The following is a 57,671-nucleotide window of genomic DNA, read 5'->3' as shown; positions in this document are numbered from 1 at the left end:
GTCCGGGTGAAGACCTGGGTGCGATGTATATAAAAGCCAATGGCGGGCAATATTCACTTATTAACCGCAGGCATTATTATCAAACTTATTTGGGCGAACCTTCGATCCAGATCGGATATGCAGAAATGTGTTTCAATATAGCGGAAGGCATTGCGCGGGGCTGGGCCAATGCAGGGGCCAAGGGTTCTGCTGAAGATTATTATATAGCGGGTATTAAAACTTCCATGGCTTATTATAACATCCCTGAAACCGGTAAATTCAATGCCCTCTTTATAAAAGCAGGCAGTCCGGGTGGGTCAGATGCCAAATATGATACAGCGGCTATTACGGTAAACTTCAATAACTACTATGCGCAAACTGCCGTTACTTACGCCGGTAACAACACAGCTGGTATCACCCAGATCCTAAATCAGAAATACCTGGCGTTGTTCCGTCATTCAGGTTTGGAATCGTATTTCACGTATCGCCGTACGGGGGTGCCCAATTTTACAACCGGGCCCGGTACCGGCAATAGTGGCCGTATAGCCACGCGCTTTCAATACCCGGCGCCAGAAAAGGCAGGGAATACAACCAATTATACAAAAGCATTGCAAAGTCAGTTCAACGGTAATGACGATATCAACGGCGTTATGTGGATCATAAAATAAAACCACAAAGGCTAAAGATCCAGGACTCGGGGTTCAAATCCTGAGTCTCTGGTTTTTGTTATTAAAAGACAACAGTATGAACAGTATACAGGCAACCAATATTGCCAACGAAATCATTCAGCTGTATAAACAATATGGCGGATCTGAATATGCCGGAGAGAAAGTGACACAGCTGGAGCACATGGTACAGGCTGCACGGTTGGCCGAAAAGGAGGGCTATGAGGAAGAGGTAATATTGGCTGCCTTTCTGCACGACATAGGACATATATGCGTAGCTGCACAGGAGCACAATGCCATGGGTGGCTGGGGCATCAAAGACCATGAAGCAATAGGGGCTGATTTTTTAAGGGAGAAAGGTTTTTCGAAAAGATTGTCCCGGTTGGTTGAATCGCATGTAGAAGCCAAACGGTACCTCACCTGGAAAGATCCGCTGTATTTTGAACAGTTATCGGAAGCCAGTAAGAAAACACTGGAATACCAGGGTGGTCCCATGCTTACAGATGAAGCCTTCGCCTTTGAACAACATCCGCTTTTTCATCTCATAGTACAAATGCGGCATTGGGATGATGTAGCGAAGGTGGAGTTTCTGCAGGTGGGGGAATTGGATAGGTACAGGGAGATGATTGTACGGCATTTGATCACTGTATAAAACATATGCATCATTATTTAAGAAATATGAATATACAATTAGTAGTCTTTGATATTGCTGGTACTACCGTAAGGGATACTGGTCTTGTGGCCAGGGCGTTTATCGATGCCTTCGGGGAATTCAATATGGATATACCGGCTGATGCGGTTAATCATGTAATGGGATTCAGAAAGGTAGACGCTATTAAAATGCTGGTACCCGATGACAGCAATGAGGAATTGATAGCACAGATCCATGAAGCGTTTATCCGTAATATACTCGAGCTGTATAAAAGCGCTCCTGATCTGGAACCCCTGCCATACGCAGCGGAAACTTTTCAGCAGTTGAAACAACAGGGTATAAAAATAGCCCTCAATACCGGTTTTACGCGGTCTGTGACCAATGCTGTATTGAAACGCCTGCAATGGAATACACCCGATATAATAGATGTGGTGATCTGTAGTGATGAAGTGCCTGAAGGACGCCCGCATCCATATATGCTGCAAGCCATCATGCAGCAACTGCATATAACAGAAAGCAAAGCGGTGGTAAAAGTAGGAGATACCAGGGTAGACGTGGAAGAAGGGCGAAACGCAGGTTGCGGTTTGGTTATAAGTGTTACTACCGGGGCTTATACCCGCCCGGAATTGGAGTTGTACAAGCCAGATCATATTATCGATAGTCTGGCTGAATTACCCGCATTATTATAAAAATGATCACGCTATCACCAGTTTATACAAAAAAGCAGGTCAGCACTTCCGTGCTGATGGCTGTTGTGGCGTTTCTGGCGTATACTTCGGTGTATGCGTACCGAAAGCCATTTACCGTAGCCACCTTCAATGACCTGAGTTTTGCCGGTATAAAATACCAGACCCTGCTCATTATAAGCCAGGGCCTGGGATATATGCTGAGTAAATTTTTTGGCATCCGGTTCATAGCCGAACTAAAACGCTATGGGCGCTGGAAAACAAGCGCCCTGTTAATAGGAACAGCCTGGCTGAGTTTGGGTGTTTTTGGCCTGGTGCCCGCTCCATGGGGCATGCTTTGTTTGTTTGTAAATGGCTTTATGCTGGGCTTTATGTGGGGCATTGTTTTCAGTTATGTAGAAGGCAGGCGGGCCACCGATTTTATAGGGGCCGTAATGGCGGTGAGTTTCATTTTTGCCGGCGGTTTTACCCGTTCGGTAGCCCTGTGGGTGCGTGACGACTGGTACGTGCCCGAACAATGGCTGGCATTTGTAACAGGACTTTTGTTTGTAGTACCCCTGATTGGTCTTTTTTATTTGTTGGAAAGAACACCTGCGCCCGATGAAAGCGATGTACAGGAAAGAACCAGGCGGCAACCCATGACGCGTAAGGAACGCCGTGCGTTCTTTGTTCAATTTGGCAGTGGGGTTGTAGCCGTAACCCTGGCCTATTTGTTCCTGACTATTATGCGGGATGTAAGGGACAATTTTATGGTGAATATTTTCAGCGAACTGGGTTATGGATCAAAACCCGCCATCTTCACCCAAACAGAAACAACTATTTCCCTGGTGATACTACTGGTAATGAGCCTGCTTGTATTTGTCCGCAGCAATATCCGCGCATTAAAACTGGTTCACGTAGTAGTGATCATAGGTTTTTTACTGGCTGGTATTTCATCGGCCTTGTTTATAACAGGAATGCTTAATGGCTTGTTGTGGATGCAACTGGCCGGACTGGGTTTGTATATGGGATACATTCCCTTTAATTGTATATTTTTTGAACGGCTGATTGCGGCTTTTAAAGTAGCAGGTAATGTGGGATTTCTGATCTATGTGGTAGACGCCTGGGGTTACCTGGGCAGTTCAGCAGTGATGTTATCAAAAGAAGTATTGCATTTGCAATTAACCTGGACGCAATTCTATCCCATATGTGTGGTTATTTTTTCTATGGCTGGATTATCGGGTACCGTTTATTCCTGGCTGTATTTTACCCAAAGGGATAAAGATAAAAACAGGATTGCACAACTGTAAAAACCAACTCATGGTAAAACCATCAGCAATTGTAATTGGCGCAGGAATAACAGGACTGGCAATGGCGCGTGCGCTGGCTATAAAAGGTTATGCGGTGACCGTTTTGGAACGCAATCAACAGGCAACCGGCGCTTCTATACGAAATTTTGGAATGATTTGGCCTATTGGGCAGCCGGAAGGGAAGTGGTACGAGCGGGCTGTTCGCAGCCGGAACATCTGGCAGGAGATCAGTAATACCGGTGTATTTAATTGTGATCAGACCGGTAGCCTGCACCTGGCCTATAATCAACAGGAATGGGTGGTGTTACAAGAGTTGTATGAATTGTTCAAAACAGAAAGACCGGTAACCCTGTTATCCCCCGAACAGGTGCTGGAAAGATCACCCGCAGTGGTGCCGCAACAATTAATGGGTAGTTTGTTCAGTAGCGACGAAGCCATTGTTGATCCCCGGGAAGCCATTGCCTGGCTACCCTCTTATTTACAGGAGCGGCATGGCATTGAATTCAAATGGGGCAAATGTGTTAGTTATATTGCGGACAACGGCGTGTATGTTGGGATAAACGAGCAATACAGCGCCGACCTGATCTTTGTATGCAGCGGCGCTGATTTTGAAACCCTGTACCCGGAGGTGTTTGGGAAAATGCCCATTACGCGGTGCAAATTGCAGATGATGCGATTTGCGGCCCAGCCAGATAAATGGGAGATTGGCCCTTCATTATGTGGCGGGTTATCATTGATCCATTATAAAAGTTTTGCCAGGGCGTCTTCTTTGTTATTATTGCGTCGCCAGTACGAACAGGAATTGCCAGAGCACGTACGATGGGGAGTGCATGTAATGGTATCGCAAAACAGCCGGTATGAACTAACGGTAGGAGATTCCCATGAATACGGGTTATCGCCCGATCCGTTTGATAAGGCAAATATTAATCAATTGATACTTGATTACTTACAAACCTTCGCCCGGTTTAAAAGCAATACCATTACCGCCACCTGGAATGGGGTGTATGCAAAACTCACCAATGGAGAAAGCCATCTGTTTGAATCGCCCGAGCCTGGGGTTTATATTTTTAATGGGCTGGGAGGGGCCGGAATGACCCTCTCATTCGGACTGGCGGAAGAAATAATAGCTGGTTTGTAAGTTATTGAGGAACAGCTATCTTTTCCTTCTTTTGTGCCTTTTTACGACGGGTTGACTTGTCTTTTTTAGGTGTTTCTTTTTTAAGGCCTTTCTTAATATCACCGGCCAGCAGCTTACTAACCTTTTCTAACCGGTTTTCGAGCTTCTTATCTTTTATGTGATAATCGGTCAGGCTGCTGCTCAATTTTTCCAATACAACTTTAGAAAGTTTTTTCTTCGATACTTTCCCTGATTCGGGCTGTTTTTTTGTTGTGCTCATGAAAGAATAGTTTTTAAAGACTTAATATAAAGATAACAAAACGGTAATATTCCCAATGTTAAGTTTTTGACCAAAAATCGAATACCGGTACCGAATAATTATTATATGATTTAAATTTGGTAACAGTGATTTAATATAGTGCTGCCCCGGTAAAAGTTACCTTGCGGCGATTTTGACCATCTAAATTAACTGCATGAAGTGGACCCTGATTAGTAACGCCTCAACCGGGATCAAGGAATATCATTTGGTGAATGACGAAGTGGTATTAGCCGTAATGAAATATAGTCCGGAACAGCAATCTGTACGGATTTCGTATGAAGAAGAGCGTTTGGTATTCTTTATGGAATCAAATGGCAATGCCAGCCGGATTATCTTTAAAAATGTGTACGGTGTTGACCAGGGAAAGTTTGCCCACCACAACCACAACAATACCGGCCGGCTGGAGATCAATAAGCAGATCTTTGACTACCATATTGTAGATAATAACCAGCCCAAATTAATCATCCATCAGCACAACAAACAAGAGCCGCTGGCAGTATGCCAAATACCGGCCAGCCCCACACGACATGATTCCTATTTTGAACAGGCGGGAATGGTTTTAGGCAGTTGCTGGTTTGCCAATATGCCGGCTGCCCCAAAATTACAGGGATTGTTGAAGTAGAATTATTCACATCTGTTACTGCTGGTTTTACATTTTTTCAATAAATCTGCTCGTTTAATGATTGGTCATTAAAGGAGAAATGGCTTTAATAGATATTCTATAACAAAGGGATAGTTATGTTGTAAAATGTATATAACATATGGGAGCACCGGTTCTACTACTGCGTTAATAATTATTTAAACAAGCCAATATTAAATTTGATTATTTTTACCACGTCAAACCTTGCCTTGTATAGCTACCATTAACAACTACTACGATTTAGAACTTATCCCAATTGTTTGTCAGTAAATAATAACTAACCACTCTCAACGGAACTGGTTCATGAAGACTCCGGGTTACCACATTATTGTTGGTTTTCAGCAGGGCAGCAAAGAAGCCTTTGCAGCGGTGTATAATATGCACTACAGCCGGTTATACAGCTTCATTAAAAAGTTGATCGAGGATAGGGAAGAAGCGCAGGATATCACCGCCGAAACGTTTGTGAAGCTGTGGAAACTGCATGCCAATTTCAATACCGAAGAGAACATAAAGGCCTTCTTATATATTACCGCCCGCAATGCCTGTATGGATTATTTGCGTTACCGCCAACGGCAAACGGTGAACAAACAGGCATTCGGATATACTTTAACGGAACAAGTAGACACTACACCTGTTTTCAATGACGAGATAAAAACGGCGGTTCTGAAACAATTGCACAGCGAAATCGAGAACCTTCCCCCCCAATGCAAACGCATCTTCAAAATGGCCTGGCTCGAAGGCAAGAAGAATGCAGCTATCGCAGAACAGTTATCCCTCACCGAGCAAACAGTTCGTAATCAAAAGGCCCGTGCTATTAAGATCTTAAGGCTGGCGCTGGAGAATTACAATATGGAATTGTTTGTGTTGTTTATTTTGATGATGATTTCCTGAAGGGGTCTTAAATAAATGGATAAAATTGTAAAGGGTATCGACGTAATACGATCGATACTTTTTTTTGTACCAGTGGAAATGATGAAACTTTTCTTTTATTGATATTCCTTAATAAATTGGTGAACCCTTTTGATATTCATCAATAGAAACAAGGATAAAACCGGTGTAAATTGATAATTATTAAACATCGAGTGCCCTGACAATCAATTCAATATTACCGAATTGTTATCTCGAGGATTTTCTAAAAAATACTTTGGTACAAATTCACAGTCCATCGTTTCTAGGTTACATACACATTCATCGCAGATTCCAACCTTGATCCTGAAAGTGTATAGATTAACCTTTTCCTACACTACGATTGCCATTACACCATTTGCTTGCAACATTAAGAAACTGATACGCCTGATTTCATTGGGAAGGCAGGCTATTATTTAAACCATTGAAATGAATTTAGTAGTTAAAAGAATTGCATCCCTTATCATTAAACAGTGGCGTGGAGAGCTGACTGTTGAGGAAACGATTGAACTGGAACAATGGGCTGGTGAAAGTCAAATCAACCGTGATCTGTTACAACAGCTGACGCACGATGAAACGCTGCGCCAGGAACTGATCACTTATTATGAAGCAGAAAGCGCCAGGGAAGCTGTATGGAAAAAAATTGAAAATGCTACCGTTGAAACTACACCGGTCATTCCTTTGCCTGTACACCATACAAGAAAGTACAGATACCTGGCCGTTGCAGTGACCACCGCAGCTGTTTTAACCACCGTAGCATATTTCTGGTTGCAAAACAAACCCAGGCCAACCACTGCCACGCAGGTGGCCCAAACTACTATCAATGATGTGTTGCCAGGAGGAAATAAAGCGATATTGAAGCTCAGTGACGGAAAAACTATTGTGCTTGACAATGCACATAATGGTTTATTAGCCGAGCAGGGCGCTGTACAGATAGAAAAGCAGGAAGGTACATTGAGCTATTCATCTTCGACAACTGCAACAACCGTAACATATAATACGCTCGCTACACCAGCAGGCGGACAGTTTCAGATAAAGTTGCCAGATGGCACGCGGGTATGGTTGAATGCCTCTTCTTCCATTACATATCCCACTGCCTTTGCTGGTAAGGAACGCAGAGTTGCAATCACCGGGGAAGGATATTTTGAAGTTGCGAAAGATGCCCACAAGCCGTTTAAGGTAACAATACAATCAGCTACCGGCGAAAAAAGACCGGCAGAGGTGGAAGTATTGGGAACCCATTTTAATATCAATGCGTATGATGATGAGGCTGCCATAAAAACCACCTTGCTGGAGGGGAAAGTAAAGATCGCCAAAGAACAATCAACCGCCATTTTAAAACCGGGCCAACAGGCACAGATAAACAGGAACCAAAATAACATACAGGTAAAAGAAAATGCATCGATGGAAGAAGTGGTTGCCTGGAAGAATGGCGAGTTCCTGTTTCAAAGTGCCGATATCAGCACACTGATGCGGCAGGTAGCCCGGTGGTACGATATAGAAGTCAGCTATCCTGATGGAAAACCCAAAGATAAATTCAGCGGGAAGATTGGACGGAATGTGAATTTGAGTCAGTTGTTGAAGATCCTGGAATATTCCGAAGTTAGGTTTGAACTGAAAGGCCGTACGCTAGTTGTGAAAAATTGATCAATAGCCATAAAAAAGCCGTCCCATGTTCGAGATGGGGCGGCCATGTTTGGTTGGGTCATTTTTAAATAAAAACTGTTGAGAACATTTCTATTTATCAAACCTAAAACGCAAATGTATGAAATTACGGACCTGGTGCATCCGTAGCGGTCAACTTTTGACCAAACCTGTATTGGTATTTGCAGGATTTCTTGTTTTTTTAACGATTTTTAATCCGGCCACCATGCAGGCTGAAGACGACTGGGGTGGTATTACGATCCGGCATGAAAACGCCCCCATTCAGAAAGTCTTTCAAAGTATCGAAAAACAAAGCGGTTACCGCTTCTTTTACAACGAAACATTGCTACAGGGAGCTGTTAAGGTATCCCTTAATCTGCAGAATGTAAGTCTGCAGGAGGCGCTTGACGCCTGCTTCCGCAATCAACCATTAAGCTATGCCATAGTAGATAAAACGATCATTGTAAAAAGAAGGCCCGAACAGCAGCCAGTTGCACCTGTCCCGACTGCTGTATCCTTCACTCTCCCCAACAAAGGCAAGCTCATTGCTGTACGTGGTAAAGTAACCAGTAACAACATTCCTGTTGCCGGCGCCAGTATTATGATCAAAGGCACCGACAACGGCGCCAGTACCGACAAGGATGGCATCTTTACGCTTTCAGAGGTGGATGAGGATGCTGTTTTGGTGGTAAGTAGTGTGAGTCATCAGGCGAGGGAGGTGCGGTTGAATGGGCAGGGGTTTATTACTATTGATTTGGCGCAGCAGAGTGATAATCTCGATGAAGCGGTTGTAGTGGCGTATAATACCACAACAGTTAAAAGAAATACAGCAGCCGTAACTGTGGTGAAAGGGGAGCAAATACAGAATCTGCCGAATAGAAGTTTTGATAAAAGTTTACAAGGGCTGGTGCCTGGATTATTGGTAACTGGCGGGACTGGTCAACCTGGTGCGCCGCCTTCCAATTTTGTATTGAGAGGCATAGCAACAGGGGCGCAGCCCACCAATGGAGAATCATTTAGAAATCCCCTGATTATTATAGATGGAATTCCGGTTACCCAGGATCCCCCGGCTAACACCTCCGCTTCTGTTTTGAGAATAACCAATCCATTGGCCCAGTTGAATCCGTCAGACATTGAATCGATTTCGGTTTTAAAAGATGCATCAGCGGTAGCGCTGTACGGTTCCAAAGCAAGTAATGGGGTATTATTGGTAACGACCAAAAAAGGCAAAACCGGAAAGACAGTATTTAATTTTCGTCATCAAACAGATGTCTCTTCTGCTATTGAGGGGAAAATAAAAATGTTAAGCCAGGAGGAGTACTTAGCGTTGTTGTTTGAGGCGTACCGGAATAATAATCCCACTTTATATTCAAAGGATGCTGCCATCTTAACAGATCTTCGAAAAAAATTCCCCATAATAGTAAATTCTCCCGGAGATACCAGTTTCTATGAGCCATCCAACTGGGTCGATGAATATTTTAAAAAGGCAGCTGTTACGGTTTCGAATGAAATATCCATGTCAGGCGGAAATGAAAGATCTAACTTTTATATTAATCTGGAATATACAAAGCAGGATGGAGTAACTCCTAAAACCGGATATGATCGAAAATCCGTTCGCTTTAACTATGAGCATAGGCCAACAAGCTGGCTGAAACTGGGAATTAATACAGGTTTATCTTATAACATACAACAATATGCCAGCGAAGGGACTAATAATTTTTTAAAAGTTATTGCCATATCGCCCCTGAATCCAATACGGGATATGTCTGGTAATCTGTTTTATAAATTCAATTGGGGACTTGGAGGCACCGGCGGTAGTGCTTCGCCTACCCCTATTGCTCAGACTGATTTAAATATTAATAACAGTACAGCATTTAGAGGAATTAACAAGTTATACGGAGAAGCAAGGTTTAAGAATTTTGCATTTAGCTCCACTTTGGGAGTTGATTTTATGCTTAATGAAGTAAAACAAAAAGCGCATCCTCTGGTAAGCATTGGTACTACTATGGGTAGTCTTACTGAACAGCCATTCAGGTCGGCCAATGTTATTTCTACAAATATCTTACGATTCAATAAATCATGGAACAGGATACATGATCTGAATATTTTAGTGGGACAGGAAGCTCAAATTGCAAGCAGTAAATACCTTACTATAACAAGAACAAATTTAAGCTCCAATCCAAATTCAGATCAGCTGTTAACAGGCACGGTCTCAGCTGCGGGAGGGAACACGTCAAAACAAACGTTGCTATCGTATTTCAGTCAGTTAAACTATGGATTGTTTGAGCGGTACTATATTTCAGGAAGCCTTCGGTCAGATGGCGCTTCCAATTTTGGAAAGAACAACCGCTTTGGTAGCTACTGGTCAATCGGTGGTGGGTGGATAATTAGCGATGAACCCTTGTTAAGAAGGACGAACAAGTGGTTGAATCTGCTAAAAGTAAGGGGGAGCATGGGACCTGCGGGTAATTCAGCTGCGGTTACCGATATGTTACGTTTTGATGCACTTCAATTACGAAATTACTTAAACGGGGTGGCCGTATATCCTGCAGCTGGTAATCCCGGCAACCCAAGTATAAAATGGGAGCAGACGTTTGTTTGGGACGCAGGTCTTGAGCTCAGGATCTTAAAAGACCGTATTAATATTACTGCAGACATCTATACCAGGAAGACTAAAAATTTAATTGCATATGATATTAATGCTCCTTTGGCAACAGGTACCCAGTTTTTTACCGGCAATGTTGGAGATATAAAAAATAAGGGTATAGAATTATCAATGGCTTCAAAAATTATTGCAAAGGGTGATTTTCGTTGGAATATAAACCTCAACTGGAGTAAGAACCAAAACAGACTTACAAAATCTTTCTATCCCAGAACTACCATAACGGGAACAAACCTGGTTAATGAGGTTGGCTCTGAATATAATTCATTCTATTTGCGCCGCTGGGCTGGTGTAAATCCTGATAATGGAAGACCGATGTGGGTGGATTCAACTGGTAAGTTCAGCGAAAATTATATGGCTGCAAAACCTGAAATAGTGGGCAAAGCCCAGCCTGATGGGTTTGGTGCAGTGACGAATTCATTTGGATATAAAGGGATTGAGCTTTCGGCTGCAATTTATTACCAATATGGTTCAAAAATATACTACAATTCGAATTTGCAAAATGATGGTAGTGCCAATAATAATGATCCATACCTGAACCAGACTAAAAGTGCATTGGATCGTTGGCAAAAACCTGGTGACATTGCTGCTAATCCTCGCAGGCTCTTAAATGGTCAGGCTATAACCAGTACCGGTACTGTCCTTGATGAAGGGACAAATGCTTCAACCCGGTATTTGTATGATGGTGATTTTATCCGGTTAGCTAATGTGGCGTTAGCATATAGCTTTCAAAGAGGATTAATTGAAAGATTGCATTTGAGTTCTGCAAGAATTTTTATTCAGGGACATAATTTGGCAACCTGGACAAAATATTCCGGACAGGACCCTGAGAATATCGGTTCATCTGGTTTCGGTAGTATCATTTACCCACAACAACGATCTTATACTGTTGGGTTAAATGTTAGCTTTTAAACTAAGTGAAAATTAGCAGCATTTTAGTTTAAGATTAAAAACAACAATTATGAAATTTTGCGCATATCGAATCAGTATACTGTTTTTATTAATTTTATCATTGTCTTGCAAAAAAAGTTTTTTGGATGTTGTAGATAACAGTAATCTTAACAAGCAGAGTTATGTTAAAGATTTGAATTCCATGCAGGATTATTTGAATGGCATATATGTGATGATCTCTACAGGCCATGAGTTTTATTATACAGCGGCTTACCCTGAGCTGGTATCGGATAACTTAAAGCCTTCCTCTGCCACGAGTCCTTTGTTGTTACAATATAACTGGTCTCAAAAATTCGATGAGGTAAATATTAATACATCTACTTCTATGAATTCAACATGGAAAGACTTATATCAAATTGTGCGTGCATGCAATTTTGTGATCGAAGATGTAGATAAGTATGCAAAGGAAAACCCGGATAAAGCAGCAGGAATCAAGGGGCAGGCTTATGCGATCAGGGCGTTAGTTCATTTCAGACTGGTTAATTTTTTTGCTCAAAGTTATGCTTATACGGCTGATGCCTCCCATCCTGGGGTCCCTTATATTACTACCTCTGATATTACAAAACCCTATACCCGGCAAACGGTAGCAGAAGTTTATCAATACATGATAGATGACCTGAACAACGCGATGGCGAATTTGCCATCAACCACAACAGATTGCCGTTATTTTAGTGGCCCGGCCGTCAAAGGGCTTTTGTCGAGGGTTTATTTATTCCAGGGAGACTTCGAAAACGCAAAGAAACTTTCCATTGAAGTAGCGAATCAGGTTCCATTAATGACAATAAGCGCGGGTTACCCCAACGACTTATTCAAAAATAAAAGCCCGGAACAAACCGAAGTATTGTTTCAGGCTACCCCGGTTGCAGTGGGAGGCTTCCTTGGCTATTCATTAAAGTCAGCATTTTATCATGTAGCTACTAACGATATAGCCAGTATATTAAGAGAAAATTCAAATGATGTTCGGAAAAACTGGGTTAAGGACACAACTGGTTCCCGGATAAAGGTTGTTAAATTTCCATCCAGCGTGGCTGGTGCGTTGTTTCCTGTTGCAGAGGGGGATTATTATTCTCCGGTGCTCAGATCTTCTGAAATGTTTTTAATAGCTGCCGAAGCTTCTATGAGAACAGGAAATGAAAATGATGCCAGGATGTTTCTGAATGCAATCCGAAGAAGAGCCAATACTACAATTTCTGATGTGACGGCCACAGGTCCTGCTTTATTAGATTCAATATATAAAGAGCGAAGAAAAGAGTTGTGTTTCGAAGGGACACGTATGTTTGACCTGCAACGATGGAAGTTAGGTGTCCAAAGGCAAGATGTCTTCCAGGGGTATCAGTCCACGTTATTATTTCCTGATAATAAGGCAATATCTCCTATTCCCGGACAGGATGTAAACCTTATGCGTTTGTCACAAAACGATGGCTATTGATCATTTTGGTTTCCCCAATTGCTAACTCAAATTATTTTTAATGAATACCAAGCAATTAAAATGCTTATTGGTTTTGCTACTTAATACTGCAAGCATCTATTCGCAGGATGTCTCCAAAAACAAGGAAAGAGTGATTGTTGAAATTGAGGACACTGGTGATATGTCTTCAAGTATAGAAATGCAGGTCAGACCTTTTATGTTCGATCGTTTTATATATCCCAGAGTGCAGTTCAAAGCTTTAAAACAACAGTTAAATAATGGAATAGCGAAATGGGAGCTGTTTTATCCGGCCCCCCAGGTTATAGGGTTGAATATGTTGTCAACAAGCAGGGGCTATTATATCGAACCAGGGGATAGCATTCGTATAAAGCGTGTTGCTAACGAGGTCACAATCTCGGGTAGGGGTGCAGAAAAATTCCTATTATTAAAAGAATTGGAATCATTAGATCGGAGATTGGAAAAATCTGAAGAGTACCAGTCGCTTTCGGATCCTAAAAGATCGCCTGCATCTTCTTTGGATGATTACCTGTCCTGGAATGAATTTTTGAATAAAAAGACTGTATTGACACTGGATCTGATTGAAAGTAAGAAAAATGAATTATCAAAGGTGATTTATGAAAGAATAAAGGGTAGCATACTTACCGAAATTGAAAAGATCAGGCTGCATAAATTTCATTCTATTCGACGGTCATCAATTGTAGGGCCTAAAAATCAATATGGATTATCGAATGAAGATCTTTGCAGGATATATGATTCAACCATGGACAATACCAGTTCAAAATGGTTGAGGTATGAACGTTCTTTTCTTTTTGATCCTGATTATGTTTGGGATATGCTTCATGATGAGGATTATAGAGAAAAGGGTAAGTTTTTCAATACGAGTGAGGATTCTGCCATACTTGGTAAAGATCCGGCAGACCCTTTTATATCTATATACAATAAGGTCAAATTAAAATATAAAGGAATAATTAAAGAGGCTTTAATGGCCTATACATTTTATTTTGCAAAAGGCATTTTACATGAGGCTGGGTTTACACCTAAAGTGGAAGCGGCGTTAGCTGATTACTATTCTCAGCCAGGTTATGCTGAGGCAAAGAAAATCGTAAAGGATTATGAAATTGCCCAAAGGGTAAAATGGAATACCAGATACACGCAGGAATTTGTACTTACTGACATTTATGGTAATGATTTTTCCAGTAAACAGCTAAAAGGAAAAATTGCTGTATTCGACTTTTGGTTTACAGGATGCACCGGTTGTGTAAGAATGGCCTCTGTATTAAAAAATGTTGAAGAGTTTTTCAAAGGCGATACAAATATTGTATTTGTAAGTGTCTCAACCGACAAAAACAGAGCTCAGTGGATAAAAAGCATAGCGCAGAAAAAATATACCACGGGTGCCGGGGTGCAATTAAATACAGGAGAAAAAGGTCAGGATCATGATATAGTTAAAAAGTTTTATATTGATGCCTATCCCTCATTGGAGGTAGTTGATCATGACGGACTTTTTATTAAATATGACAAAAAGAAGATCGATCCAAGGCTTGATAATGGCCGGAAAATGATCTCATTTCTCCAAATGCAACTAGCCGAAATGAAAGACGGTCCGTATGTTTTTCATCAAAACGGTGGCATATATAGTTATGCCGTTTACGGAAGTCGTTTTCTCAGGAAGCAATTACATAATGATACCGCCTCTGTTTTACGGGTTTATACAGATGAGGACAAAACCTTCAATGTACCATTAAAAGCAGCCTTACAGGTTGAGCCGGCTGAATTTAAAAGGCCAGATAAGTTACTGGTACTTTCTGATATTGAGGGTAATTTTGATGCACTCAGAAAGTTATTAATGTCTAATAAAATAATAGATAAAGATTATAACTGGGTTTTCGGTGAAGGTCATTTGGTATTTGGTGGCGATATGTTTGACAGAGGTAATCAGGTGACTGAGTGCTTATGGTTGATCTATTCATTGGAACAAAAGGCAAAAGCTGCCGGTGGTTATGTTCATTTTATTCTCGGCAATCATGAGATTATGAATATGCAGGGAGAATATGCTTACGTTGTCGATAAATACAAAACCAATGCTACGTTAATAGGAATGAACCTGAAAGACCTATACAATACACAAAGTGAATTAGGCAGATGGTTAAGAACCAAGAACGTAATAGAAAAAATAGGTGATCTGTTATTCGTTCATGGTGGCATCTCCAGAAAAGTAAACCAGGTTATAAATAACGTAACTGAGATCAATACGCTGGCAAGACCTTATTATTCGGAGTTCAACCTGCTGAATGCCAACGAAAAAGTAAATACTATTATGCATTATTCAACGAGCCCCTTTTGGTATCGTACTTATTATGAAAATAAAAACGAGGTGGGATTTGTTATCGATAGTACGCTGGAAAAATTTAATGTAAAACATATAATTACCGGACATACAATAGTTGCAGACACGATTAGCGTACATTACAATGAGAAGGTAATTAATACAGATACAAAGCATAGCGAAGGTAAAAGTGAAGCCCTCCTGGTAGAAGGTATGCGGTTCTACAGGGTCAATAGTAAAGGTGAGCGAATTTTGTTGTTCAAAGATTATGAAAAAACGCCTGATGCCCTTTCGACTGATTAGTGTTTTCAATATTTAATATAGAAAAGGACTGTATCGAACTGATACGGTCCTTTTTTATTTTTAACTGCAAGGAGACTGCAGTATCGATTAATAATTTCGTAAGGTAATTCAATGGCCATTCGAATATCATTAATTATTAAAGCTTAAAACTATTATTTTATGACAAAAGTATCATTTAAGAAACTGTCTGTTCTGGGTTTAGTATTAATGGCAGCCTCTGCAGTGACCGCAGCTGTATTGCCCGCTAAGTCAAAAGATGCTGCAGATGATAATTCTGCAAATAATGCCACTTTAAAGTCTAATAGTGGTGAATTAGGTAGCGGTGGTGTAAATTCATGCATACCTGATGTAGATGATGAAGTATATTCTTGCCATCTTTCTGTTGGTGCTACATTCACCAATGATAATGGTACTTCTGTAGGTGCAAACCACACAGTTGGCAATACTTCTCAGTCTAATCCTAATAATAGCGTTGATACTACAAGTGCTGCTGTTTAATTATCGGTAGCTGGTTTCCCGGATTATTAATCTTGTAAGTAACTTTCTTATACCTATGGTATTAGAAAGTTACTTTTTACTCCTAAATGAAGCACCGTTTTTTTGTCAAAAGTCATTTCAACTGCAATTACACTGCAGCAGGGATTATTAATTTGGTATAAAATAAAATGGAAATGAAATATGTTCAACTTTGGAAGATATTGACATGTGGTTTATGTCTGTTTTTTGCCCAATGTCAGGATGCTTCCCGTGAGACAGTTAAAAGTACCTATAAAAAAATTGATCCTTCTTATAGAGATATTCAGTTTATTCCAGGTGATAGCTTGCGTTTCACGCTGAGTGATAATTCATATAACGAAATAAAATCGTTTAACTATTTTCAGGATCATGGAGTTGAATATATGTCATTTTTTGACGGTCGTTCTTCATCTATTAATATTTACAATTTTTCGACCCAGGTAAGGGTAAAGAAAATTAAGCTTAAGAAGTGGTTTAAAGAAAAGAATATATATAAGGCATCGGTCTATATTGTAAACTTTGATAGCATATTTATTACAAATCAAAAGTCGCTCTACCTATATGATAGTATCGGAACGCTAAAAAAGGATATAGCGTTTGAAAAAAGAAATGATCAATATGCTTGTTTTGAAAATACCCAGCCTGCCGTATTAATGGGAACTACTTTGTATATGGGGGTTAGACCCTGGGTGACAGAAACGTCTTTTCCTGCTTTGAAAAATTGGAAGTTGTTATATGCGTTTGACTTGCTGAATTCAGGCAACCGCCAATACTATTCATTATCCGAAACCTATTTCCATAAGCTATATGGATATAACTTTTTGAATTATAGTTATTGTTTTAACAATAAGGGGAATTTTGTTTTTAGCTTTCCTGCCGATACTAATATATACGAGACCAACCTGAGAGATATTCATTTTGCTTACCAGGGGAAAAGTCGTTTTCAACACGAAGACATTCAGGCTGTTCCCGAACAGGCTATAAAAAATGACAAGGCTTATCAGGAGTTTCGAATGAGAGACTCGTATGGACCTATTTATTTCGACCCTTTGCATAAAAGGTACTTACGATTGGCCAGGCAAAAAATCAATAGGGACGAATATATGGCCAAAGCAGGAATTAAAAGACAAAGTGTAATAGTTTTTGACGAGAACTTTAAAATTATTGGTGAATCGGAGTTGAAAGGTGATTTTTCCTTTAGTTCCGTTTTTTTTACAAAAGATGGGAGTTTATATACCAGAGTAGATCCTAAAGATGAATATGCGCTGCATTTTATAAGATTGAATTATCGAGAATATCCTGATAAGAATCAGGTGACTAAAAAATAATTATACTGTTTTTATGAAAACAACAATGATTATATTGACAATCCTGTTGGTGGCATGCGGAAAAGCTAAAAAAGGGAGTAGCGTTGAATTTATAACAGAAGCTGTTGCACAAGACTCCATTTTTAGAAAGCTGATCGTGCTGACAGACAACAGAGTACCGGAAGCCACCAGGCACGATTCGCTTGCGTTTTTAGTACTGCCTGTGCAGGCAAGTTGCCCGGCTTGCAGAAAAAAGACAATAGACAGCATCATCAAAAATGAGAGTCGGTTGTTGCCCAATCACTTTGTCGTTATTTCTGCGATAGGAGGAAAGAAAATAATAGGAAGTTATTTTAAAGAAGAACATGCGGGTTTACCAGAATCTGATAACGTCATTCTGGATAGCGCAAATTCTGCTTACAAATACAATTTATATACAGATAAGCCGACTTTCTATTATACGCATAATCAAAAAGCCTATAAAAGAGTAGCGGCTATACCTATAACGGTAAAGGAAGATTTAAGGGAGTTTTTTTCAGGGTATCGAAATGTAAATAAATAGAAAAACCTGCTCGATGATAAAAAATCCGAAAATAGCTATATCTATTCCCGGAGCTGATAAGTCAGATCTGTATTTTTCATTCAGGCTAAAAAAATCTGTTGAAAATGAACCTTCAGTTTACAAGCATTCAAACAGGATTTTTGTGATCTCGGATATTGAAGGTAATTTTCAAACATTTTGTAAGTTGTTAGTACGAGGAAAAGTTATTAATAAATACCTGCAATGGACATTTTCAGATAATCATTTGGTTATACTTGGTGATTGTTTTGACAGAGGCGAGCAGGTTGCCGAATGTTTGTGGTTAATCTATTCATTAGAGGAAAAGGCGCGCAGACATGGAGGATATGTTCATTTTATTCTGGGGAATCATGAAATCATGAATCTAAATGGAGATTGGCGATACGTACATCCAAAATATGCAGAAGAAACGAAATCGAAAAGACCTCAGGCTGCTCTGTATGGAGGTAATCACGAATTGTGGCATTGGCTTCGAACAAAAAACATTATAGAAAAGATAGGCGAGTATCTGTTTGTTCATGGCGGAATTTCAGAAGATATATTGAAGCTGAACTTATCAGTTCCTGAAATTAATAAGCGGGTACGACCTTTTTATACAAAGGGAAATGACTCATTTAGGGACCCTTTGTTAGAGATTGTATTTAATAGTGAATGTTCGCCTTTCTGGTTTAGAGGTTATTATAATTCCGGAATGAAGGAAGAAGTAATTGATGCTACCTTAGATCAGTTTGGTGTTAAAAAGATTATTACAGGTCATACCATTTCAGAGAAAATAGCTACCTATTTTAACGGTAAAGTAATTAACACCGATACTGATCATTCTACTGAAAATTCCGAAGCATTGCTGATAACCAGGAAAGGATTGTACCGGATATATACAAATGACAAAGCTGAAAAAATTGTATTATAAGATGCAGGTCTTATAATCCTTAAACATGAAATATAAAATCATGAAAACTATTATTAATTATTTAGGAGGTGCTTTTTGCAGTATTACTTTAATGTTGTGCTTTTCGTGTAATACAGAAAATAAACCAGGCGCTACGGGTAAAATTGTCATTCGTTTAATATTAGCACCTAAGATTGTTCATCCCTTTCCTGAAAATTATGCACTGAAAGAGAAGATGGATTTAAATTATGTTTCCGTAAAAAATACAGAAGATAATAAGGAATGGCAATTGGTAAGTGCTATGTTGAATGAGGAGGGTGTGAAATGGGTTTTGCATACAGATGAGCCTGTAAAGATAAATTTTGGATTTGGTTCATTGCCAATAGTTAGTCCGGGCGATAGTTTGGCTATAAGTTATGATGGTGAAGATTTCAGGTTTGCCGGAAGAGGTGCAGGGAAACAAATTTGCTGGAATGAGATAAAGAAAATTGGCAAGAAATCACCTCCTACACACAGTAACAGTCGCATTTATGCAACGAAAGAATATTTTGATTGGCAGAAATACCTTGATGATAAATTGGCGGTACAAATTCCTTTTCTTGATTCTTGTAAAAGCCAATTTACAGACTTTGAATATAATTATTTAAAGGCTAATATTGTTAGTTTGGCTGAGTCTGACCGGATTCAAACATTTCGTGCATTACGAACCTTTAGTAGAAAGGATTCCCTTTCTTGTATCAGTGCGGCCGATTTAAAAGAAATTTGGGATTCCACTCAACACAATTATTTAAATAAATGGTTGCAAAATGTGTCTGAATATTACGGCGATATATATTGCATCAGTGAGTTTAATAAGGTAGAGGTATGGCAGCAATTCGATTTTGATTTTAATAAAGATAGTTTAGGGATAAAAGACCTCAGAAATTATTTATACTACGTAAATGTAAAGAAAAGATACAAGGGCTTGTTAAGAGAGAGGCTGCTTGCTTCCATTTTAGATGATCAAACAAAAACAGAATTAAAGAAAAGTAGCACTCAAATAATGTTAAAGGATTATTATAATCAGCCGGGTTTTCCTGAATATAAGCAGCGAATGAAAGAAATTGAGACGAAAAGAGCTCAAAAGATCGCAAAGAGTGAATAAAACAACGTAATAAATGTCGGATAATATCATCCGACATTTATTGTAGCAAATAATTGTATTGGGTATACATCTTAGTTGAGCGAAGTTTCGCTAAGATTTTGTCTTACCTCTTCTTCTCCAAGGTGTACATACAGAGCAAATTCTTTTATCGATACATAATCTTTCTTGTTCCGGCCCAATGACTCGCGGATTGACTGTAAAAGTCTCTGTGCAGTGCGAATGTTTATGCCAAGGATCTTGGTAATGTCATTGGTATGTATTACCAGCCGTTGGGTTGAAATCTTAGGGCTAGAGAATGATTTTTTTGTAGATTTTTTCTTTTTAACAGCTGCTTTCTTTTTGGGGGCTGCTGATTTTTTCTTTACCAAAACGGTCCTTTTTCCAGCAATGCGTTTCTTTTTAGCCATGCAGTTTAATACATTTTAAGCCCGAGTGACTTAATGCAGCCATTCGGGCAAGGTTAAGCCAATAGTGGCAGTTGGCTTACTAATCGGAGCATTGTGTACAAACCTTTTTAAGTACCAATAGTTGGAAGTACTACCGGTCTGATCGTGTAAATTAAATGGATTTTTGAGATCAGGCAAATAAAAATGCAGTTTGAGTCTCAGACCGTTGTTATATTGCCCTGGCACCAGTTTACCAGCGCCAGGCCCCAGCTTGTAGCCACCTGCGAAAACTCGTCATCGATGCAGTCAAAGGCAGTTAGGGATAAATGGGTAATTTGGTTATTTTCAATTGTGCCGTAATATTCGTAATTGTCCGTACGTAAGGCAAAGCCGTTTTCTATATAATCTCCTCCGGCTAACCGGATATTCCCCTTTTGAGTCACCTGAAGGGCCGCACAAAATGCGTCAAACTGGATGTTTGCACCCAGCAGGGCCGTTTGGTTACGGATGTGTAAGTGTTCGTAGCCCAATAGGGGGTTGAAACCGTTATCTGCTAATAATATGGGGTCAATCAGCGCCAATTCTTCCTGTATAAGTGGTAGAGATTGAACAGGAAGAAATTCCTGTTGCAGCCAGTCATCTGCTGACAACTCAATAGTAAACTGCTGATAGAATGGAGTGGGGGTGGTTAAAGGGATGCTGGCATGCCTCGTAGGCACCGGGTAACCAAATGAAGTTTGTGACAATTGATCTTTATCAAGTACATGCAGGGTAAGTTTTTTAAAAATGGCAATATCATCTGGATTAACCGGTTCTGCTTTTATAATCCGCCATTCATGTCCATCAATAGTAGTGGTAACTGGTTTGTTAAATGCCAGTGGTACCTGGCTAAGCGGGATCTTATATTTTCCAATTTGTTGGCCTGTAACACCATCTATACAAGTTACCCTGATCTTTTTAGGGAACAGGGTCAGTGCGGCATCAAGGACTTTGGCGTAGTTCATTCGTTGATTTTCTAATATGATAAACTTATGGCATCATGGGGAAACCAATTTGCTTTGGATAACAATATCTCAATAAAAAATGGATTACCCCGCTGTTTCCGGTCATAAAATCCGGAGTCGGTTGTCTTTCGTGTTGTACCAGCCAGTAGGGCCCATGCTGCGGATGTTCTTTTTTTAAATGCATAAATACCTGGGCGATCCAGTCGGCTCTTTCCATCCACTCGGCATCCTGAAATACTTTATAGGCCTCGAGGTATATTTCCCCCAAGCCACTAAGTCCCTGTAGTTGGCTTAGATTGTTGTCTAATACCTGTTTGGGATGATTTAATAATGCACCGGTGGCAAATTGTTTATAACGTTGCTTATCAGTAGGGTTATCCGAACATTCATAAGCTTTTATAAAAGCGAGGGCGATTCCCGACGTGCCTTCGCTCCACCAGTGCATTAATTCTTTATTCTTGTCGCTGCGCCAGAATATTTTTCCATCCTTGTGAACAGCCCGTTTTATTAACCATTCTAATCCGGCTTCTGCAGCAGCGTTCGCTTTAGGGCTTTGATAACGCTTTGCATATTCCAGTAAAAAATAAATATTTCCGGCTACTCCGTTGGCAAATCCTTGTCGCTTTTTTTGTTTGCCTTTTACTTCTTTGTAGATCCAGGAGCCGTCCTTTTGCTGGGTTTGTAACAATTGGTCAACGTAGCTGCATAATCGCTTAATTAGTATATCCGGTAATAAAAAATCCTGACATAACCAATAAGCCATGCCCTGTCCTGCTATTCCATTCATAAAACCGGGCTCCTGGTTATCACGGTCCAACAAACGGTTGATCCAGTCTTGAAAATGAGGTTCAGGGGCGAGTAACCCACTTTGTATGCAAAGTGCCAACGTAGCTGCAATACCGGATGCTCCAAAATGAAAACTTGGAGATACCGTTTGAATTCGTTTTATGTACTTTGTTTCTATCAAACCCAGCGACTTCCGAATATATGGTATTGTAGACTCGGTACTATAGCCCATTTTTTTTGTTTCATTTAGCAGATATAGAACTCCCGCGGCGCCTTTACCAAAACTGGCATACCAGGCCTTGTTGATCTTACTTTTATCACGCACTGGTTCTATTTTCATATTTTCTGAAAACCAGCCTTTAATTTCATCAACCAGCAGGGGCGATGCCAGTGTACCAATTGCCTGTTGTATAGTTTGTTGAATTTGTTCTTTTGAAAAAATCAATGGATTTGTTACCGTCCGATTTTTTTTGATTCGTAAATCTTCTTTGTATTTTACTAATACCTCATATAGTGTTGATAACACCGGACGTTGTGCTGCATCAGGGTCCAGGCATCTAATAACCATATCGGCAACAGCTTTATCAGGGATGAAGAAGTGAACTTTTTCAGGCAGGGAATTGGGGGATGCGTCTGTTAATTTTGTAGGAGAAATGCCTGTCCAAACCTGCAATAACACAGCGCCGGCAGAAAATACATCCTCTTTGATCGTAGGCGTTTCTGTTTTAAGTTGCTCCGGCGACATATACCCATAAGTTCCTAACTGAAATGGGGGCGCCGGCGCCTGTTGTTGCAGAGAATAACTTAATTCCATGTCTATCACCGCCACTTTTCCATTAGGCATGATGATAAAATTGTTGGAAGTAGCATCCCGGTGCACAACATGGTGTTTATGCAGGGTGTTCAATAGGTCAATGATCTGTATTAAATAATCAATGAAAGTTATTCCTGTGCGTGTTCCCGTTAGCAGGCCATTACGCAAGTCTCCGTTTTTTTCGCGGCAGGCTTTATACAGCGGCTTTCCTTTTATTCGTTCTATTACGAGGTAATAGTTTCCATTTTCTTCAAAATGGCCCAGTAGCCGGGGCATACGTACTTTGTCTTGTAATTCAGCATGTAGCTGTTGTTGCCAGATCAGTCTGTCTTTTATATCACGGCCTTCCTTGTCTTTACTATCGCCATATGAACCTTCTTTAATTACACAAAACCCAAAATTGGTAAGGCTTTTTATATACAGGCATTTTACAACATCATTTTTCTGACTTTCTTTCAGGCTTTTAATAATTATATAGTTGTAGCCTATGCGGTTCCCCGCCTTTTTAATAACTTTTCCTTTCGCCTCACTTTCCGGCAAGCTCTGTGAAACGGTTATTACCGATGCGGATTTCATCTTGATAAAGTTTAATGGTTATGCTCCTTTACGTACCAATGTTACTACAGCATTAAATTTCGGCAGGTCCACTGCAGTATAACTGCAGTGGAATATTAAATCTTGCCGTTGTCATTAATCAGTCATTAAGCTCCATGGAATAATTTTCCAGGAAAGGCTTTAGTTTATTTTTTGAAAAGAATGCAATCACAAAAAAGCCTTCCTCCTCATAAAAATAGCTTTCCCGGTAACTGTCGAATTTAATGGGGCAGCCCAATCCTTTCATGAAATTGATGTAATCGTAAATACTTCTTTCAGATAGGTTTAATCGCTCTGCTAATTGCGCTGGAGTACCTGTGCCTTTGATACGAATAAGGTGATCCAGGCGCGAGAGCCGGTCAATGATATCTCGTTGCATATATCGGGTGATTTATGTGACGGTTGTTAATCGCCACGGGATAAGGAATCGATTTCTTATGCTACGCCATTGTACGTAACAGGGCCTTTTTTGAGATCCGGTAAGATTAACAGTGGTAAATAAAATGATTAAGCTAAAGCAGGTAAGTTGGTGGGCGTTCGTCGCCTCTTTCGCTGCAGGTAAATGCCCCAGGCCGATAAGGCAACAAAAAAGCAGTTAAATAAAATATGCGTGCCCCATGACATTTCTTCCAGCACACCCCCACAAGAACAGGGAATGTCACTGCCGAAAAGCAGCATGGCCGCAATATAAATAGTGAATAACGACATTAATACAAAGGATGCATACAAACCAGCTAAACGGGTGGCTGGAATCACCAATAATGCCGCTATGATCAACTCACTGGCCGGCACAGCCCAGGCCAGTACATTGGCAAATGGCGCAATAAATGGTGATTCTGTTAGTCCGAATTGAAAATTGTAATAATCAAGCAATTTGGCAATAGCTGCATATACAAACAGGGTAATGTTCAAGGTGCAAATGATACCCGTGGCCACATTACTTCTTTTCATAGCATTGCAGTTCTTAATGTTGACGAATAAGGTTATTATTCCCGCCTTACGACAGGATGTTTTGCTACAATCTTTCTACCTTAAATACTTATTATTTATGGTTGAGGTTGTTTCACCTGGCACGGAAAATAAAAGCTGCCGGTTCATTCCATAATGGGATGGAACGGTATTGAGAATAACACCAACCGGATTGTAAAGGAGGTTAAAAGGTGTGTCGGGAGGGCCTTAACCTCATTTGCATATTACCTTATTATAAAATTACAAAGAAAACTGGTTTTCCAATGTTAAGTTTTTATCGGTTAGTCGACCATGTTAACCCGATTATTGATTGTTTTACTGTTGCTTCAATATTACGCTTCCGATTAATGTATAATCTACATAAATAATATGGATAAAGTAATTTGAACAATAATTGTTACCTGTTCTTTTGGTTGCATTTTCAGTTGGTGGAAATATAAAATTTCGCACTGCAATTAACCTGCAGTCAATATTATCATTTTGTATGTGTTCATATTTTGATAACAATGTATTTTGATTCGTTAGTATAATTTGCACCCCTCTGTTATTGTTATGTGGCAGAACCGACCAAATAAGCCGAAAACCCAGTCCCCCAATACTGATGAGCTTGTCTTCAATGAATGGTATCATCAGCACTGGGAGTTATTGTTTAAGCTGGCCTGTAAGAAAACCGGGTCGGCCGATGATGCGTACGACCTGGTACATGATCTCTTTGCCGACATCTGGCGCAGCATGCCTGAATTAACTGAGGATACTACTGTAAAATCATACCTGGTAGCCTGCTTGTATAATAAAATCTTTAATTATTTCCGGTCAAAAGGATTGCGGGAAAAACATTACAAAAACCTGGAAACGTTTTTGACCCATCAGTCTGTCGCCGATCCCAATTATGCGCTGATGCAGCACGAGCAGGAACAGGAAACCATTCAGCAGGCTATTGAAAAGGAAATAACCGACATGCCTGATAAAATGAAAAGGATCTTTATCCGCAATTATTATCATGACCAAACCATTACTGAAATAGCAGGCGACTTGTCACTTTCCAGACAAACAGTAAAAAATCAGCTTCACATTGCTTCAAAACGACTGCGTCGGGCTGTAAAACAGTTTGCAGTAAACTTATTCAGTATATTACCATAAAATAGGCTACATGAGATACTCGATCATCGATGGATTCCCGTACTATATTGAATTATTAGGCGATAGAGATTATATCCAATTATTCAATTCAAAGGAAAATTTGAACCTGCTGAAATCCCTTACTGACGAGCAGGCTGCTTACCGGTACGCCCCCAATAAGTGGAGTATAAAACAGATCATTGGTCATATGACAGATCATGAGCGCATCATGACTTACCGCACCCTCCGGTTCAGCAGAAAAGATAAAACGCCTTTGCCGGGCTACGACCAGAATTCATTTGTTGATAACAGCCGTTTTGATGAGCTCACCGTCAGCCAGTTGATCACTGATCTTGAATATGTGAGAAATGCATCTATTAGCTTCATCAATTTTTTGTCAAAACCTCAACTGGCACTTACCGGTACCGCCTGGAAGTATGAACTGCCCGTTGAAGCATTTTTGAAGGCCACCATAGGCCATGAACTACACCATATGAACGTTTTAAAACACCTTTACTCGCCGGCTTTCTCTTAACATTTTGGTAATATTCGCGGCATGGTACTATTTGCCAACTGCGTTATTACTATGATGTATGAAACAAAGCCCCCTACCAGTTGAAGAATTACTTCAACGGTTCAGGAACAATGAATGCACCCCCGAAGAAATCGAGTTACTACAACAATGGATAGACCAGCTCGATCTTTCTGATGAATCAACTATGCTGTCGCCAGAACAACTGGATGCGGTTAAAATCCGTATGCATCAGCAGTTGATGAATGAACGCAGTATTGTACCTGAGCGTCACAAATTACCAGTTCGTCGTCGTTTGCTGGTGGCAGCAAGCTGGCTGGTACTGGCCGTCTCTGCTATTATATTATGGTATGTAATCCGACCCGCCGCATCAGGCAGTCATGGCACTACACCACTGCTCACCGTTATCGAGAACAATCATGCCGGCATCAGACGCATCACGTTGCCCGATGGGTCGCAGGTATGGTTAAATATGTATTCCCGTCTTGAATTTGATCCCAAACAATTCAACCGCACCAAACGCCTGGTGAAATTATCAGGTGAAGGTTTTTTTGAAGTGGTTCCTTCCCTGGAACCTGGTTCAACTCATAAAAAAATCCCGTTCATTGTTGAAACCGGCAGTTTACGCACCCGCGTACTGGGTACAGCATTCAATATTGAAGCATACGAACAGGAATCGGAAGTAAAGGTTGCCCTGGTACATGGTAAGGTGGCATTGGACGATACTGCTACCGATCAAACCACCGAGCTTTCTCCCGACCACATGGTACGATACTCAAAGCAAACCCAATCATGGGAAGTGTTGCCTGTTGCTGCCGCCAATGTGTCCCTGTGGACTCAAGGATACCTGGTATTTAATGAGGTGCCTTTGCAGGAAGCCATTGAGCGCGTAGAAAACAGGTACCAGGTGCATATTGATTGCGACCCGGCGCTGGTGCAACACAAACGTATCACGGCCAGTTTCCGCAACAGTACCTGGCCACAGGTGCTCACCAATATTCTTTTTGTACACGACCTGCGGTATAAAAGAGTAGGGGAGAAGATTGTTATTGTGAAAAAGTAGCAGGCAACAACAATACAATTGGATTTTAACACTGTAAATAAAGCCATTCAGAACAAGACTGTGATATGAACAAACTAACCGGTATACTAACTGTCCTCTTTTTATTTTCGTTTCACCTGTTTTCATTTGGACAGGTTATCGCACTAAAAGAAAAAATTTCCATTCAATTAAAGAACACGACTGCTGCCCAGGTTATTGAAGAATTGGATAAACAAAGCAATTACACCTTTTCATATACCCGTGAACAGCTCGAAAAGATCACTATCAGATCTTTTGTTTTCGAAAATACATCGCTGGGCAATGCATTGGATAATCTGCAACGCCTTGCCAACCTTGAATTCAATTTACTCGGAACTACCATTGCAGTAAAGGTTAATGCAAAACCAGCACTTGATCTTAACCAGGCAAGCCAGGCTAAGCCAGGAAAACTTACTGGCGTTGTTCGTAATGAGAATAATGAAGTAATGCCTGGTGTATCGATATCGGTTGAATCGAACACCAAAGCCACCACTACTTCCGTAAGTGGGGAGTATGTGTTGTCACTACCTGCCGGTAGTTATACTTTGCAGTTTTCATTTGTTGGATATCAGTCCCGCCGTGTAACTGAGGCGGTGGTAAAAGAAGGTGAAACTGCAGATCTGAACGTAGTACTTGCTGCTGCTTCCAAACAAATGAAGGCTGTAGTGGTAACCAGCGGCGCCCGTAAGGAGAGTACCCGTTCCCTGCTGATGACGCAGAAAAACAATGCCAGCATGACAAATGGCATTAGTGCCGAACAGATTCGTGCCACACCCGATAACAATACGGCACAGGTGTTGAAACGGGTGAGTGGGATAACAGTGCAGAATGACAAATTTGTAACTATACGCGGGGTAAGTGATCGCTATAATAACGTATTGATCAATGGTGCCTCCCTGCCCAGTACAGAACCTAATAGAAGAAATTTCAGTTTTGATATTGTGCCCAGCGCCTTGTTGGATAATGTGGTGGTGAATAAAACCGCCACACCTGATCTTCCGGGTGAATTTACCGGCGGTTTAGTACAGGTAAATACAAGGGATGTGCCTGTTGAAAATTTTTTACAGGTATCCGTTGGTACCGGTTTTAATTCGGCCAGTACCGGAAAGGAAATGATGAGTTATAAACGTGACGACAAGGCAAAATTCGGTATTGTAGATAAAAACCGGAAATGGTTCGGCGACGGCAGATTGATGGATCCCGTAGATGCTTATGCCATGCAGGTTCGAAATGATACCGCCGGTATAAGGAGAATAGGCAGCCAGGTACCCAATCGCTGGCAATACAAAACCTATCCCTATACGCCTGTGCAAAATTATCAGCTGGCTGGAGGTATCAATAAACGGTTCCAAAAAAGTACCCTTGGTTTTGTTGCCGCCGCTACCTATTTAAACGAACAGTTTTTTGAAGGTGGAAATGCGCGGGTAAGTAGTCAATTTGATTTTGACGGTGAAAAATACCGGTATAATACTACCATTGGTGGTTTGTTCAATACTGCCTGGAAAACCACCCGGCACCGTATTTCCTGGAAGAACCTGTATAACAGACGATATAGTAACCAGTTCGATTATCGAACCGGGAATTATTCAAGTCAGGGGTGGAATCCTGCCCGTCGTACCTCAGAGATTACCCTCGAAAATGAACTGGTGCAAACCAGGCTGGAGGGAGAACATAAGTTTACAAAAGCCAATCTGAAACTGGACTGGTATGGAGATTATACCCAACTGAACCGGGAACAACCTGATTCGCGTTTTATAGCAGCCAGACCGGTAAATTTCGATCCGCCGATAGATGGGGCATATATGTATAACCTGAACGACCGTTTGCTGTTACTGGGTGGTATGTACGCCTCGGAATTGAAGGAAAAAAAGAAAAATGCCGGTGCGAATTTTTCCTTACCCTTTAAGGTGTTCAATGAAACCCAGTTATTGAAAATTGGATACAGTTACAGCGAGCGGAAAGCCGATTTTGATGCGGGTAACTTCCGGTTATTGGGAACTACGCCTTATGAAAATTCAACGCGGGGTTTACCTTATTATGAAATTACACAACAGGATGCTTTTGGCCGGGGGGATCTGTGGTATCAACCCGCCAGTACCCGGGCCAGCAGTTTGGGCGACCGATATAATGGAAAGCAAACATTGACGGGCAAATATGTGATGCTGGATCTGAAGCCGATTCACCAGTTGAGGATAACGGGCGGGGCCAGGTACGAAGACAATAAAATGAATATGTCAACGGTGTTTTACGATGTAGCAACCGGTCGTCCCAGGTTTGATGATTCTCTTTATCATGAAAAAGACTGGTTGCCCTCGGTAAATATAATATACAGTGTTAACAGCAAAATGAATATACGGGCTGCTTACAGTAAAACACTGGCCCGGCCTGATTTTATTGAGCGTTCACCAACAATATACTATGATTTTACAGAATTGGCCGAAGTGGTAGGGCAGAAGGGATTGGAAGTATCACACATCAGTAATTATGATCTTCGCTTTGAATATTATCCTACGGGCGATGAAATTTTATCGGCCTCTGTATTTTATAAAGACTTTAAAAAACCGGTGGAGCGCTTTTATTTTATTGAACCCACCTCCAATCGTGTAGAATACCGCAACCTGTATTCTGCCACTGCAAAAGGATTTGAAGTAGACATCCGCAAATCATTATCATTTATCGATCCGGCCAGTCTCTGGCTTCAGCGGTTGTTCTTTAGCGCCAATTATACCTGGCTGAAGGGAGAATTGAAGGCGGAAGTTACGCAAAGCCCTTTTACCGGAAAAGATACCAGCTACATAGACGATCAGAACCGGCCTATCCAGGGTTTGTCGCCCTATATCATCAACGGTGGGTTGAATTATCAGGCAAAGTCATGGGGCCTTAATCTGGGGTACAACCGCATTGGCCGGCGTATTGTAAACGGGGGCATCGTTCATCCGTTGATCCAATATGAAAATCCAAGAGATGTGGTAGACCTGCAGTTAAATGTGCGGCCTATGAAACAAAAAATGGAGATAAAACTGAACTTTTCCGACATACTGAACCAGCCTTTTATTATTTATTCCAATACCGATAAAAGTCACGGCATAGACACTTCACCAAAGTTCAACGAAGATCCTAAGGGCGATGCATTGAACGAGTCGCTCGATCTGGTGAATTATAAAGTAAAAAAGGGAATGGGTGTGAGTGTCAGCATTAGTTATAAGTTTTAGGATTGTTTCAGGATTAAAATATTAGCCAAATGCGAAATTTAATTATAGTTATAGCTTTTTTATATCTGACGGGTTGTTCAAGGAACGAACGATCTATTGTGGAGCCCAGGTATACAACCCTGGAGTTTAAAACATTTTCGACCGATGCGTTGCAATTAAAGGTACTTTCAAATGAAACCCTTTTGACAGATTCACTGTTTGCGCCGGATGGAACAAAAAGCGTTAATGTGGAATATTATGATCCGGCACACCGTATTCAGCTGGTAGATGCATTTTCTAATCGGACCTGGTTTGACACAGTGATCAATTACAGATCAGGTTTTGTCAACTCCATTACATTTTATCAACCAGCATCAGAAGCCAACTTTGTGCTGATCGGTCCGCCGGTAAATGAATCATTACCACCCGACGGCTATGGAAAAGTATCCATCCGTTACACACACGCAGCACTTCCTGACTTGTTGAAGGTAGTAGTATTGAACAATACGGATGGGAGGGCTTACGTGGCGACTGATAGTTTTGACCTGAAAAAAGATGAGTTTTCCCGTTATTTTCTCGCCTATAACGCTTCCACCAGAAAAGTACAATTGAAATTCTACAGCACAGATGGCAAAAGAAAAACGATGGCGTATGCGGAGGTGGCGAATTTTTCGGATATAAAAACGACTGATTTTAATATTTACCTGTTTCGAAAGCAAGGGTTGGGTACGGGAGATTCTCTCCGCATCCTTGGTGAAAAACTGTATTAATTTCTAAAATAAATAAGATGAGATTTTATTATACAATATTTATAGGGTTACTATTATCTGTTAGTGGATATAGCCAAACGGTTACGGAATTGGTGATGCCGAAATTTACACAGGGGAGCAATGCTGGTACCACTGCGCGCGTGCCATTTATCTGCCGTCTTAAGATCGATGGTCTTCAAATTAATAAAACATACCGTTATTTCGCCCGGTTCATTGACGCCAACTCCTCAGCGACTGCTACCGGTGAAGGTAATTTTATTGCTATAAAACCAGCAACAGGCGAGTTTAAGCGCTTTACCAGCCCCAATGTCGCTATAGCTACGCAATGTGGAGATTTTACAACTGATGCTGCCGGAACATATATCGGCTGGTTTGCGTGTGATGCGGGTACCAGTGCTACATTTACGCCCGGTAATAACCTTTTTATAAGACTGTCTCTAAATAACGGGGCCAATGGCCTTACTGTTACTACCAGGCTTAATACCACCAGTCCCATTAATGTGATCGATTTTGGCACAACAGGTACTGATGGTACTGCCCTGCGCAGTACACCGGCAGCCGGTGGGAGCGCCAAAAATTTCATACTGCTGTATGACGATGTGGCTGCCACCAGACCGGTGACGGCTACTGTAACAGAAAGTGATGGTCTGTCGATTACAAGTGCAGGGTATGCGTCATTTTATGTGTCTGATGTAGAAAACATCGATAAGGTGTGGGGTACCATTATTCCCAATAATCTGACGCAGGGTATTCAAAAAATTGTGCAAGTTGGTTTAGATGGTGTTGATGTAGCTGGCAGAACGTCTTCAAATGGCCAGTGGCCGGCGTCAGGCGGAGGTACTGTAAGTACCATTTCAACGAATGGCGGGGTAAGCAATGTAATTGTGCTGGATGGCAATGTGGTAACACTTGCCCCCGGTGCACCTGTTAAATTAAACCAACAGATCACTTTTAATAACCCGCTGATTTCAACCTATGGGGATAACGATTTTGATGCGGCTGCCACCGCCAGTTCCGGCCTTACCGTTGCATATGCCAGCAGCAATCCCAGTGTGGCTACCATTGTGAATGGCCATTTTATACATATTGTGGGAGCAGGTACTGCCGATATCACTGCCAGTCAATCCGGAGATGACAACTATGGAGCCGCAGCAGATGTAATAAAACAGTTAACTGTTAATAAGGCCGATTTAACCATTACCGCGGTTGATAAGTTCTGGAGACAAGGAACAGCTATGCCGCTGCTTACCGTGACCTATGGCGGGTTTAAAAATAATGATGATGAGAACAGCCTTAACCCGAAACCACAGCTCACCACTACGGCTACAGCTTCTTCTCCGGTTGGTCCTTATGATATTAACGTAAACGGAGCCGGTTCTCCCAATTATAACTTTATCTATATAAAGGGAAAGCTTTCGGTTATCGGTAATAAACAATCCCAGACAATTACTTTTAATGCATTGCCAACCAAAACGTATGGCGATGCTGATTTCAATCCGGGTGCAACAGCCAGTTCCACATTTGCAGTTTATTATACAAGCAGTGATCTTACTGTAGCCACCATTGTCAATAATACTATACACATAGTTGGCCCGGGTACAACCACCATAACGGCAAAACAGGATGGTGATCAATCAACGTTTGATCCTGCTTCTGATGTTATCCAGACATTAAATGTGCGCAAAGCGCCTTTGCAAATCACTGCTGTGGATAAAACCCGTTTAATTGGGCAGCCCAATCCCGCTTTAACTATATCGTATGCGGGATTTGTAAAGAACGAAAGCAGCCAGGATCTGTTAATACCGCCTACAATAAGTACAAGCGCCGATATTGGTTCTCCCGCGGGGAATTATGTTATAACGGTGAAAGATGCCACTTCAAATAACTACGATATCACCTTTGTGAACGGAACATTGTTCATTTTATCACTGCCTCCTCAACAGATCACATTCCAGAGCTTACCGGTAATGAAATATGGAGATGCTGATTTTAAACCGGCCGCAAGTGCCAGTTCGGGATTGACAGTTAGTTATACAAGCAGCAATCCGGCTGTGGCTACTGTTATCGGGGATTCAATACATATAACAGGCGCAGGTACTACCGTGATCACGGCCGCCCAGGCAGGTGATCTTCAAAGTGCTCCTGCTACTCCGGTCGACCGTACGTTAACCGTACTAAAGGGTGTCCTGAACATCAGGCCCGATAATAAGTCAAAAAATGAGGGCGCTGAGAACCCTGCTTTCACCATTATGTATACCGGATTTGCAAAGAATGAAGATGCCAGCGCGCTTACTACTTTGCCTACAGTGACCACGATGGCCACTACTTTGTCCGTAGCCGGATCTTACCCGCTTATAGCGCAAGGCGCCACCTCGAACAATTATACCATACAGTATCAGAATGGCGTACTCACCATTTTGCCAGCCCAGGGAGATGTACAGGATAATGTAAATGCGTATACCAGCGCACCTGGCCTGTTGCAGGTAAATGTATATTCAGTAAACGATGTGAAATCTGCTATTCAACTCTTTGATGTGAATGGTACCAGGCTGGTAAATACGGCGGTTTCATTAAGGAAAGGGTTTAACACCTTCCGGGTGGCTGTTGGCAATATAGCCTCAGGTATTTACAACCTTCGGGTGGCTGGGAGTGGATTAATGCTGAAAACTAAAGTTGTGATCCATTAACGGAAGGAAAGCCCTCATTTACAAAACTCAACAAAAAATATTAGATGAAACGTTATATATTCCGGTTTGTGCCTGCGTATCTTTTACTTACAAGTGCTGTACAATTGAAGGCGCAGGAAGGTGCCAGTAGTACGATCAATATTACTACTACAGCTGTTCCTTTTTTGCGTGTTTCACCTGATGCACGTAGTGGGGGGATGGGTGATGCAGGTATAGCCCTGAGCCCCGACGCAAACAGTGTGTTTTATAACCAGGCTAAAATACCATTCGCCAAAAATAAAACTGCCATTGGCGCTACTTACACGCCCTGGCTAAAAGAAATAGCCGATAATATGTACCTGGCCACCCTGGCAGGTTTTCACCAGCTCGATGAATTGCAGGCCGTATCGGCATCTTTGCGATATTTTAATGCCGGCGATATTCCCATTATGGATTATAATGGGAACAAATTGCAAACCGCATCTCCTCGTGAAGTGGCATTTGATCTGGGTTATTCCCGTAAGCTAAGTGAAAAGACAGGCATGGGGGCTGCAGTACGTTACATTTCCTCCAAACTGGCCACCGGCAACATCAATGGCACAAGTTATAAAGCTGGCCATACCGTGGCTGCAGACGTAAGCTTTTTTTATAACGGGGTAGATGATAACGGGAAAGGGTGGACCGCCGGTGTTTCGCTCAGTAACCTGGGTGGCAAAATAGGCTATACAGAGAATGCTGATAATAAAGACTTTTTACCCGCTAACTTAAGCGTGGGGGGTAGTTATACCGAAGCATGGGATGAAGATAACAAAGTGACTTTTGCCCTGCAGGCAGATAAATTATTAGTGCCAAAAGTTCCTGAATCACCAGAAGATATGCCTGCTTACCGGAGCAAAAGTTCGGTAAGCGGCTGGTTCAACTCATTTGATAACGACGCCATGCAATTTGGCTTTGGTGCTGAGTATGCCTTTAAAGAGCAGCTGTATCTCCGCCTTGGCTATAATAGCAAATCATATTCATACGGTAACTGGCAGTACGTTACTGCCGGCGCCGGCATCCGGTTCAATATGGCTACGATTAATTTTTCGTACCTGGTTCCTACCGGAGACAAGGTGAGTAGAAATCCATTGAGCAATACTGTGCGGTTTGGAGTGCTGTTCGAACTGGATAAATAACCGGATGTAATCGATAAGAAGAACCTGATGTGACAAGGATGCGTTTTAATTAATCAATAGCGGCTTTGTACCGGGGAAGTAATTCTCCCTATGAAAACATTTTTCACTTCACGGCAATACCCGTTTCCAGGCCCCCCAATGCCTGGTTTTAACCAGCAATACACTGGAGACTACTGTTAAAGACCTTCTAAGGCCTGGTTAATATTTTACTGTTGGATAGTTACAGCTGTAAATGCAGTTGACTGGAATTGTACATGTGTCCGGCTGGCATGTAACGGGATTGTTGTGTATATACCTGAATAGATAACCGCAATATTAACAAACCAATAACTATAACGGATATGTGTAAACATATGTGTTTTGCAAACTAAATTTACAAAACAATGAATGAGTAACCGAAAATCATCCGTAACCTAAAAATCCCCCCAATTTCGGACAATATAAATCAACAAAGAATTACCTGTTTCATATACGTTTTCTAGTAATTGTTTAAAATCAAATTTAAATTAATCATGAAAAGACTTATCCTGAGCGTTGCAGTTATTGCATTAGCTGCTTCAGCTTGTAAAAAAAATGCTGATAAAAACTTTAATGCCCGCGGCACACAAGCCGGTGCGCTGGCTCTTCCTGAAAAAACTATCCCCAGCATTGTTAGTTCAGACCTCGTTTTGTCAAACGATACCTTGTGGTTGTTGGATGGCAAAGTGTATGTAAACAATGGCGCTACTTTGGTTATTCAGGAAGGTGCACGCGTTGAAGGTATTAAAAAAGCAACTAATGCAGAGTCAAGTGCATTGATAGTAACACGTGGTTCTCAGCTTTTTGCTGTAGGTAACCCTGATCAGCCTATCGTTTTCTCTGCACACGTCGATGCAAACAACCCTTCTCTGGAACCTGGAGACTGGGGTGGCATCGTATTGCTGGGTAAAGCTACTGTAAATAAAACAGAGCCTACTATCGAAGGTATCGATCTGCCTACTATCCCTGCAGGTGTTGACGTACATTACGGTGGTTCCGATGATGCTGACAACTCAGGTAATCTGCAATACGTACGTATTGAGTATGCCGGTGCTGCAATCGCTACTGATAACGAGCTGAACGGTTTAACTTGTGGTGGTGTGGGTTGTGGTACTGTACTGGATTTCATCGAATCTGCGTATGGTGCTGATGATGCATTTGAATTCTTCGGTGGAACAGTAAATGCAAAACACCTGTATGCCCTGGCTCCAAACGATGATGCGTTCGATTTCGATAACGGTTACAGAGGAAGTGTTCAGTTCGCTGTTTCTCAACTGAGAGCAGAACTGAGCTATTCTGCTAATCCTAATGGTATCGAGTGCGATAACGATGCAACTGGTTCAAATGATCAACCTATTACAAAACCGCAGATTTCCAATATGACCGTTATCGGTCTGGAAACTGCTACACAGGCTATTCCTTTATGGAATGCTGCTTATTTCCGCAGAAACAGCAAATTCAATGTGAAGAATTCTATCTTCATGGGTTTCCCTACTGGTTTGAATCATGAGTCAGTTAACACTGATAAAAACTTCAGCCACAATTTGATCACTGCTTTCACTACGGTGGTTACTCCTGCAGGATTCCCAATTGTTACCGGCTGCGGAAATGCTGCAACCGACCTGATCTTCACCAGTGGTTTAAATGCTCCTTTTGCATCTACACCTGATTACAGACCAGCTGCCGGCAGCCAGGCTGTAACAGCTGGAACTGATTTCTCTTGCTTCTCTGGTATCTGCGAGGCTGGCTTCATTCAGTCTGTAAGCTACCGTGGCGCCTTCGATGCTACCAACAACTGGTTAGCAGGTTGGGCTAAATATGACTATTAATAATTAATTCTGCTCTGTTTCCCTTATATGAAACAGGTAATTTTTTATACACCGGGTATCTCTGTTAAAAGAGATGCCCGGTATTTATGATGTTTCCCTAAACCCGCCGATAATTTCTGAAAAATATTCAACCATTAAAAATGATTTATGAAACTGAAATTTATCGTCTTCCTTTCGGTACTTCTTTCAACGGCAGCTTCTTTTGCCCAATCTCTTAGTGAAGTACATTTTCCTCAATATGTTCAGGGCTCAGGTACATTTAATGCAGGTGATGATCGCAAAGTGCCTTTTGTTTGCCGCATGACTGTAAGTGGTTTAATTCCCAATGCCACCTATCGTTATTTTAACCGTTTTGCAAACACGCCTACTACCACTGGTATTGGCGAGGGCACAATTATCTTCGTAAAAGATACCGGGAATTTTGTACGTGTTACATCCGCTACACTGGGACTGGCTGGCCGTTATGGTGAATTTACTACCGACACAACCGGTACCTATACTGGCTGGTTCGCCAATGAGGCAGGTTCCTCTTCAACTTTTACGCCCGGCAAACAGGTCTATTTCCTTTTGGTATTGAATAATGGCGCCGGTGGCATTACTGTAAAACATCGTATCGCGGCGCCCAATCCTGTTAATGTGATCAATTTTGGCAGCGCTTCTGATTCATCCAATGGTACCGGTGTTCGTTGTACCCCATTACGAAATGGCAGCCCAAAACAATTTATTCTGCTTTATGATAACCTATTGGCACAAGGTCGTCCCGTTACTGGAACCTTTGTTGAGAGTGATGGTACCGAAAACACCATAGCCAACGGTTATGCTCCATTTTATGCCGACAGCGTTAATGGCGTAAACAAAGCATGGGGTACTATTATTCCCAACAATTTATCGAACGGCATCCTGCATATAGCCCAACGTTCACTCGATAACAACCTGTACCGTTTGTACCTGTCATTCAACGGAAAATGGCCTTCTTTAGGCTGGTCGCCTGTTGATACGAAAAACACCAGTGGTGGCTTGGATAACGTATTGGTGATCGATGGTAAAAAACTGTTCATTATCAACCTGTGGTTGAATGGTGAAGCTACCAATGAAGATCTGATCACTATGGAATGGAATACGCCTGATGAATCGAACGCCCGTGAATATGTAGTGGAGAAATCAATCGATGGCGGTAATTCATTTGAACCTATCAGTACGCAAAAAACACAGGGCGCCAAACCTTTTTACCGGCTTAGCGATAAACGTTCGGAAACGACTACATTTTATCGGGTAACACTGCTGGGTAAAGATGGCGCTAAAATCACCAGTGATGTACTGGCCGTAAAAGGTGTTATTAAATTGAACGTATATCCTAACCCGGTTCAAAACCAACTGGTAATGCAACACCCGCTGGCTGAAGCCGGTGCTACTGTACAATTGGCAGGCATCGATGGACGTCAGTTGTTCACTCAAAATATTCAAAAAGGTGCTGTGCAAACAACCATAAACGTAAGCAAACTGATCCCTGGCAATTATATGGTAGTATTCAATATGAATGGCGAGCGCCAAAGCAAAACGTTTATTAAGAAGTAATATAGAAATGATAAGCAATATCCTTTACTTAGTAATTGTTTAAACCATTTTGTTTCATTTCATTTTTGCTGTCTGGGTAAACGCAAAAGGGTATTCCACGAGGAGGTGGAATACCCTTTGCTTAGTAATTGTTTAAAACTGATACAAAAATGAATATTTCGGAGTTAACAAAAAAATAAAAATAAAGTAAAGGCGCAGAAAGCTGCAGGTGTAACCCCGCTCTGTAACCGGGAATAAATCTATATGAACGCTAATATGACAATTGGTAAAATAATTGCATTTATATTACTTTCAACGGCATTGCTCCCTGAGCCTGCCTGTACGAAAAAAGACATTCCCTGGCAACCCACTGACTCATTGGGCAAGCTAAATAAATGGGTGTACGACAGTATGCAATTATATTACTACTGGAGCGCCGAAATGCCCGCACACCCTGATTATTCACTTCCTACCCAGGAGTTCTTTAAACGGCTGTTGTCGCCCAAAGACCGCTTCTCCTGGATCAGTAACCGAAGTACTGTAGGCGCGCCCAAAACCTCCGCCGAGATATATGGTTTTAATTATACCCTGGCCACTCATCCGTTTGATGCGCTAAGTCTCGTGGGGGTTATTACCTGTGTGATGCCCGGAAGTAATGCCGATAACCGGAAACTAAAACGCGGGATGCTTTTCAGCGCAGTGAATGACCAGGCCATTACTTCTGCAAATAAACAGGCAATCAAAGAGGCGTTACAAGCACCAGCCGCTATGTTGCAACTGGTAACATTTAACAGCGACCATTCGGCGTTGAATGACTCTGCCCGGATAGGGATTCAAAGTGCTGTCGTTCCGCAAAAAAGTGTACATGCTACTAAAGTATTTGAAAAGAATGGTATAAAGACCGGCTTTCTTGCCTATTACCTTTGTGCCGAAAAAGACGATGCCCTTGTGCTGCTAAGCATGCAAAAACTAAAGACCGAAGGCGTTTCGGAATGTATTATCGATTTACGGTATAATCCAGGCGGCAGTGTGGCTTCCGCTACCAAACTGGCTGCCATGCTTACAACTTCTTTTAACCCGGCCAGTACTTTTATTACCTATAGTGGAAACAGACATGGTGGAACCCAAAGACAGACTTTCCAGCAGGCGATCGCTTTTTCTACCAGTGTAAGTGGTAAAAACATGAGCGATCTGCAGGCACGAAACCTGGGGTTGTCGAGGGTGTTTATTCTTACTTCTCCTGTAACAGCTTCTGCCGCGGAATTATTAACGCATAACCTGGCGCCTTATACAACCGTGATCCGGATTGGTGAAACAACGGTGGGAAAAGACGAGGCCTCTTTTACTATAGATGACCAGCGCAGTCCACGGCAAGTAGCATGGCTTATTGAGCCGATCGTTTATAAAATTGCAGATGGGCTGGGAAATGGGAATTACTCAACGGGACTGGCACCCGATCATGTGGTGGTAGAGACCAGCAAATTGCCTTTAACGCCCATAGGCGAACCGGGCGACCTGCCTGTTGATAAAGCGCTTGACCTGATATATGGAACTAGAGCAGTGAATGTGACAAACCTGTAAGCAGGGTACAAAAAAAAGTGGTCCGCCTACTGGTGGACCACTTCAATAAAATTATATTTCAATTACAGAAACTTCAGCACTTCGGCGCCAATAGCGTCTGTACCTAAAATCTTGTCAGCAGGAGTTTGCGCATCGGCAATATCCCGGGTGCGGAAACCAGCTTTCAATACTTTATCAACGGCACTGATCACTGCTTCTGATTCGGCTTTCATGCCAAATGAAATATCCAGCAACAGGGCAGCTGATAAAATAGACGCCAGCGGGTTTGCAACTCCTTTACCGGTAATGTCATGTGCTGAACCGTGAATGGGTTCGTATACACCAGTACCATCGCCAACAGAGGCAGATGCCAGCATACCCATAGAGCCGGCAATTTGTGATGCCTCATCGGTAAGGATGTCGCCAAACAGGTTGGCAGTTACCACCACATCAAAACGACGGGGATCTTTAATCAGCAGCATAGCAGTTGCATCAACGAACTGATGTTCAACTTCTACATCTGGATATTCTTTTGCTACTTTTTGTACTACTTCACGCCACAAACGGCTTGTTTCAATTACATTGGCTTTGTCAACAGAGCACAGTTTCTTTCTTCTGGTGCGGGCTGCTTCAAAAGCTTTGCGAGCAATGCGCTCTACTTCGTAACGGCTGTATTCTGCTATGTCGTAAGCGGTATCGCCATTGTTCTTTCTGCCTTTCTCGCCAAAATAAATATCACCAGTCAGTTCGCGGAAGAACAGGATATCGGCGCCTTTTAATATTTCAGGTTTAATGCTGGAAGCACCCAACAACTCATCGAATAATTTAATAGGGCGTAAGTTGGCGTACAAACCAAGTTCCTTACGCATTTTCAACAATCCCTGCTCCGGACGTACTTTTGCAGATGGATCGTTGTCGTATTTAGGATGACCTACAGCGCCAAACAACACAGCGTCTGATTTGCGCATTTTCTCCAGCGACTCATCGGGCAGGGGATTACCGGTTGCCTCAATGGCCACATGGCCTATCAGTGCTTCGTCGTATGTAAACGTGTGTCCGAATTTTGCAGCGATCTTATCTAACACTTTTTTACCAACTGCAGTTACTTCCTGTCCAATACCGTCGCCAGGAACGATGAGTATGTGCTTGCTTGCCATGCTTGATTTAATGATTGTTTTACTATAAAAATGAACTTTTGTGGTTTTAAGAACCTGTAACAATGCCTATATAAGGTTGAGCATTTTTTGAGTGGCCTTGATGGCTGATACCGTCTGGTCGCTATCGAGACCACGGGTTTTAAATTCTTTGCCATTAAAACTCCAGGTGATAACGGTTTCGCACAAAGCATCGGTTTTACCGCCGGGTGGAATGCGCACGGCATAATCGGTTAACACAGGTAGTTCCTGTTTCAACTTTTTATATACCTTTTTCAACGCATTCATAAAGGCGTCGTATTGACCATCGCCCTGGGCGTGCTCTTCGTGCATTTCCCCCTGGATAGAGATTTGCAGCGTTGCCGACGGACGAAGGGCTTTTGTATGTGTGAGTACGTAATTTTCAATGCGTACTTTTTCTTCAATGTTTTTACTGTCGATCACATCAGAGATGATGTACGGCAGATCGGCCTGGGTAACCACTTCTTTTTTGTCGCCCAGTTCAATAATACGCTGGGTAACTTTTTTCAGATCGGGTTCACTCAGCTGAATACCCAGTTGAGCCAGGTTGTTTTCAATGTTTGCCTTGCCACTGGTCTTTCCTAAGGCATAGCGCCGTGTACGGCCAAAACGCTCAGGCATCAGGTCGCTGAAGTACAATTTGTTCTTTTTGTCGCCGTCAGCGTGGATACCTGCTGTTTGGGTAAACACATTTTCTCCTACCACCGGTTTGTTAACCGGTATGCGGAAACCCGAAAAGGTTTCTACCAGTTTACTAACCCGGTACAGGGAGGTTTCATCTACCGAGGTTTTTACCTCCGGCATAAAGTCGTTCAATACCGCTATGGCGCTGGCCAGAGGGGCATTACCCGCTCTCTCGCCCATACCATTGATGGTAAGGTGTATGCCATGGGCGCCGGCTCTTACGCCTTCCAGAACATTCGCTGTGCCCAGGTCATAGTCGTTATGTGCATGAAAGTCGAAATGCGTATCGGGATATCGTTGTACAATAGTGGAAATGTATTCGAATGACTCCGGTGGGGTGAGAATGCCCAGGGTATCGGGCAGCATTACACGTTTTACCGGCAGCTTTTGAATGAAATCGAGGTATTGAAACACATATTCTTTCGAATGGCGCATACCATTGCTCCAGTCTTCGAGGTATACATTGACTTCAATTCCTTTTTTTCTGGCCAGTTTTACCACTTCGGTAATCTCTGCAAAGTGCTGCTCAGGTTTTTTCTTTAACTGGTGGGTGAGGTGATTCAGCGAGCCCTTGGTAAGCAGGTTCATTACTTTGGCACCGGCCTGCTGCATCCATTGTATAGATACATCGCCGTCAACAAAGGTGAGCACTTCTACCTGGTTCAAAAAGCCATTGGCTTTTGCCCATTTGGTGATGGCTTTTACCGCTTCAAATTCGCCTTCGCTTACGCGGGCGGAAGCAATTTCTATGCGGTCAACTTTTACCTCTGTTAATAATAGCTGGGCAATCGTTAGCTTTTCAGTGGGGGAGAACGACACACCGCTGGTTTGTTCACCGTCGCGGAGTGTGGTATCCATGATCTCTATGTGTCGCTGGTCACCAGGCATATGAAAATGAGAAATGAGAAATGAAATCTTCATTTCTCATTCTTTATTTTTAATTTCTAATAGATGCTTTTTTCAGAGAAAGTTTTGATGTCAGATTTCAGGCTTTGCAGGAAATCGATATCATCGTAACCATTCGTCATATTGTGCTTCTTGTAGCCATTGATCTCAAATGATTCTGAAGCGCCGTCACCCACAATAGTGATCTTTTGTTCAGGAAGGTTTACTTCCAGTTCAGTTTTGGGGTTGGCTTCAATAGCTTTGAAGATCTTGTCGAGGAATGCTTCACTTACCTGTACGGGTAAAATGCCGATGTTTAAGGAGTTGTTCTTGAAGATATCGGCAAAGAAGCTGCTCACCACGCAACGGAAACCATAATCGTATATAGCCCAGGCTGCGTGCTCACGGCTGCTGCCGCTGCCAAAGTTTTTACCACCTACCAGTATTTTACCAGTGTAAATGGGGTTGTTCAGCACGAAATCTTTTTTCGGGGTACCGTCGTTTTCAAAACGCCAGTCGCGGAACAGGTTATCACCAAATCCCTTGCGTTCGGTAGCTTTTAAAAAACGGGCCGGAATGATCTGATCGGTATCTACGTTTTCGATAGGCATAGGTACCGCGGTGCTCTTTAATACAGTGAATTTATCGTACGCCATTGTTAAGTTCTAAGTTGAAAGTTTTAAGTTCTTGATTAGATCAACTCGCGCGGATCGGTTACGAAACCTGTAACCGCTGCCGCAGCTGCTACCAGCGGGCTGGCCAACAATGTTCTGGCGCCAGGACCCTGACGGCCTTCGAAGTTACGGTTGCTGGTGCTCACTGCATACTTACCGGCGGGGATCTTGTCGTCATTCATGGCCAAACAGGCTGAACAACCAGGTTGACGTAACTGGAAACCTGCTGCCAGCAAAATATCCAGGATGCCTTCCTCCTTGATCTGCTGTTCAACAATGTGCGAACCGGGAACTATCCAGGCAGTTACATGATCTGCTTTTTTACGGCCCTTGATCACCGATGCAAAAGCACGGAAATCCTCGATGCGGCCATTGGTACAGCTACCGATGAATACGTAATCGATCTTTTTGCCGATCATGGTATCATCCTCATGGAAATCCATATAGGCTAACGACTTATCGTAAGTCGCTTTGCTGCTGCCAATTTGCGCGGCAGTAGGAATATGTTTGGTAATGCCGATGCCCATACCAGGGTTGGTACCATAGGTGATCATGGGTTCAATATCGGCGCCGTTGAATTCGTATTCTTTATCGAAGAAAGCACCTTCTTCTGTTTTCAGCGTTTTCCAGTAGGCCAGCGCTTTGTCCCAGGCTTCACCTTTGGGGGCTTTCTCACGGCCTTTAATGTAGTTGAAAGTGGTTTCGTCGGGAGCAACCATACCACCGCGGGCACCCATTTCAATACTCATGTTGCAAACGGTCATACGGCCTTCCATGGTCATGTTCTCGAACACGTCACCGGCAAATTCAACAAAATAACCGGTAGCGCCGGCGGCTGTGAGCTTTGAAATGATGTACAGTACCACGTCTTTGGGCACAATGCCTTTTCCAAGCTTGCCATTTACATTAATACGCATTTTCTTGGGGCGTGGCTGCATAATACACTGGCTGCTGAGTACCATCTCAACTTCAGAAGTTCCAATGCCAAATGCGATTGCGCCAAAAGCACCATGGGTAGAAGTATGCGAATCTCCGCAAACGATGGTCATACCCGGAAGGGTAATACCGTTTTCGGGACCCACAACGTGCACAATACCATTTTTAGGATTGCCCAGTCCCCAGTGTGAAATACCATATTTTGCCGAGTTGCTTTCCAGGGCCTTCAGCTGGTTGGCCGACAGGGGATCCTCTACCGGCAAATGCTGGTTAATGGTGGGGGTATTATGATCGGCGGTTGCAAAGGTTTTTTCGGGGAACATCACTTTCAATCCCCGGCTTTCCAGACCCAAAAATGCTACGGGACTGGTTACCTCATGAATAAAATGCCGGTCAATAAACAACACATCGGGGCCATCTTCTATATGCCTGACCACATGCGAATCCCATACTTTGTCGAATAATGCAGCGGGGGTTTTGCTCATTTTATATAATTTAAATCAAGTTGCAAAATTCTTGAAATATAGTCAGATTATAAGGGCTTTAAGTGATTTTTTTCTAATAGAGTAGTCAAAAATGAAAAAATATCAAATTCTGGCTATATCTGTTGAACAAACCGTTGAATGTTACCCTATCATTAAAAAATTTGCAAAGGAAGCCCACAAAAAAGCAGATATTTTAATGAATTTCAGGCATCAAACAGGCTTTTTTTCCTACCTTGGTCCTCTTCCAGGCAATTCCCAACCAAATTTCATGACAGTACCCGCATGTACTGCCTGCTAAATAACAGGCGGCATGAACACTTGTTTACTAAAAAATCAACTGTTCAATATGAAATTTGCTACGCTTGTCTGTTTTTTTATTTGTTGTATCAGCTTTTCCTACGCACAACAACCTGTCTACAAAGACGCCAAAGCACCCACTGCCAAACGGGTTACAGACCTGCTTTTGCGTATGACGCTGGATGAAAAAGTGGCCCAGTTGCAAACCATGCATGCCGGCCGGCCAAAACTGGACGATAAACTGTTCAACAATACGCCCAAGCTGGATTCCCTGTTCAAAAACGGGATGGGCATGATGAACCCTGCCTTTGATGAAACCATGGAAGTTACCATAGCCGCCCGAAACAGGTTACAGGATTATATGGTACACAAAACCAGACTGGGTATTCCCATTATTTTTATTGATGAAGCACACCATGGACTGGTGCAACGCGAGGTAGACGTTTTCCCCCATGGTATAGGCCTGGCCTGTTCCTGGGATCCTGCGCTGCTGGAAAAGATATATACCCATGCGGCTAAGCAGGCCCGTGTACGGGGCACCAGCCTGGTACTGGCGCCGGTGGTAGATGTTTGCCGCGACCCACGCTGGGGCCGAACCGGTGAAACCCTGGGCGAAGACCCATATTTGTGCGGAACCCTCGGCAGCGCCATCGTAAGGGGTTTTCAGGGTAGTAATAATGGTGCTATTGCTGCTGATCATGTAGGCGCCACCCTGAAACATTTTTCTGGTCATGGCCAATCGGAGGGGGGCGATAACCAGGCACCTGCCAACTATTCTTTACGGGTTATACGCGAAGCCCATATGGAACCCTTTCGCCTGTGCATAAAAAACGCCAATCCCGCCGGTATTATGGCTTCCTATAATGAAATCGATGGCATCCCCTCACACGCCAATAAATGGTTGTTGAAAGATGTGTTACGCAAAGAATGGAATTATAATGGGGTGGTAGTGAGCGACTGGTTTGGCATAGATCAGCTATGGAATAAACATTTCATAGCTGCCGACCAGAAGGCTGCTGCGCTCAAAGCGTTCAATGCCGGGGTAACCACCGATTTGCCTTATGGTATTAATTACCGCCACCTGGGCGAGCTGGTAAAAGAAAATAAGATCAGCCCCAAAGCACTCGACAGTGCTGTGGCCAGAATACTGGAATTGAAATTCAGGCTGGGTTTGTTCGATCAGCAACAACCGATTGACCTGGAGAAGGCGAAACAGAATGCAGCGTTGGCCGATGGCCGGTCACTGGCTTTGAAAGTTGCCGAAGAATCGATGGTTTTGTTGAAGAATACAAACAACCTGCTGCCATTGAAAAAAGATCAGTATAAAAAGATCGCCGTAATAGGGCCTATGGCTGCCACCAATTACCTCGGTGATTATTCCGGTCTGCCCTCCAAAAACATTTCATTGCTGGAAGGGATAAAGAATAAAGTACAGGGAAGCGCAGAAGTTTTGTATGCAAAAGGCTGCCGCATTACCACCAATGGCGATACCATCAGCCAGAACAACTATCAATATATAGATACCATCATTTTCCCATCAGCAACGGAAAATGCGCAACTGATTGACGAAGCCGTTAAAACAGCACAACAGGCCGATGTGGTAGTGCTGGCCATCGGAGAGAACGAACAGTTATCACGCGAAACCTGGGGACCCAATCACTTTGGCGATATGCCCGATCTGCGTTTACAAAGTCAGCAGGAAGACCTGGCAAAAGCCATGCTGGCCACCGGTAAACCAGTGATTGTTTATTTAACCCATGGCCGGCCTTTAGCCATTCCTTTCGTCGCTCAACAAGTGACTGCCATTGTGGATGGATGGTTTATGGGAGAAGAAGCGGGTAATGCCTTCGCCAATATCCTGTTTGGTGATGTGAACCCTTCTGGTAAATTAACGATTACCTACCCCCGGTCAACCGGACAGGTACCGGTTTTTTATAACCACAAACCCAGTGCACAGTACTTTAATTATGTAACAGAAGAAAAATCGCCCCTGTTCCCATTTGGCTATGGGCTAAGTTATACCACCTTCAGTTATTCAAAGCCCCGCGTGCAATTAGCAGCTGCGGCGCCTAAGAAAATGGGCGGTACTTCCTCTGAACCATCAGAAAAGGTGTATGGAACGGTAGAGGTAGATGTAACCAATACCGGTAACGTGAAAGGCGATGAAATTGTACAATTATATATTCATCAAAAAGTAAGCAGTGTAACCCGGCCGGTAAAAGAGCTGAAAGACTTTACACGCATTACCCTTGAACCCGGACAAACAAAAAAAGTTTCCTTTACCATTGATGCCAACAAACTCGCCTTCTGGAATGCCGATATGCAATTCGTTGTAGAAGATGGCATTTTTGAATGTATGGTAGGACGCAATTCTACCGATGTTCAAAAGGTTGAGTTGAAAGTTGGCCATGATTTGTCTTCAAAATAATCTTGTGTTTTAAGTAGAACAAGATTAATGCTATCAGTCAGTGCCCGTCGCCCCGCTATGCGGGGAGGCGGGTTTTTTATTTGAAGTTTTGACCGGGATCAATAAATTATGATCTACAAAAAATATTAGTTACATTTGTTACGCCTCTTGCGATTGTGCCATCTAATGACCATGCCCAGGTCTCTATTGGGCGGCTCGATTGTTTGTCATTATTGAAAAGCACTTTCCATTAATCACCTCCAATAATACTGATTCTTAACGTCTTTTAATTCTTTCGGATAGCCGGAACAGATTCTCATTGCTATATTCGCTGTCCTAAAGAAAACGACCATGAGATCAGTATCTATTGTTTTATTACTTTTCCTCTCCCTGTGTGTTCAGGCGCAAGTGGACCAGGACGCGGCAACTACCACGCCCGTGCCTCCACCACCACCTTCGCCTGATAAAGATGGTTTAAAGTTCAACCTGAATGCAGACGGCAGTCATTATTTTCAATTTACGGTGATGAACCAGACCTGGGTGCGGTTCAACGAAAACAATCCGTACACCACCATTGAAAATAAGCCCAAAGACAATTCAGTTGACATCGGTTTACGCCGCACCCGTTTTCAGGCGTTTGGCCAGCTGACCGATAATGTATTTATCTATTTCCAGTTTGGGATGAACAATTTCAACAGCCAGTTCAATACCGGAAACAACCGGAAACTGGCCACCTTTTTTCACGACGCCCTGTGCGAATACAAAGTGTCAAAGGGCAACCAGTTGAAAATTGGCGGCGGACTTACCATTGCCAATGGCCTGTCGCGGTTCTCACAACCCAGTGTAAGCAGCATCATGACGATGGATGTTCCTGTTTTTGTGCAATCTACTGTTGACCAGATAGATCAATTCAGTCGCAAACTGAGTATTTATGCCCGTGGTCAGGTTGGTAAATTCGATTACCGGTTTGTGCTCAGCGATCCTTTTCCTATTACTTCATCGGGAACCACCTTTCAGCTAAACAAGAATGCCAGCTTTGCCGGTGTGGGACATCAGTTGCAACCACAAGCCTATCTTATTTACCAGTTCTTTGATCATGAGAACCATACTACGCCTTATATGACCGGGACGTATTTAGGAAAGAAAAAGATCTTCAATATCGCTGTGGGTGGTATTTATCAGCAGGATGCCATGTGGCGGCAGGAAAATGCAGGCACTGATACCATCTTCCAGGATATGAAACATTTTGCAGTAGAAAGTTTTCTCGATATGCCATTGAGCAGCAAACAGGATGCAATATCCGCTTATGCTGGTTTTTTCAACACCAACTACGGCACCAATTATATGCGGTATAATGGGTCAATGAACCCGGCCAATGGCTCCATAGATCCAAATGCTATCCCTTTGCAAGGGCCAACTCATGGTAATAGTTATCCCATGTTTGGGACCGGCAAGGTGATTTATTCGCAGGTTGGTTATTTGTTTCCGGAGAAATTTTTAAACAGCAAGAGCCGTTTTATGCCTTACCTCTCCTTCACCAGCGCCAAGTTCGACCGATTGGAGGGCAAACAAATGAATGTATACAATGCCGGCATCAATTGCCTGCTGAATGGCCATAAATCAAAATTCACGCTCGACTGGCAGAACCGGCCAACTTATGAGTTAGTTGCCAATGCGGTTGCAGCAGGCCCGCGTAAGAACAGTGTAGTGTTGCAATATCAGATCTTCTTTTAATTAGATGATAAAAAAAGAAAGACCTGCCGGAGTTACCGGCAGGTCTTTCTTTTTTTTGTATGCTGTATTTATTGTTTCAGGAATTGCTGTACCTGTTTTGTTTCTTTTCCTTTTACTATCAAATAATAACTTCCTGCCGGCAGCGATTGAACACTTATAGAAAACGAAGTATTGCCATTAAGCGATACTTTTTGCTGTTGCAGGATCCGGCCATTTACATCTGCGATCTGAACGGTTGCAGACTCACTGCCCTTGGCTTGAACATACAATACATCTTTTACCGGATTGGGTGACAGCAGTAAGGCTACGCCATTTTCATTTCTTCTTACTGTTACCGTAGCACTGTAATTAAATCTCCCGTTACGGTCGATCATTTTTAACCGGTAAAAGCCGGTACCCGTCAACGGTTGATCGTCAGGGAAAGCATAATTGTTTTTTAAAGCTGTATTAGCGGCAGGCACAGAACCAATAGTGGTGAAGTCTTTTCCGTTCGCACTTCTTTCAATGGAGAAGGAAGCCGTATTTTCTTCCTGAGTGGTTTGCCAGGATAACTGAACTGCCTTGGCATTGTTTACAGCCTGGAATTGCAATAACGTAAGGGGCAATGTAATTGGTACAACGTGAGCGATCACCACATCTCCATCACCTTCAGACGTTAATTCGTTCACTCCTGCACCCGGGTCAAAATCGACTGTGTTGTAAAATGTTCCGGTAACTAATACATCATCAGCCCCTTTCACCGCTATATTCCAATATACTTCATCATCGGTGTCATTACCCAGCTGATATGCCCAAACATAATTGCCCGAGGGGTCGAATTTGGAAACAACTATATCACCGGTATTGCCTGCAGACACTAACTCATGTGTTCCTGAACCCGGGTCAAAATCAACAGTGCCATAAAAATACCCCATGGTATACACATTGCCCAATCCATCAACAGCCAGGTCAGTAATTTCTCCTTCATGGGTGTTACCCATACTTTTAACCCATAATAAATTCCCCGAATCATCGAATTTTGAAATAAAAATATCATCAGCACCTTCGCTCCTTAAAGTGGTTACGCCTGTACCCGGGTCAAAATCGAATTGGTCTTCGAAACCGCCTCCAATATAGATATTATTTGAAGCGTCTAATGCCAGTGCGTCACCTCCATCATTACCGGTACCGCCCATACCTTTGGCCCACACAAAATTGCCTGATGCATCTAATTTGGAGATGAACATATCAGAGTTGCTTGTGTAAGGTAAATTATACGTTCCCGGACCCGGGTCAAAATCTGCGGTTGCACTGGAAAAATAACCGGTGGTATATACATTATTAGAAGCGTCCACAGCAATGGAATAAGCAGTCTCAGCACCCAGTGATGCAGCCCAAACATAATTTCCGGATGCATCCAGTTTTGAAATAAAGGTTCGCCCTCCGGTAATTAGTTGTTCTACCGGACCCGGGTCGAAATCTCCCTGGTTTGACTCATAGCTCCCGGTCGTGTATACATTTCCGCTCGCGTCCACCGCAATAGATTCAGTTACATCAAAACCGGGGCCGCCCATCGCCCTGGCCCAAACAAAATTGCCCGAAACATCTAACTTCGAAACGAACACGTCATCATAGATTGTTGAACTTGTTAAGGGGTAGGCTAGTGGTCCGGGGTCAAAATCTACCGTGCCACTGAACCGGCCACTCGCATATACGTTACCAGCTGCATCTGCTGTTATTGCATAACCCCCATTGGTTCCGTTTATACTTTTTACCCATGCCAGGTTACCTGAAGCATCGTATTTACCAATGAAAATAGCCTCGCTGCCACCGTCAAGGGTTTGTGCGACAGGGCTCGGGTCAAAATCAACAGTGCCAGAAAACGATCCGATTACATAAACATTTCCGGCAGCATCTGTGGCAATTTTATTGACATTTTCATCACCAGTACTGCCAAAAGATTTGGCCCAATTATAAACAGGTTGTGCGTGGGCCATGGTTCCGGCCAGTAAGCCCAGAACAAGTAGTTTCAATTTCATAGAATAAAAGATTACAAAGGGTTTTTGGTATTAACTAACGTGCAATAGCCAACATTTTGATTTTCATACCATTAATACGGAATAAAAACGTAATGCGTATGCGAAGATAGATTATGACGTTATATTATACAAGCTGATTTATAAGTTTTTAAGTATCTTGGCCTCCATTAAATATTATAACTATATCAGATGATCATAGATTTGCTGTCAAACGCACCTTTATATTACAACCAGGGCCCCTTGTTTAAAAAAGCTTTTGAGTACCTGGCCCAGACTGATTTTTCAACAGTAGAAAAAGGAAAGTATGAACTGGACGGTCAAAACCTGTTTGCCATCGTAAACGAATACGATACCGTTAGCCCCGATAATGAGCAAATGGAATCGCATAAAAAGTATATCGATATTCAATACATCGTGGCAGGAGCAGAACGAGTTGGGCATGAGTTCCTGAAAGGACAAACACCTTCCAAAGCTTATGACAACGAAAAAGATTTTATGTTGTTTGGTGAGAAACCATCCTTCTTTTCGGTACTACAGCAAGGCATGTTTGCTATTTTCTTTCCACACGATCTGCATATGCCCAATATTATGATCGACAAAGCAGCGTATGTGAAGAAGGTAGTGATCAAGGTGGCAGTAAAGTAAAATAAAAATGCCGTTGCAAGTTTCAGGTTGCTGGTTACAAGGATTATAATGCAAGCTGTTTTCCCTGTAACCTGTAACTTGCAGCCTGAAACAATTTCTTAGGGCCTGAAATTCATCTTCTGTATCACCCATTGGCCTACCTTTCCACCCACCACCAACCCATTCTCTATCGCATCCATAAAGTGAATGCCGCCGTAAAAACGACTGATGGCAGCCTCCTGTGCCGCTTGTTGAAAAGAGGTGAAGGAACGCGGTGGTAAACCGTAGGCAACTTCTACATTATCAGTATAAGAAAAGTTATTGCCAAAGAAATGGGTGAGAATGGTGGCCGAGCAGGCTGAAATAACCGAATGTCCGCTCAGGTATTCGGGAAAAGGAGGGGTTTGCAACACCGGTACCCATTGCGGATCGATGTATTTGCGAATGGCTGTTTCTGGACGGATGCGGTTGCTGCGGAATTTTTCATCCCAGCAACAGATAAAAGCATCCAGCAAACCTACTGCTACACTGGTATAAATTTGCATCGATTCTTCAAAACCCTTACCGGCTTTTTCACAGGCAATACCGGTAATACCCAGCCAATGTGCACCGGGAGAGATCTTCTTGCTGCTTAAGATCAAATGGCCATCGTCCTGGATGGCAAACGGGTTACAATCCCAAAACGCGGCTATAATGCGGTGTTCTGCCGGCACCTTTCGCCCCTCGGTATAATTCGCCAGCAATAATTTGTAAAACGCAGTCTTCTTTCCGGTAGAAAACGCCACAGGCGGTGGTGCAGGAAATTGCATACAGGTATCCAATGCTAACGTTCGTACCGTATTGAAATATGGTTCTACCGCAGGTAAAAAAGCCGGAGGAGTAGGATACCAGCATCCTGCTTTGTCAAGCGGCGTATACCTCGGGTAATTACTGATGAGGTTATAACGGTCAGCTTTGGCATAAGCCAGTATTTTCTTACTAACTGCCATGGCATACCGCTTTGAATTGTTGATAACATCATCCGTATAACCAAGGTGGCGGCAGGAGTCAAGTAATTGCTGTTCAAAGACAGCTAACAACTTACCCGAAGGCTGCATTTTCTGCGCTGTTGCCAACATGGCCAACAGGGCACTTAAGCGCACATCGTATTGTTGAATGGTATCGGGTTGCTTTAACGCAGGATAATCCTTTAGCGACCCATGCATGCTTTTAAACGCGGAATTATTTTGCGCAACCACTTCATAACCGGCCAGACAGGCATACGAAAAAAAACGCGCAGCCAGCGGTGGATTGGTAATATCATGGACCATCACCTCCGTCATTTGCGTTATTACCTGGCCTATGACTGCTGTTGTTAATGCTGGTGGTTGATTCCCGGCGTGCCGCGGAGTAGGTGACGTGCAGCCTGTCATTTCAATCATGAGACATGTTATAAGGAAAATGGTTTTATTTATTCTTTTCATACGCTTGCAGGGGTTGCTGATTGATGCCAAATAATAACAGGTTATTGATGGGAAGTACACTGCGTACATCGCCTTTTATATAAAAGCCCGATCGTTGCTGATCGATGTAAGTAAACCCACCCTTGCCATCATTCTTTAATAACTGACCATAACTGGCATCGTATTTACCCGGACGTAACCTTGCCCGGTTCATATTGCCACACAGCAAAAGATCTTCATAGCCGTCATTATCATAATCGAGTGGTGTAATGGTATAAACAGGAGCATACTGGGTTTGTATGGGCAATGCACGTAACTCGTATTTGCCGGTGCCACTGCTTTCAAACAAGACCGTTTGCAGATAATTCGCCTCTAAATCGTTCACGTCCTTTAATTCTTCCGGCGTAAAGATCTGTTGCAGGGCAGCGTCTGCATAACTTTTGTAATCCGTAAAGCGGGTGCGCATCAGGCTGATCTGGTCCAGCAATTCATCCCTGGTGCAATAGGGATATGATTTGCCCTGGATGTAAAAACAAAACAAAGGATCAACAGCACCATTGTCGTCGAAGTCTTTATAATAAAGATTGGCGGGTTCAATGTCACTGGCCCGGCATTGGGTATTTAAACCCAGATTTCCTATAACGAGATCGGGTTTGCCATCCTTATTAAAATCACCGGTTGCTATCTTATTCCACCAACCACGATAACTGGTGTTGAAGTAATGGCTCGTTTGATCCTGTAAATGATGATCAACGCTGATGTATACAGTTACCGGCATCCATTCCCCAACAATTACCAGGTCTTTTTTTGCATCGTTATTCAGGTCTATCCATATTGCATCGGTGATCATGCCGGCTTTTGCCAGTGATGGCGCTATAGTAGTTATTTGGTTGGCGAAATACCCTTTACCATCATTGATAAGCAGAAAACTCTCCGGTGTTTCAGGATAGCGCCCCGGAATTACGCGCCCGCCAACAAACAGATCAGGTGATCCATCGTTATTATAATCATAAACCCGTACGCAGCTTTTACTAACCCGCATAGGAGGCAACGCCTGGGTGCTTTTTGCAAAATTTGCCTTGCCATCATTCAGGTATAAACGATCCTGTAACAATAGATCATTAGGCAGGTAATTATGATAACCACCACTGGCTACATAAAGATCATTATAGCCATCGCCATTAACATCGACAATTACGGCATCTGCATCTTCACAAGACGCGTCCAACTCAAACGCTGGTTCTCTCTTTGGCAGGAACCGTCCATCTTTCTGTTGCAGGTATAATACCGCTGCCTGTCCGCTGCCACCACCGGCGTAAACATCCTCCAATCCATCACCATTCATATCGCCTTTTGCCAGACAGGGGCCGGCAAACGACAATGGACTTACCAGCAATGGCTGCCGTTTGAAATCGTTGATAGTATTTACGGGCGATTTGAATTGTAATGGCGTTTTGACTGCTGTAAACAGGGTAGGGGAAGCCGAGTTTATTTTGAAGATCTCGCTGGCTTCCTTTTCATCCACTACCAATAACTGATCGGCTTCAATACCTTTAAACAGTTGTTGTTTCCCGCGTGGCCATATTATTTGTAAAGAATCAATAGTGGATTGTGTTCCTAATCCAAAGTGTAATATGCCCGAAACGGTTGATAGATATCCACGCGTGGGCATTTGCTCCAGGTACTGTTGACCGGCTTTGCTATAGAGAATCAATTTCGCGCCAATGCCCTGGGTATTGCCGGGCAACCCGTGCAATTGTACCTGCAAATAATGAGAACCGGTTTGCTGACGGGCCTCATTGCGATAAATGTATGCCGGTTGATTGATATTATTGATTATCAGGTCCAGGTCACCATCATTATCGAGGTCGGCATAGGCAGCGCCATTGCTATTGGACGCTCTGTTGAAGCCCCATTGTGCAGATACATTGCTGAACGTACAGTTCTTATTATTGGCAAAGAGGTAATTGATCACATTGGAAGCCGGTATCTGATGAACGAGTTGTAACACATCTTCCCGCTGCAGGCGTCCTTTGCTTTGCACATAGTCGTTCATATATTTTATGAAGTCGAGGTTAGTATAATCGCGCAGAAAGCCATTGGTCACCATCAGGTCCTTCCAGCCATCATTGTTATAATCTGCCAGCAGGGGTGCCCAGCTCCAGTCGGTATTGGAAATGCCCGCAAGCTGACCGATCTCGCTAAATAAAGGGGCGGGAGTTTCCCCCCGTCCCCCGCCAATATTCAACTGCAACATATTTCGCATATACTGGTAGTAAAAACCAGATCGCAGGTTCAACTCGAACTTTTCATAGTTATCTGGTGCAAACAATAGCTTTTGCCGGTGATTGTCTTCGGGCAGCATGTCCAATGTGTAAATATCAGGCCGCCCGTCGTTGTTGATGTCGGCGATGTCGTTGCCCATCGAGAACTGGCTGTTGTGGCCCAGGCAGATTTGCAATTGATCGGTGAACGTACCATCATGATTGTTGATGTACAGATAATCAGGCACGGCATAGTCGTTCGAGAGGTAGATGTCGGGCCAGCCATCTCTATTGATGTCGGCAATGCCGGCCCCCAAACCATAGGTTAAGGAAGAACTGCTGATCCCGGCCTGATGAGTTATATCAGTAAAGTAGTTCTTGTCGTTACGGAGCAATCGGACGCCAATTGCCGGGTCTTCTTTTTTAAAAAGGGCTGCAGTACTCGCTTCATCCAATATGGGCAGTGAATTGGGATTGTGATTCAACAGCAACGCATCGAGATCGCCATCGCGATCGGCATCAAAAAAATAAGCCTGGGTACTATAACCTGTATCGGCAAGACCGTATTGCATCGCCTGTTCACTGAAATGCGGATACCCTTGCTGATCGTTCCCGGTATTGATGTACAGTTCATTGCTCCTTTTTTCGCCACGCAGTTTGCCAGAATAACAGAGGTAAATATCCAAACGCCCATCGCCATTTACATCTGCCATGGTAACCCCGGTTTTCCAGGGACCTGGTCTGCCGCTGGTGCCGGCAAGACCGGTTATATCCTCAAAATGCATAGCTCCTTTATTGAGGTATAGCAGGTTATCACTCATATTGGCAGTGAAATAAATATCAACCAGTCCATCTCCATTCACATCACCGGTAGCCACTCCGCCGCCATTATAAAAGTATTCGTATAGCAATACATTGGTATTGATCCCTTCCGTTAAGGTATTATTGAACGTTATGTTGGTGCTGTCGGCCGGTAACAGGGTAAACAGGGGATGGCCAGCCGGCTTTTCGTTATTATGTTTACAGGCAGAGAGAAAGAAAATGCCGGTAACAATTAAGCATGGTATTTTTTGAAAGGTCATACGTTGGATTGTTGAGCAAGATGAAATTCCTACTTCCTAATTATAGCCGGGATTCTGGATCAGCTTCAGATTCGTATTCATCTCATCCTGTGGTATTGGCCGGTAATACATTTTATCATCCCATTTCCGGTCCTCCTGCGAATTCACTTCCAGTGGCGTATAGGTGTAATTGTATTTTGTTTCATCGTGTTTGTAAGGTGCTGCAAAACTGGCACCTGCTTTCAACCTTGCCACAACATCTATATATACCAGCTTTCTGCCGAGGGTAGCAGGGGCGATCATCCAGCGGCGGCAATCGTGGTAACGCTGATCCTCATAAGCCAGTTCAATCCTGCGTTCATTACGATACCGTTCCTTCAGCGCTGCTCCCGTCTCGGTAACAGCCGGCATGCCTGCGCGAAAACGGATTCTGTTCAACCAGGTCCTGGCTTCGGATTCTTCACCCAGTTCTATACAGGCTTCGATGTAATTCATCACAACCTCGGTATAGCGGAAGAAGGGCCAGGGTATCGTTTGCCGGGTGGTATTGTCAACAAGGTCAGGGTCGGGATCAGTAAACTTGCGAACATAATAACCGGTCCAGCTGCCATTCCAGTTTTCAATAGAACTGGATCGGGTATCGAGGCCCGGAAGAAATACGCCGCCGCCCTGGTCGTATTTGCCGGTTTGGATCTGATTGGCAGGATCAACATTCCCCGAGATCTTATCACGTGGTTTCCAGTCGGCCCCGTCATACAGGATGGAAGCATAAAAACGGGGATCGCGATTGGCGTATGGCTGCGCTTTTTGCGTGGGATTGCTCCAGCTGAATTGGGTACCATCCATCATTTCATAATCATCAACCAATAGCTGTACCGGCGTATTACCCGCCCAGTTATGATATCCATTGGGGCCGTTGGTCAAACCAACATA

At 42.7% G+C, this 57,671-nt stretch carries 44 protein-coding genes and 1 pseudogene (2 of these 45 running past the window's edge); 31 read left to right on the top strand and 14 right to left on the bottom strand.

Annotation, left to right across the window (positions count from 1 at the left end):
- From BMX95_RS18090 to BMX95_RS18070, 5 genes are all read left to right on the top strand, one after another.
- Window positions 1-647, top strand: partial view of a SusD/RagB family nutrient-binding outer membrane lipoprotein gene (locus BMX95_RS18090; RefSeq protein ID WP_081202633.1) — the 3' portion only. It extends 937 nt beyond the left edge of the window; only the last 647 of its 1,584 coding nucleotides appear in the window; its start codon lies beyond the left edge, outside the window; the stop codon is at window positions 645-647.
- Between the two features lie 76 nt (window positions 648-723).
- A complete protein-coding gene (locus BMX95_RS18085; protein WP_081202634.1) occupies window positions 724-1,296 on the top strand; it encodes an HD domain-containing protein in 573 nt (190 codons plus the stop codon).
- Window positions 1,297-1,322: 26 nt separating this feature from the next.
- Window positions 1,323-1,985: an HAD-IA family hydrolase gene (locus BMX95_RS18080; RefSeq protein ID WP_165759021.1), complete on the top strand. Its 663-nt coding sequence runs from the start codon at window positions 1,323-1,325 to the stop codon at window positions 1,983-1,985.
- Between the two features lie 2 nt (window positions 1,986-1,987).
- Complete coding sequence (locus tag BMX95_RS18075; RefSeq protein WP_081202636.1) at window positions 1,988-3,271, top strand: DUF5690 family protein; 1,284 nt, start codon at window positions 1,988-1,990, stop codon at window positions 3,269-3,271.
- Between the two features lie 10 nt (window positions 3,272-3,281).
- The gene (locus tag BMX95_RS18070; protein WP_081202637.1) at window positions 3,282-4,409 is read left to right on the top strand and encodes a TIGR03364 family FAD-dependent oxidoreductase; all 1,128 of its coding nucleotides are present in this window, start codon (window positions 3,282-3,284) and stop codon (window positions 4,407-4,409) included.
- A 1-nt stretch (window position 4,410) separates the two neighbouring features.
- Here the strand turns inward: BMX95_RS18070 and BMX95_RS18065 are convergent, their stop codons facing one another.
- Window positions 4,411-4,668 (bottom strand): hypothetical protein, encoded by a 258-nt coding sequence (locus BMX95_RS18065; protein WP_081202638.1) that lies wholly within the window; start codon window positions 4,666-4,668, stop codon window positions 4,411-4,413.
- A 193-nt stretch (window positions 4,669-4,861) separates the two neighbouring features.
- On the opposite strand from BMX95_RS18065, the gene BMX95_RS18060 reads away from it, so the two are divergent.
- The 12 genes and pseudogenes from BMX95_RS18060 (at window position 4,862) to BMX95_RS18010 (ending at window position 20,004) form a co-directional block, all read left to right on the top strand.
- Complete coding sequence (locus BMX95_RS18060) at window positions 4,862-5,329, top strand: hypothetical protein (RefSeq protein WP_081202639.1); 468 nt, start codon at window positions 4,862-4,864, stop codon at window positions 5,327-5,329.
- 321 nt (window positions 5,330-5,650) lie between these two features.
- The gene (locus tag BMX95_RS18055; protein WP_081202640.1) at window positions 5,651-6,238 is read left to right on the top strand and encodes an RNA polymerase sigma factor; all 588 of its coding nucleotides are present in this window, start codon (window positions 5,651-5,653) and stop codon (window positions 6,236-6,238) included.
- Between the two features lie 444 nt (window positions 6,239-6,682).
- Window positions 6,683-7,900: a FecR family protein gene (locus BMX95_RS18050; protein ID WP_081202641.1), complete on the top strand. Its 1,218-nt coding sequence runs from the start codon at window positions 6,683-6,685 to the stop codon at window positions 7,898-7,900.
- Window positions 7,901-8,018: 118 nt separating this feature from the next.
- A complete protein-coding gene (locus BMX95_RS18045; RefSeq protein WP_081202642.1) occupies window positions 8,019-11,471 on the top strand; it encodes a SusC/RagA family TonB-linked outer membrane protein in 3,453 nt (1,150 codons plus the stop codon).
- 49 nt (window positions 11,472-11,520) lie between these two features.
- Window positions 11,521-12,210: pseudogene (locus BMX95_RS35860) on the top strand (RagB/SusD family nutrient uptake outer membrane protein); the annotation flags it as partial.
- A 75-nt stretch (window positions 12,211-12,285) separates the two neighbouring features.
- Window positions 12,286-12,939, top strand: a complete 654-nt coding sequence (locus tag BMX95_RS35855) for a RagB/SusD family nutrient uptake outer membrane protein (protein WP_394334995.1) — start codon at window positions 12,286-12,288, stop codon at window positions 12,937-12,939.
- A gap of 40 nt (window positions 12,940-12,979) precedes the next feature.
- A complete protein-coding gene (locus tag BMX95_RS18035; protein WP_081202644.1) occupies window positions 12,980-15,568 on the top strand; it encodes a metallophosphoesterase in 2,589 nt (862 codons plus the stop codon).
- A gap of 159 nt (window positions 15,569-15,727) precedes the next feature.
- On the top strand, window positions 15,728-16,066 hold the full coding sequence (locus tag BMX95_RS18030; RefSeq protein WP_081202645.1) for a hypothetical protein: 339 nt from the start codon (window positions 15,728-15,730) through the stop codon (window positions 16,064-16,066).
- A gap of 173 nt (window positions 16,067-16,239) precedes the next feature.
- Window positions 16,240-17,412, top strand: a complete 1,173-nt coding sequence (locus BMX95_RS18025) for a DUF4221 family protein (protein ID WP_165759022.1) — start codon at window positions 16,240-16,242, stop codon at window positions 17,410-17,412.
- Window positions 17,413-17,425: 13 nt separating this feature from the next.
- The gene (locus BMX95_RS18020) at window positions 17,426-17,953 is read left to right on the top strand and encodes a hypothetical protein (protein WP_081202647.1); all 528 of its coding nucleotides are present in this window, start codon (window positions 17,426-17,428) and stop codon (window positions 17,951-17,953) included.
- Between the two features lie 13 nt (window positions 17,954-17,966).
- Window positions 17,967-18,881, top strand: a complete 915-nt coding sequence (locus tag BMX95_RS18015) for a metallophosphoesterase (protein ID WP_081202648.1) — start codon at window positions 17,967-17,969, stop codon at window positions 18,879-18,881.
- Window positions 18,882-18,906: 25 nt separating this feature from the next.
- Window positions 18,907-20,004, top strand: a complete 1,098-nt coding sequence (locus tag BMX95_RS18010; RefSeq protein WP_081202649.1) for a hypothetical protein — start codon at window positions 18,907-18,909, stop codon at window positions 20,002-20,004.
- 71 nt (window positions 20,005-20,075) lie between these two features.
- On the opposite strand, the gene BMX95_RS18005 is transcribed toward BMX95_RS18010, so the two are convergent.
- The 5 genes from BMX95_RS18005 to BMX95_RS17985 form a co-directional block, all read right to left on the bottom strand.
- Window positions 20,076-20,411 (bottom strand): hypothetical protein, encoded by a 336-nt coding sequence (locus BMX95_RS18005; protein ID WP_081202650.1) that lies wholly within the window; start codon window positions 20,409-20,411, stop codon window positions 20,076-20,078.
- 197 nt (window positions 20,412-20,608) lie between these two features.
- Complete coding sequence (locus tag BMX95_RS18000) at window positions 20,609-21,394, bottom strand: hypothetical protein (RefSeq protein ID WP_081202651.1); 786 nt, start codon at window positions 21,392-21,394, stop codon at window positions 20,609-20,611.
- A gap of 25 nt (window positions 21,395-21,419) precedes the next feature.
- Complete coding sequence (locus BMX95_RS17995; RefSeq protein ID WP_081202652.1) at window positions 21,420-23,570, bottom strand: protein kinase/lanthionine synthetase C family protein; 2,151 nt, start codon at window positions 23,568-23,570, stop codon at window positions 21,420-21,422.
- Window positions 23,571-23,688: 118 nt separating this feature from the next.
- The gene (locus tag BMX95_RS17990; RefSeq protein WP_081202653.1) at window positions 23,689-23,967 is read right to left on the bottom strand and encodes an HTH domain-containing protein; all 279 of its coding nucleotides are present in this window, start codon (window positions 23,965-23,967) and stop codon (window positions 23,689-23,691) included.
- A 128-nt stretch (window positions 23,968-24,095) separates the two neighbouring features.
- Window positions 24,096-24,539: a MauE/DoxX family redox-associated membrane protein gene (locus BMX95_RS17985; RefSeq protein WP_081202654.1), complete on the bottom strand. Its 444-nt coding sequence runs from the start codon at window positions 24,537-24,539 to the stop codon at window positions 24,096-24,098.
- A 570-nt stretch (window positions 24,540-25,109) separates the two neighbouring features.
- On the opposite strand from BMX95_RS17985, the gene BMX95_RS17980 reads away from it, so the two are divergent.
- The 10 genes from BMX95_RS17980 to BMX95_RS17935 all read left to right on the top strand — a co-directional run bounded on the left by BMX95_RS17980 (window position 25,110) and on the right by BMX95_RS17935 (window position 40,073).
- A complete protein-coding gene (locus BMX95_RS17980; protein WP_081202655.1) occupies window positions 25,110-25,697 on the top strand; it encodes an RNA polymerase sigma factor in 588 nt (195 codons plus the stop codon).
- A gap of 10 nt (window positions 25,698-25,707) precedes the next feature.
- On the top strand, window positions 25,708-26,211 hold the full coding sequence (locus BMX95_RS17975) for a DinB family protein (RefSeq protein ID WP_081202656.1): 504 nt from the start codon (window positions 25,708-25,710) through the stop codon (window positions 26,209-26,211).
- Window positions 26,212-26,269: 58 nt separating this feature from the next.
- Window positions 26,270-27,271 (top strand): FecR family protein, encoded by a 1,002-nt coding sequence (locus BMX95_RS17970; RefSeq protein WP_081202657.1) that lies wholly within the window; start codon window positions 26,270-26,272, stop codon window positions 27,269-27,271.
- A gap of 65 nt (window positions 27,272-27,336) precedes the next feature.
- The gene (locus BMX95_RS17965; RefSeq protein ID WP_081202658.1) at window positions 27,337-30,501 is read left to right on the top strand and encodes a TonB-dependent receptor; all 3,165 of its coding nucleotides are present in this window, start codon (window positions 27,337-27,339) and stop codon (window positions 30,499-30,501) included.
- Between the two features lie 29 nt (window positions 30,502-30,530).
- Entirely contained in the window at window positions 30,531-31,250 is a 720-nt protein-coding gene (locus BMX95_RS17960; protein ID WP_090519505.1) for a hypothetical protein, read from the top strand.
- A 17-nt stretch (window positions 31,251-31,267) separates the two neighbouring features.
- On the top strand, window positions 31,268-33,937 hold the full coding sequence (locus BMX95_RS17955) for an MBG domain-containing protein (RefSeq protein WP_133053988.1): 2,670 nt from the start codon (window positions 31,268-31,270) through the stop codon (window positions 33,935-33,937).
- 44 nt (window positions 33,938-33,981) lie between these two features.
- On the top strand, window positions 33,982-35,091 hold the full coding sequence (porV, locus tag BMX95_RS17950; RefSeq protein ID WP_081202661.1) for a type IX secretion system outer membrane channel protein PorV: 1,110 nt from the start codon (window positions 33,982-33,984) through the stop codon (window positions 35,089-35,091).
- A gap of 512 nt (window positions 35,092-35,603) precedes the next feature.
- Window positions 35,604-36,938, top strand: a complete 1,335-nt coding sequence (locus tag BMX95_RS17945; RefSeq protein WP_090519502.1) for a hypothetical protein — start codon at window positions 35,604-35,606, stop codon at window positions 36,936-36,938.
- A 147-nt stretch (window positions 36,939-37,085) separates the two neighbouring features.
- A complete protein-coding gene (locus BMX95_RS17940) occupies window positions 37,086-38,513 on the top strand; it encodes a T9SS type A sorting domain-containing protein (RefSeq protein WP_081202663.1) in 1,428 nt (475 codons plus the stop codon).
- 243 nt (window positions 38,514-38,756) lie between these two features.
- The gene (locus tag BMX95_RS17935) at window positions 38,757-40,073 is read left to right on the top strand and encodes a S41 family peptidase (RefSeq protein WP_081202664.1); all 1,317 of its coding nucleotides are present in this window, start codon (window positions 38,757-38,759) and stop codon (window positions 40,071-40,073) included.
- Between the two features lie 62 nt (window positions 40,074-40,135).
- Here the strand turns inward: BMX95_RS17935 and leuB are convergent, their stop codons facing one another.
- From leuB to leuC, 4 genes are all read right to left on the bottom strand, one after another.
- Complete coding sequence (gene leuB, locus BMX95_RS17930; RefSeq protein ID WP_081202665.1) at window positions 40,136-41,209, bottom strand: 3-isopropylmalate dehydrogenase; 1,074 nt, start codon at window positions 41,207-41,209, stop codon at window positions 40,136-40,138.
- Between the two features lie 66 nt (window positions 41,210-41,275).
- Entirely contained in the window at window positions 41,276-42,832 is a 1,557-nt protein-coding gene (locus tag BMX95_RS17925) for an alpha-isopropylmalate synthase regulatory domain-containing protein (protein ID WP_242673194.1), read from the bottom strand.
- Window positions 42,833-42,855: 23 nt separating this feature from the next.
- A complete protein-coding gene (gene leuD, locus BMX95_RS17920; protein WP_081202666.1) occupies window positions 42,856-43,452 on the bottom strand; it encodes a 3-isopropylmalate dehydratase small subunit in 597 nt (198 codons plus the stop codon).
- A 35-nt stretch (window positions 43,453-43,487) separates the two neighbouring features.
- Window positions 43,488-44,891, bottom strand: a complete 1,404-nt coding sequence (gene leuC, locus BMX95_RS17915; protein WP_081202667.1) for a 3-isopropylmalate dehydratase large subunit — start codon at window positions 44,889-44,891, stop codon at window positions 43,488-43,490.
- Between the two features lie 91 nt (window positions 44,892-44,982).
- Here leuC and BMX95_RS17910 point away from each other — a divergent pair, with 91 nt between their 5' ends.
- The 3 genes from BMX95_RS17910 to BMX95_RS17900 all read left to right on the top strand — a co-directional run bounded on the left by BMX95_RS17910 (window position 44,983) and on the right by BMX95_RS17900 (window position 49,329).
- A complete protein-coding gene (locus tag BMX95_RS17910) occupies window positions 44,983-45,189 on the top strand; it encodes a hypothetical protein (protein WP_081202668.1) in 207 nt (68 codons plus the stop codon).
- A gap of 48 nt (window positions 45,190-45,237) precedes the next feature.
- A complete protein-coding gene (locus BMX95_RS17905; RefSeq protein ID WP_081202942.1) occupies window positions 45,238-47,616 on the top strand; it encodes a glycoside hydrolase family 3 N-terminal domain-containing protein in 2,379 nt (792 codons plus the stop codon).
- Window positions 47,617-47,946: 330 nt separating this feature from the next.
- Entirely contained in the window at window positions 47,947-49,329 is a 1,383-nt protein-coding gene (locus tag BMX95_RS17900) for a hypothetical protein (protein ID WP_081202669.1), read from the top strand.
- A 68-nt stretch (window positions 49,330-49,397) separates the two neighbouring features.
- Here the strand turns inward: BMX95_RS17900 and BMX95_RS17895 are convergent, their stop codons facing one another.
- Window positions 49,398-51,347, bottom strand: coding sequence for a T9SS type A sorting domain-containing protein (locus BMX95_RS17895; protein ID WP_081202670.1), 1,950 nt, complete (start codon window positions 51,345-51,347; stop codon window positions 49,398-49,400).
- A gap of 189 nt (window positions 51,348-51,536) precedes the next feature.
- Between BMX95_RS17895 and BMX95_RS17890 the strand changes: the two genes are divergently transcribed.
- Window positions 51,537-51,992, top strand: coding sequence for a NanQ anomerase/TabA/YiaL family protein (locus tag BMX95_RS17890; RefSeq protein ID WP_081202671.1), 456 nt, complete (start codon window positions 51,537-51,539; stop codon window positions 51,990-51,992).
- Between the two features lie 98 nt (window positions 51,993-52,090).
- On the opposite strand, the gene BMX95_RS17885 is transcribed toward BMX95_RS17890, so the two are convergent.
- The 3 genes in view from BMX95_RS17885 to BMX95_RS17875 are tightly spaced (at most 36 nt apart) and all read right to left on the bottom strand, a layout consistent with a single transcriptional unit that may run on beyond the window.
- Window positions 52,091-53,392, bottom strand: a complete 1,302-nt coding sequence (locus BMX95_RS17885) for a vanadium-dependent haloperoxidase (protein ID WP_242673195.1) — start codon at window positions 53,390-53,392, stop codon at window positions 52,091-52,093.
- A gap of 25 nt (window positions 53,393-53,417) precedes the next feature.
- Window positions 53,418-56,759 (bottom strand): VCBS repeat-containing protein, encoded by a 3,342-nt coding sequence (locus tag BMX95_RS17880; protein WP_081202672.1) that lies wholly within the window; start codon window positions 56,757-56,759, stop codon window positions 53,418-53,420.
- 36 nt (window positions 56,760-56,795) lie between these two features.
- Window positions 56,796-57,671 carry the final stretch of a RagB/SusD family nutrient uptake outer membrane protein gene (locus BMX95_RS17875; RefSeq protein ID WP_081202673.1) on the bottom strand. Its footprint extends 1,005 nt past the window's final position, so the window shows 876 of its 1,881 coding nt (coding positions 1,006-1,881); the start codon falls outside the window, past its right edge; it ends in the stop codon at window positions 56,796-56,798.

Source organism: Niastella yeongjuensis (genome assembly GCF_900110245.1).
Taxonomy (GTDB): domain Bacteria; phylum Bacteroidota; class Bacteroidia; order Chitinophagales; family Chitinophagaceae; genus Niastella; species Niastella yeongjuensis.
The sequence above is the reverse complement of the archived record's forward strand: the minus strand, read 5'-3'. Positions and strand labels throughout refer to the sequence as shown.

Excerpts from the sequence above, each read along its gene's own strand:
- BMX95_RS17900 (WP_081202669.1), top strand. The coding sequence starts at position 47,947 with ATGAGATCAGTATCTATTGTTTTATTACTTTTCCTCTCCCTGTGTGTT.
- BMX95_RS17965 (WP_081202658.1), top strand. The coding sequence starts at position 27,337 with ATGAACAAACTAACCGGTATACTAACTGTCCTCTTTTTATTTTCGTTT.
- BMX95_RS17990 (WP_081202653.1), bottom strand. The coding sequence starts at position 23,967 with ATGCAACGAGATATCATTGACCGGCTCTCGCGCCTGGATCACCTTATT.
- BMX95_RS18085 (WP_081202634.1), top strand. The coding sequence starts at position 724 with ATGAACAGTATACAGGCAACCAATATTGCCAACGAAATCATTCAGCTG.
- BMX95_RS17975 (WP_081202656.1), top strand. The coding sequence starts at position 25,708 with ATGAGATACTCGATCATCGATGGATTCCCGTACTATATTGAATTATTA.
- BMX95_RS35855 (WP_394334995.1), top strand. The coding sequence starts at position 12,286 with ATGACAATAAGCGCGGGTTACCCCAACGACTTATTCAAAAATAAAAGC.
- BMX95_RS17970 (WP_081202657.1), top strand. The coding sequence starts at position 26,270 with ATGAAACAAAGCCCCCTACCAGTTGAAGAATTACTTCAACGGTTCAGG.
- BMX95_RS18065 (WP_081202638.1), bottom strand. The coding sequence starts at position 4,668 with ATGAGCACAACAAAAAAACAGCCCGAATCAGGGAAAGTATCGAAGAAA.
- BMX95_RS17885 (WP_242673195.1), bottom strand. The coding sequence starts at position 53,392 with ATGATTGAAATGACAGGCTGCACGTCACCTACTCCGCGGCACGCCGGG.
- leuB (WP_081202665.1), bottom strand. The coding sequence starts at position 41,209 with ATGGCAAGCAAGCACATACTCATCGTTCCTGGCGACGGTATTGGACAG.
- BMX95_RS17985 (WP_081202654.1), bottom strand. The coding sequence starts at position 24,539 with ATGAAAAGAAGTAATGTGGCCACGGGTATCATTTGCACCTTGAACATT.
- BMX95_RS17945 (WP_090519502.1), top strand. The coding sequence starts at position 35,604 with ATGAAAAGACTTATCCTGAGCGTTGCAGTTATTGCATTAGCTGCTTCA.
- BMX95_RS18000 (WP_081202651.1), bottom strand. The coding sequence starts at position 21,394 with ATGAACTACGCCAAAGTCCTTGATGCCGCACTGACCCTGTTCCCTAAA.
- leuD (WP_081202666.1), bottom strand. The coding sequence starts at position 43,452 with ATGGCGTACGATAAATTCACTGTATTAAAGAGCACCGCGGTACCTATG.
- BMX95_RS18005 (WP_081202650.1), bottom strand. The coding sequence starts at position 20,411 with ATGGCTAAAAAGAAACGCATTGCTGGAAAAAGGACCGTTTTGGTAAAG.
- BMX95_RS17890 (WP_081202671.1), top strand. The coding sequence starts at position 51,537 with ATGATCATAGATTTGCTGTCAAACGCACCTTTATATTACAACCAGGGC.
- BMX95_RS18070 (WP_081202637.1), top strand. The coding sequence starts at position 3,282 with ATGGTAAAACCATCAGCAATTGTAATTGGCGCAGGAATAACAGGACTG.
- BMX95_RS18030 (WP_081202645.1), top strand. The coding sequence starts at position 15,728 with ATGACAAAAGTATCATTTAAGAAACTGTCTGTTCTGGGTTTAGTATTA.
- BMX95_RS17995 (WP_081202652.1), bottom strand. The coding sequence starts at position 23,570 with ATGAAATCCGCATCGGTAATAACCGTTTCACAGAGCTTGCCGGAAAGT.
- BMX95_RS17905 (WP_081202942.1), top strand. The coding sequence starts at position 45,238 with ATGAAATTTGCTACGCTTGTCTGTTTTTTTATTTGTTGTATCAGCTTT.
- BMX95_RS17935 (WP_081202664.1), top strand. The coding sequence starts at position 38,757 with ATGAACGCTAATATGACAATTGGTAAAATAATTGCATTTATATTACTT.
- BMX95_RS18020 (WP_081202647.1), top strand. The coding sequence starts at position 17,426 with ATGAAAACAACAATGATTATATTGACAATCCTGTTGGTGGCATGCGGA.
- leuC (WP_081202667.1), bottom strand. The coding sequence starts at position 44,891 with ATGAGCAAAACCCCCGCTGCATTATTCGACAAAGTATGGGATTCGCAT.
- BMX95_RS18010 (WP_081202649.1), top strand. The coding sequence starts at position 18,907 with ATGAAATATAAAATCATGAAAACTATTATTAATTATTTAGGAGGTGCT.
- BMX95_RS18035 (WP_081202644.1), top strand. The coding sequence starts at position 12,980 with ATGAATACCAAGCAATTAAAATGCTTATTGGTTTTGCTACTTAATACT.
- BMX95_RS17910 (WP_081202668.1), top strand. The coding sequence starts at position 44,983 with ATGAAAAAATATCAAATTCTGGCTATATCTGTTGAACAAACCGTTGAA.
- BMX95_RS18015 (WP_081202648.1), top strand. The coding sequence starts at position 17,967 with ATGATAAAAAATCCGAAAATAGCTATATCTATTCCCGGAGCTGATAAG.
- BMX95_RS17880 (WP_081202672.1), bottom strand. The coding sequence starts at position 56,759 with ATGACCTTTCAAAAAATACCATGCTTAATTGTTACCGGCATTTTCTTT.
- BMX95_RS18075 (WP_081202636.1), top strand. The coding sequence starts at position 1,988 with ATGATCACGCTATCACCAGTTTATACAAAAAAGCAGGTCAGCACTTCC.
- porV (WP_081202661.1), top strand. The coding sequence starts at position 33,982 with ATGAAACGTTATATATTCCGGTTTGTGCCTGCGTATCTTTTACTTACA.
- BMX95_RS17955 (WP_133053988.1), top strand. The coding sequence starts at position 31,268 with ATGAGATTTTATTATACAATATTTATAGGGTTACTATTATCTGTTAGT.
- BMX95_RS18045 (WP_081202642.1), top strand. The coding sequence starts at position 8,019 with ATGAAATTACGGACCTGGTGCATCCGTAGCGGTCAACTTTTGACCAAA.
- BMX95_RS17925 (WP_242673194.1), bottom strand. The coding sequence starts at position 42,832 with ATGAAGATTTCATTTCTCATTTCTCATTTTCATATGCCTGGTGACCAG.
- BMX95_RS18060 (WP_081202639.1), top strand. The coding sequence starts at position 4,862 with ATGAAGTGGACCCTGATTAGTAACGCCTCAACCGGGATCAAGGAATAT.
- BMX95_RS18080 (WP_165759021.1), top strand. The coding sequence starts at position 1,323 with ATGAATATACAATTAGTAGTCTTTGATATTGCTGGTACTACCGTAAGG.
- BMX95_RS18025 (WP_165759022.1), top strand. The coding sequence starts at position 16,240 with ATGAAATATGTTCAACTTTGGAAGATATTGACATGTGGTTTATGTCTG.
- BMX95_RS18055 (WP_081202640.1), top strand. The coding sequence starts at position 5,651 with ATGAAGACTCCGGGTTACCACATTATTGTTGGTTTTCAGCAGGGCAGC.
- BMX95_RS17960 (WP_090519505.1), top strand. The coding sequence starts at position 30,531 with ATGCGAAATTTAATTATAGTTATAGCTTTTTTATATCTGACGGGTTGT.
- BMX95_RS17940 (WP_081202663.1), top strand. The coding sequence starts at position 37,086 with ATGAAACTGAAATTTATCGTCTTCCTTTCGGTACTTCTTTCAACGGCA.
- BMX95_RS17895 (WP_081202670.1), bottom strand. The coding sequence starts at position 51,347 with ATGAAATTGAAACTACTTGTTCTGGGCTTACTGGCCGGAACCATGGCC.
- BMX95_RS18050 (WP_081202641.1), top strand. The coding sequence starts at position 6,683 with ATGAATTTAGTAGTTAAAAGAATTGCATCCCTTATCATTAAACAGTGG.
- BMX95_RS17980 (WP_081202655.1), top strand. The coding sequence starts at position 25,110 with ATGTGGCAGAACCGACCAAATAAGCCGAAAACCCAGTCCCCCAATACT.